Source organism: Aquabacterium fontiphilum (assembly GCF_009909205.1).
GTDB lineage: Bacteria > Pseudomonadota > Gammaproteobacteria > Burkholderiales > Burkholderiaceae_C > Aquabacterium > Aquabacterium fontiphilum.
This window is the reverse complement of sequence record NZ_JAAAPN010000012.1, coordinates 1-57,671: the sequence shown is the minus strand read 5'-3', so window position 1 is coordinate 57,671 and position 57,671 is coordinate 1. Positions and strand designations below refer to the sequence as shown.

Here is a 57,671-nt window from a genome sequence, read left to right as displayed (position 1 = left end):
TGGTAGATCGGGCTGGGGCGCCCGACGAAGTTGGCCAGCTCGCGGCGGAACTCGGCCTGGAACTCGGCGTCGTGGCGGTAGTGCTCGTAGGCATCCTTGAGCTGGTTCAGCGCGTGAATCAGCGTCTCGGACACAAAGGTGCCGCCGTACGGGCCAAAGTGGCCGCGGGCGTCGGGCTGTTGGTAGTTCAGCATGTGTTTCTCAGCATTCGTTCCGCAAAGGCGTGGTCGGCCGCGCTCATGCCGCTTCGGCGCAGCGCCGGTCGGCCGCCCTCACGGCCGCGCAGAACTGGCGCATGCGCTCGGCATCCTTGATGCCCTTGGCCGCTTCCACGCCCGAACTGACGTCCACGGCCCAGGGCCGCACCCGCCGCACCCCCTCCTCGACATTGCCGACGTGCAGACCGCCGGACAGCACCAGGGGGCGAGACAGACCTTGCGGCAGCATGGACCAGTCAAAAACCTGGCCTCCTCCACCGTAGCCGTCAACGTGGGCGTCCACGAGAATGGCCTGTGCGGTGGGATGAGACAGGGCGAAGTCTAACAAATCGAAACCGGGCGCCATCCGGGCGGCGCGGATGTAGGGCCGCCCGGCAGCCAGGCAATCTTGAGGCGTTTCGTCGCCATGGAACTGCAGCAGCGCATGGGGCACGGCGTCCAGCGCCTGGGCCGTCAGCGCAGCCGACGCGTTCACCAGCAACACCACCGGCGTCACAAACGGTGGCAAGCGCCGGGCCAGCTCACCCGCCCGGCGCGCGTCCACGTGGCGGGGGCTTTTTTCATAGAGCACAAAGCCGATCGCGTCGGCACCCGCATCGACTGCCGCATCCACATCGGCTTCACGGGTCAGCCCGCAGATCTTGATCCGCGTGCGGTGAGAGGGAGACGGTTGCATCCGGTCTGCGGGCCGGGCAGCCCGCGGGGTGTCAATCACACCATTGTCTCAAATTACCGGCCAGTCGCCCAGCCCGCGGTGCCTGGCCCTTCAGGCCGGCAGCCAGTCCATCGCCGGCACATGCTCGGGCAGGCCCCAGCTCGGGTCGTAACGCGGGCCCAGAAAGTACAGCCCGTCGGGCGCAAACGTGGGCGCCGCCACCTTGCGATCGCGCGCATCGCGCACCGCAGCCACCCAGTCCGGCGGTTGGTTGCCCATGCCCACCGTGAGCAGGCAGCCCATGATGTTGCGGATCATGTGGTGCAAAAAAGCGTTGCCCTCGAAGTCCACCCGCCAGTACGCGCCTGCGTGCCCCGCCCGCTCACAGCGCCGGACGACGATCTCGCGCAGGTGCTTGACCGGCGTGGGCGACTGGCACATGGCCGAGCGAAACGACGAAAAATCGTGCTCGCCGATCAGGTGAGCTGCGGCGGCCTGCATGGCTGCCCCGTCCAGCGGGCGGAACACCCAGCCCACCCGCCCTGACTCCAGCGCCGGGCGTACCGCCGATTCGAGCACGATGTAGGCGTAACGCCGCCCCACCGCACTGTTGCGGGCATGAAAGGCCGGCGACACCTCGCACGCCCACTGCACGGCGACGTCAGGGGGCAAAAAGGCGTTGGTGCCCCGCACCCACGAAAACGGTTCGCGGTTCAAGGGCGTATCCAGGTGGACGACCTGGTTGATGCCGTGCACGCCCGCGTCGGTGCGGCCCGCGCACATCACCTTGTGCGGCACCACGGCAAACGCGGTCAGCGCGGCCTCAAGCGCATCCTGTACGGTGCCGCCACCAGGCTGACTCTGCCAGCCCTTGTAGGCCGTGCCCACGTAAGAAACGCCAAGGGCGACCCGCCGGGTCGCCCCTGTCACCGGTTCAGGGTGCATCTCAGCCCAGGTTGTCGAGCATGGACTGCGCCTTGGCCCTCAGGCCCGCGTCACCGGCGTTGTCGATGACTTCTTGCAGCAGTTCACGCGCGCCGTCCACATCGCCGATCTGGCGGAACTCTTCGGCCAGCTCGAACTTGCGCACCATCGGGTCGTCGGCCACCAGGTCGGTCGCGAGACCCGACGCCGTGTCTTCGCCCTCCGAGACCTCGGCCAGTGCAGCCGGTTCGGGCTGGGCCGCATCCAGATCCAGGCTGATCGACTCAAAGTCGAAGGCGGGAGCGGCCTCGGGTTGCGCGGCAACCGGGGCAGCCACCTGAGCGGGCTCGTCGAGCGTGAGGTCGAAGTCCAGCGCGTTGGCGTCATCCGCGCGGGCGGTTCCCACGTCCTGCAAGTCGTCCGGCAGGTCGGCCGGGGCCGTGTCCACCACCACAGCAGGTGCATCCGCCAGGTCTGGCAGATCGCGCAACTCCGGCAGGCTGCCCGCCTCGGTGATCGGCGGAGAAACCGAGTCGGTCACCGCATCCAGCGGCGTTGGCGCCGAGATGTCGAGGTCGATGTTGACCAGTTCGGCCTGAGAGGGAGCGGCTGCGGCGGCGTCGGAGACGTCTGTGGGTGCAAAGGTGTCCAGCGCGCTGGGCGCCGGCATCACCGAATGCGGCACCGTGCTGGCGCCCAGCGGATCGGTACCGGCGTCAGCAGGCAACTGTCCTTGCTGGGGCTGCCCGCCCGGCTGATACAGCGGGTTCTCCGGGTCGATGCCCATGCCCAGTTCCTGCGCACGGGCCCAGTCCTCACCTTGACCACCCGTCAGCGCGAACAGCTGGACAGCCAACTGCTCAAAGCCCTTGGTGTCACGGCGCTTGGCATAGACCTCCAGCAGCTTGGTGCGGATGGCGAGACGTTCGGGGTTCGAGCGCAGCGCTTCCTTGAGAATCTCTTCTGCCTGCAGGTCGCGACCGTATGCCAGATACACGTCAGCCTCGGCTACCGGATCGACGTCACCGATGGCATCGAGTTGGCTGAGCGAATAGCTCATGGACGAGGGCCCGCCGGTGGCATCCCGCGTGTCCACGCGCTGACCTCCGCTGGCGCCAAAGAAGGAGTCTGGCTGCAGACGGCTTTCCAGGAACGAGGTCTCACCTGTTTCGGTGCGACGCCGCTGGCGCAGGAACATGGCCACGCCGGCCAGGAGCACCACACCTGCCCCGGCACCCGCCAGCACCATCGGATCCAGCGACTGCAACAGCCCTGGGCTGTCTTCTGCCGCCGGCGTCGGGACCGGCGCGGGCACAGGCAGCGAGGGGGCTTGCGCCACCGCGCTGGCCGCCTCCGAAGCCTCATCGGCCACCTGGGTCGCAGCCTCCGAGGCCGCCGACCCGGCGTCGACCACCACGGCCGGCGCGGACGCGGCCGACGCAGCCATCGCAGCGGCAGCGGCATCAGCTGCAGCCTTCTCCGCCGCCAGCTTGTCTGCGGCCGCCTTGTCAGCCGCGGCCTTCTCGGCAGCCAGCTTGTCCGCTGCAGCCTTCTCTGCCGCAGCCTTCTCCGCCGCGGCCTTGTCCGCTGCGGCCTTCTCTGCCGCGGCCTTGTCCGCTGCAGCCTTGTCCGCTTCGGCCTTTTCCTTCAAGCGGCGCAGCTCTTCCAAGTTCTTGTTGAGCTCTGCGACGCGCGCGGCCTCTTCTTGCTGCGCACGCGACTTGGCCAGACGGTCTTCAGCCGCTGCGCCCTTCTGGGTGGAGACGCCACCCTTGCTCAGCGTCAGCTTGTCGGGACCCGGCGCCGCAGCCTGCTGGCGATCCTTGACCTCGGCTTCGACCTGGCCGCGCGCCTGGCGCTCAGGCTGCGACTGTTCCGACACACCCGCTGCGCCAGCCAAGCGCTGGCGGTAGGCGTTGAAATCGGCGCTCTGGGCGAGGATGATGCGGCGGGCTTCGCCTTGGGGTACAGCGGCGGCCTCCTCGGCGCTCGGCACCTTCAACACCACGCCTGCCTTGAGGCGGTTCATGTTGTTGCCACTGAAGGCCTGCGGGTTGCTGCGGTACAGCCCCACCAGCATCTGATCGAGCGAGACGCCAGCAGGCAGTTCGCGCGCGGCGATCTTGGACAGTGTGTCACCACTGCGCACGCGCACCGAGTCCCTGGCCTCTGCAGCGGGCGCCGGAGCGGGCGCGGCCGCGCGGTCGGGCTCGACCTGCGGTGCGCGCGGCGCCGGAGCCGGGGCCGGAGCGGCTGCCTCCGCCCGAGGCTTGCTGGCCGCGGCCTTGGGTGGCTGCGGAACGGGCGCGGGCGCCGACGGGGCGGGTGGCACCGGTGCCTGGGCCGCGGGCGGCGCAGTCGGTGCCGGCGGCGCAGGCGGCGTCATCAGGGGCTGTGTGATCTGCGCAGGCGTGCGGCTGGCAGGCGGATCGAACAGCAATGTGTACTCGCGCACCAGACGGCCCGAAGACCACACCAGATCCAGAATCACGTCGACAAACGGCTCCTGGACGGCACGGTCACTCGCGATACGCAGATAAGGGCGACCGTCGGCACGACGCTGCAAGGTGATGTTGGTCGCCGCCAGCACGGCGTTGTAGTCGACGCCGGCCGCGCGATAGGTTTCGGGCGACGCGACACGCACCTGCAGCGACGCGGCTTCTTCGGCCGTGAGGCTGGTGACGTCGATTTCAGCTTTGAGGCTTTCGCCCAATGCGGACTGCACATTCAGCCGGCCAAGGCCGAGCGACCAGGCGGTAGCCGGCAGCAGGGACAAACCAGACAGGGCGGCCGCAACGGCCATGCGATGCAGGGCAAAACGCCCTGCGGACAACGGATGATCTTTCAAGGCGTCTCCCAAGTCGTCATCGGGCTGGACAACCAGCCGGTCGCCGCGAAAGACCCAGTGCATCACTTGGGCGCGACAACACCTGCAGACGGTACGCAGCAGAAATCACAATAGCATCAGGCAGATAGGGTGACAAGCTCATGCAAATACTGATCAACACCCCATCCATGAATCATTTCCTTCGATGTGATTCATGGGGCTGCATTGTCGTGGCACGGCAACGCGGCCCGACGCAGATTTTGTATCCAGACGTTGCAGAACCCCTCAACCCAAAGCAAAAAAGGCGCTGAAATCATTCCAGCGCCTGGGGGTTGAGGGCCGCTGCCCAGCTCAACGATCCAGCAGGATGCGCAGCATGCGGCGCAGCGGCTCGGCCGCGCCCCACAGCAGTTGGTCGCCGATCGTGAAAGCGCCGACGTACTCCGGCCCCATGGCCAGCTTGCGGATGCGCCCCACAGGGATGGTCAGCGTGCCAGTGGTGGCCACCGGCGTCAGATCCTTGATCGTGGCCTCGCGGGTGTTGGGCACCACCTTCACCCACTCGTTGTCGGCCGCGATCATGGCCTCGATGTCAGCCACGGGCACGTCCTTCTTCAGCTTGAAGGTCAAGGCCTGCGAGTGGCAGCGCATGGCGCCGATGCGCACACAGAAACCATCGACCGGGATCGGGGCCAAGCCGAAGCCCTCGCCCAGGCCGAGGATCTTGTTGGTCTCGGCCATGCCCTTCCACTCTTCCTTGGACTGGCCATTGCCCAGATCCTTGTCGATCCAGGGAATGAGCGAGCCGCCCAGCGGCACACCGAAGTTGGCCGTTTCGGCCTCGGTCAGCGAACGCTGCTTGGCGATGATCTTGCGGTCGATCTCGAGGATGGCGCTCTTGGGGTCGTCCAGCAGGGCCTTCACTTCGGCGTTGAGCGTGCCGAACTGGGTCAGCAGCTCGCGCATGTGCTGCGCACCACCACCCGATGCCGCCTGGTAGGTCTGGGTCGACATCCACTCGACCAGACCGGCCTTGTACAGCGCGCCCACGCCCATCAGCATGCACGACACGGTGCAGTTGCCGCCAATCCAGTCCTTGCCGCCGTTGGCCAGTGCATTCTTGATCACGGGCATGTTGACCGGATCCAGCACGATGACGGCGTTGTCCTTCATGCGCAGCGACGAGGCCGCATCAATCCAGTGGCCGTTCCAACCCGCAGCGCGCAGCTTGGGGTACACCTCGTTGGTGTAGTCGCCGCCCTGGGCGGTGATGACGATGTCGCAGCGCTTGAGTTCGTCGATGTTGAAAGCGTCCTTCAACGTCGTCTCGTTCTTGGCCATGGCGGGGGCCGCGCCGCCCGCATTGGAGGTCGAGAAGAACAGGGGCTCAAAGTGGTCGAAGTCGCCTTCGGCCTGCATGCGGTCCATCAGAACCGAGCCGACCATGCCGCGCCAGCCCACCAGACCAACCAGAGTCGTTGCCATGATGTGTGTCCTCAGTAAGGTGTGAATCTCTCAGATCTCGCCGGGGGGCTCAGCCCTGCGCCTTGAGCGCTGCCACCACGGCCTCGCCCATCTCGGCTGTGCCGACCTTCTTCGTGCCGTCGCTGTAGATATCGGCGGTGCGCAGACCCTGCTCGAGCACGGCCTGCACGGCCTGCTCGATGCGGCTGGCGGCAGCCTCCTGGTTCAGGCTGAAGCGCAGCATCATGGCGGCGCTCAGGATGGTGGCCAGCGGGTTGGCGACGCCCTTGCCGGCGATGTCCGGCGCGGAGCCATGGCTGGGCTCATACAGACCCTGGCCCTTGGCGTTCAGCGAGGCTGACGGCAGCATACCGATCGAGCCCGTCAGCATGGCGGCCTCGTCCGACAGGATGTCGCCAAACATGTTGCCGGTGAAGACCACGTCGAACTTCTTCGGCGCCTTGACCAGCTGCATGGCCGCGTTGTCCACGTACATGTGCTCCAGCTCGACATCCGGGTACTCGGCGTGCACCTCGGTGACCACGTCCTTCCAGAACTGGAAGGTTTCCAGCACGTTGGCCTTGTCCACGCTGGTGACCTTCTTGCCACGCTTGCGTGCGGCCTGGAAGGCCACGTGGGCAATGCGCTCGATCTCGGGCTTCGAGTAACGCATGGTGTCGAAGGCCTCGGGCGAGCCCTTGAACTCGCCATCCGGCGCCTCGCGGCGACCACGGGGCTGACCAAAGTAGATGTCGCCGGTCAGCTCGCGGATGATGAGGATGTCCAAACCCGACACCAGTTCGGGCTTGAGGCTGGAGGCGTGCGTGAGCTGCGGATAGCAGATGGCCGGGCGGAAGTTGGCGAACAGGCCCATGTTCTTGCGCAGGCCCAGGATGGCCTGCTCTGGGCGCAGGGCGCGCTCCAGCTTGTCGTACTTCCAGTCGCCCACCGAGCCGAACAGCACGGCATCGGCCGCCATGGCCAGCTTCAGCGTGTGCTCAGGCAGCGGGTGGCCGTGCGCGTCAAAGGCGGCGCCGCCCACCTTGGCCTCTTCCATCTCGAACGAGAGGTCGAGTGCCTTGAGCACCTTCACTGCCTCGGTGACGATCTCGGGGCCGATGCCGTCACCCGGCAGAACTGCAATCTTCATGACCATGGTTGTCTCGAACGTGTCGGAAGGGCATCAAACGATGCGGTGGTTGAGCCAGGGCTTCTGAGCCAGGCGTTCGGCCTCGAAGGCCTTGATCTTGTCGGCGTGGCGCAGCGTCAGACCGATGTCATCGAAACCGTTGAGCAGGCAGTACTTGCGGAACGGCTGCACATCGAACGCCAGCTCGGTGCCATCGGGCTTGATGACGACCTGTCGCTCCAGATCGATCGTCAGCTCGTAGCCCGGGAAAGCAAACACCTCGTTGAACAGGGTGTCGACCTGCTGCTCGCTCAGCTGGATGGGCAGCAGCCCGTTCTTGAAGCAGTTGTTGAAGAAGATGTCGGCGAAGCTCGGCGCAATGATGGCGCGAAAGCCGTACTGATCCAGCGCCCAAGGCGCGTGCTCGCGGCTGGAGCCACAACCGAAGTTCTTGCGGGCGATCAGCACCGACGCGCCTTGATACCGTGCCTGGTTGAGCACGAAGTCTGGATTCGGCTTGCGGGTGGTCGGATCCTGACCGGGCTCGCCCGCGTCCAGGTAGCGCCACTCGTCAAACAGATTGGGGCCAAAGCCGGTGCGCTTGATGGACTTCAGGTACTGCTTGGGGATGATGGCGTCGGTGTCGACGTTCTCCCGGTCCATCGGGGCCACCAGGCCCTTGTGAATGCGGAATGCTTGCATGGCTGTGCTTTATTTCTTGGCGGCGCCAGAGATGGCTTCGCCCGCCTTTTCGATGTCCTTGCCGACGCCGTACATGGTGTTGCAGCCGGCCAGAGCCAGCGCATAAACCAAAGCGATGAACGAGACTGCACGTTTCATGTTCGAGACTCTCTTGAATCAGGCGATGGGTTGAACGGACGGATCAGGCCAGGCGGCGCACATCCACGAAATGACCTTGCATGGCCGCCGCAGCAGCCATGGCGGGGCTGACCAGGTGGGTGCGCCCACCGGCACCTTGACGGCCCTCGAAGTTGCGGTTGCTGGTCGAGGCGCAGCGCTCGCCCGGCTCCAGTCGGTCTGCATTCATGGCCAGACACATGGAGCAACCCGGCTCGCGCCACTCGAAGCCCGCCGCGGTGAAGATCTTGTCCAGCCCTTCACGTTCGGCCTGCTCCTTGACCAGGCCCGAACCCGGCACCACCAGCGCCAGCTTGACGTTGGACGCAATGCGCCCACCCACGCGCTTGACCACCTCGGCGGCGGCGCGCATGTCTTCGATGCGGCTGTTGGTACACGAGCCGATGAAGACCTTGTCGATGTGGATGTCGCTGATGGCCTTGTTGGGCTCCAGCGCCATGTACTGCAGCGCGCGCTCCATGGCCGAGCGCTTGACCGGATCCTTTTCCTTGTCAGGATCGGGCACGCGGTCGTTGACACCCACCACCATCTCGGGCGACGTGCCCCAGCTGACCTGAGGCTCGATCTCTTCGGCCTTCAGCTCGACCACGGCATCCCAGTGGGCATCGGGGTCGGAGTGCAGCGTGCGCCAATAGGCAATCGCCTGCTCCAGCTCCACGCCGGTCGGGCTGAACGGACGGTTCTGCACGTACTGAATGGTGACGTCATCCACCGCCACCAGACCCGCGCGCGCGCCGCCTTCGATGGCCATGTTGCAGATGGTCATGCGGCCTTCCATGCTCAGGGCCCGGATGGCGCTACCGGCGAACTCGATGGTGTAGCCCGTGCCCCCGGCCGTGCCGATCTTGCCGATGATGGCCAGCACGATGTCCTTGGCGGTGCAGCCGGAGGGCAACTGCCCCTCGACCTTGACCAGCATGTTCTTGGCCTTCTTGGCCAGCAGCGTCTGGGTGGCCATGACGTGCTCGACCTCGGACGTGCCGATGCCGTGGGCCAGCGCACCAAACGCGCCATGCGTGGAGGTGTGGCTGTCGCCACAGACGATGGTCATGCCAGGCAACGTGGCGCCCTGCTCCGGGCCGATCACGTGCACGATGCCCTGGCGTTTGTCGCCCATCTTGAACTGGGTGATGCCAAAGCGGTCGCAGTTGGCGTCCAGCGTGTCCACCTGCAGCTTGGACACCGGGTCCTTGATGCCGTCGCGACGGTCGGTCGTGGGCACGTTGTGGTCGCTGGTAGCCAGGTTGGCCGACAGGCGCCACAGCTTGCGGCCCGCGATGTCCAGACCCTCGAAAGCCTGCGGGCTGGTCACTTCATGCAGCAGCTGGCGGTCGATGTACAGCACCGCCGTGCCATCGTCTTCGGTGTGGACGACGTGCTCGTCCCAGATCTTGTCGTAGAGGGTACGTCCCATGGTCCTGTCGCGCGGGGAAGGGGCAGACTGCCCCCAGGTTGGGGAAAGTTGTCAATTTTACGACACAGCGGCCTGCGTTCCCGCACGTCCGTCGCATGGCCGCGGCGCCAACTGTGGACTTTGGGTGCATGCGGCGCACGCAAAAAGAAAGCCCCGGCATGGCCGGGGCTTGCAGGACGGGGCAACGCGCACGCTGCCCAGCACTCAGATCGGCATCAACGGCTGCCGATTGGCTTGACGTCGCGCTTCTCGGCGCCCACGAACAGCTGACGCGGACGGCCGATCTTGTACTCGGGGTCACCGATCATTTCGTCCAGTTGGGCGATCCAGCCCACGGTGCGGGCCAGCGCGAAGATCGCCGTGAACAGCGGCACGGGGATGCCGATGGCACGTTGCACGATACCCGAGTAGAAGTCGACGTTCGGGTAGAGCTTGCGCTGCACGAAGTAGTCGTCTTCCAGAGCGATCTGCTCCAGCTTCTTGGCCAGGGCGAACAGCGGGTCGTTTTCCAGACCCAGTTCAGCCAGCACTTCGTTGCAGGTTTCCTGCATCAGCTTGGCGCGCGGGTCGTAGTTCTTGTAGACGCGGTGACCGAAGCCCATCAGGCGCACGCCCGAGTTCTTGTCCTTCACCTGGTTCATGAACTCGCCCACCTTCGAGACGCCGCCCATGGCCTGGATTTCTTCCAGCATGTTCAGGCAAGCCTCGTTGGCGCCGCCGTGAGCCGGACCCCACAGGCAGGCCACGCCTGCGGCGATGGCGGCGAACGGGTTGGTACCCGACGAACCGCACAGACGCACGGTCGAGGTCGATGCATTCTGCTCGTGGTCAGCGTGCAGGATGAAGATGCGGTCCATCGCACGCTCGAGCACGGGATTGGGCTTGTACTCTTCGCACGGCGTGGCGAACATCATGCGCAGGAAATTGCCGGCGTACGACAGGTCATTGCGCGGGTAGATGTAGGGCTGGCCGATGCTGTACTTGTAGGCCATGGCCACGAGCGTGGGCATCTTGGCGATCAGCCGGATCGCGGCGATCTTGCGGTGCTCGGCGTTGTTGATGTCGGTGCTGTCATGGTAGAAGGCCGACATGCCGCCCACCAGACCCGTCAGCACAGCCATCGGGTGCGCATCACGGCGGAAGCCACGCAGGAAGAACTGCATCTGCTCGTTGACCATCGTGTGCTTGGTCACGCGGTTGACGAACTCGTCCTTCTCGGCCTGATTGGGCAGCTCGCCGTTGAGCAACAGGTAGCAAGTTTCCAGGAAGTCGCACTGGGTGGCCAGTTGCTCGATGGGATAGCCGCGGTACAGCAGCTCGCCCTTGTCACCGTCAATGTAGGTGATCTTCGAGTTGCACGAAGCGGTCGACAGGAAGCCAGGGTCGTAGGTGAACTTGCCAGTCTGGGCGTACAGCTTGCGGATGTCGATCACATCCGGGCCGATGGAGCCCTTGTAGATGGGCAAATCCATGCTGGGGCTGCCGTCGGAGAACGACAGGGTGGCTTTCACGTCGGACGGGGTCATGAGCACTCCTAGTGGTCGGTCTTGTAAGAGAAATGTGGTAACCAGGGTAATTCCCGATCAGACATTATGGGGACAAACTCGCCTTTTCGGCCCTGCGCACCACACGCCAAGGCCGAAAAAGCGAGCCTATCTCATGTCCGGGCCACCCGCATCATGGCGAGAACCTGACGAACGTCGGCATTGTCAAGCTCTCCTTGGGGCTCCTTACGGGCCAGAAAGAGGTCGAGCAGGTCGTTGTCCGACAGGTCCATGAGCTGAAGCAACCCCTGTACCAGCGGTTGCGTCAGTTGAGATTCGTGGCGCTCGAAAAACCGGTCGATGAACAGGTCATTCTCAAGCAGGCCACGGCGGCACCGCCAGCGCAGACGCCGCATCAGGTCGGCGTCGGGCCAGGTCGACGAGGTGTCAGCGGAGGCGGTCATGGGCAGGCGCGTTCGGCTGGATCAGACGGCGCGCTTGACCATCAGTTCCTTGATCTTGCCAATGGCCTTTGTGGGGTTGAGGCCCTTGGGGCACACGTCCACGCAGTTCATGATGGTGTGGCAACGGAACAGACGGTAGGGGTCTTCGAGGTTGTCCAGACGCTCGGCCGTGGCTTGATCGCGGCTGTCGGCGATGAAGCGGTAGGCCTGCAGCAGGCCGGCGGGGCCGACGAACTTGTCGGGGTTCCACCAGAAGCTGGGACAGCTGGTCGAGCAGCTGGCGCACAGGATGCACTCGTACAGGCCGTCAAGCTCTTCGCGCTCTTCAGGCGACTGCAGACGCTCCTTGTCGGGCGGCGGCGTGTCGTTGACGAGGTAAGGCTTGATCGAGTTGTACTGCTTGAAGAACTGCGTCATGTCCACGATCAGGTCGCGGACCACGGGCAGACCCGGCAGAGGCTTGAGCACAACGGTACCCGGCAGCGTGCGCATGTTGGTCAGGCACGCCAGGCCATTCTTGCCGTTGATGTTCATGGCGTCCGAGCCGCACACGCCTTCACGGCAGGAACGGCGGAACGACAGCGTGGGGTCCACGGCCTTGAGCTTGACCAGGGCGTCCAGCAGCATGCGCTCGTTGCCATCGAGTTCGATCTCGATGGTCTGCATGTAGGGCTTGGCGTCCTTGTCGGGATCGTAGCGGTAGATCTGGAAAGTGCGCTTTTGGCTCATGATGGTTTCCTAATGCTTCGTTCGCTTCGATCAGAAGGTACGAACCTTCGGGGGCACCGACTCGACGGTCAGCGGCTTGAGGTTCACGGGCTTGTAATCCAGGCGGTTGCCCTCGGAATACCACAGCGTGTGCTTCATCCAGTTGGCGTCGTCGCGGTTCGGATAGTCGTTGTGTGCGTGGGCGCCACGCGATTCCGGGCGGGCCGCAGCCGAAGTCATCGTGGCCTGGGCAGCTTCGATCAGGTTCTCGACCTCCAGCGCTTCGATGCGGGCGGTGTTGAACACCTTGGAGTTGTCCTTCAGACCGATGCTCTTGACGCGCTCGCGGATGGCGTTGATCTTCTGCACGCCCTCGTCCATCGACGCCTGGGTTCGGAACACGCCGGCGTGCTTCTGCATGGCGGCGCGGATGTCGTTGGCCACATCCTGGCTGTACTCACCATTCTTGGCCGAATCCAGACGGGCCAGGCGCGACAGGGTGTAGTCGGCGGCATCCTTGGGCAGCGGCTTGTGCGACTTGTTCTTGAGATTGAAGTCGACAATGTGGTTGCCTGCGGCGCGACCGAACACCACCAGGTCAAGCAGCGAGTTGGTGCCCAGACGGTTGGCGCCGTGCACCGACACGCAGGAACACTCGCCCACAGCGTACAGACCGTTGATGATCTCGTTGGGGTTGCCGTTCTTCGGAATGACCACCTGACCGTGGATATTGGTGGGGATGCCACCCATCTGGTAGTGGATGGTCGGCACCACGGGGATCGGCTCCTTGGTGATGTCGACGTTGGCGAAGTTGTGGCCGATCTCGAACACCGAAGGCAGGCGCTTCATGATGGTCTCGGCGCCCAGGTGGGTCATGTCCAGCAGGACGTAGTCCTTGTTTGGTCCGCAGCCACGGCCTTCCTTGATCTCCTGGTCCATCGAGCGGGACACGAAGTCACGCGGGGCCAGATCCTTCAGGGTGGGTGCGTAACGCTCCATGAAGCGCTCGCCGTTGGCGTTGCGCAGGATGGCGCCTTCGCCACGGCAGCCTTCGGTCAGCAGCACGCCCGCGCCGGCCACGCCGGTGGGGTGGAACTGCCAGAACTCCATGTCTTCCAGCGGGATGCCGGCGCGGGCCGCCATGCCCAGGCCGTCGCCCGTGTTGATGAAGGCGTTGGTCGAAGCCTGGTAGATGCGGCCGGCGCCACCGGTGGCGAACAGCACGGTCTTGGCGTGCAGGATGTGCACGTCACCGGTCTCCATCTCGAGGGCGGTCACGCCCACCACGTCGCCTTCGGCGTCGCGGATGATGTCCAGGGCCATCCATTCCACGAAGAACTGGGTGCGGGCCTTGACGTTTTGCTGGTACAGGGTGTGCAGCAGGGCGTGGCCGGTACGGTCAGCCGCAGCGCAAGCGCGTTGCACCGGCTTTTCACCGTAGTTGGCGGTGTGACCACCGAACGGGCGCTGGTAGATGGTGCCGTCGGGGTTACGGTCGAAAGGCATGCCGAAGTGCTCGAGCTCGTACACGACCTTCGGGGCTTCGCGGCACATGAATTCGATGGCGTCCTGGTCACCGAGCCAGTCGGAGCCCTTGACGGTATCGAAGAAGTGGTAGTGCCAGTTGTCTTCCGACATGTTGCCCAGCGAGGCGCCGATGCCGCCTTGCGCCGCCACGGTGTGCGAGCGGGTCGGGAAGACCTTGGAGAGGACCGCGACGTTCAGGCCAGCCAGGGAGAGCTGCAGCGAGGCGCGCATGCCGGAGCCGCCAGCGCCGACGATGACGACGTCGAACTTGCGGGTGGGGAGGGAGGTAGCGATGGCAGTCATTTTTTTACAGTCTCCACAGCACTTGGATGGACCAGCCGGCGCAACCCACCAGCCAAACGAGGGTGAACACCTGCAGCGCCAGGCGGATGCCGACGGGCTTGATGTAGTCCATCCAGATGTCGCGCACGCCCACCCACGCGTGGTAGAGCAGCGCCACGATGACCACGAAGGTCAAGAACTTCATCCATTGCGAGGCGAAGATGGCCGACCAGCCGTAGTAGTCCAGCGAGGGGGCCACCAGCACCTGGATCAACAGGACGACGGTGTACAGGGCCATCAGCACGGCCGTGATGCGCTGCGCCAGCCAGTCGCGCAGACCATAGTGCGCGCCGGTCACGACACGCTTGGTTCCGTAGTTTTGGGACATGGTTGTGGTTCCGGGGGAGAGAAGCGGGGGAATCAGAACAGGCCGAACAGCTTGGCGCCCAGGGCGATGGTCAGCACCACGCTGAGTACGAGGGTGACGATGGCCGACGAATGGCCCTGCTGCTTGCTGACGGAATGGGTGGCGTCCATGATCAGGTGGCGCACGCCAGCAATGAAGTGGTGCAGGTAAGCCCAGATCAGGCCCAGCGCGATCAGCTTGAAGAACCAGCCCGGAATGGCACCGTCCATGCAGCCGGCGGTGAACACCGACGTGAAGGTGTCGAACGAGATCTCGGACGAGACCGAGGTGTCGAACATCCAGATGATGAAGGGCATCAGCAGGAACAGGACCGCACCGCTGATACGGTGCAGGATCGACACGATGCCGGCGGGTGGCAGGCGATAGGTGACGATGTCCGTGACGTGAATGTTCCGGAAGACGGGGCGTGGGGTTTTCGCGTTGTCAGCCATGTTGTGGGGGCTCCTGCCGAGCGTCGTTAAGTTCTGTCAAGAGAATCCGGGATTTTAGGGCAATCCCCTGCCCGAGGTGTCCACCCTTCTTCTGGTCATCCACTGGACAAACACAAGCAGGGCGGTCGATCCGAGGAATCCGACCGGATCAGTTCAGTTCATTGCGATAGTGGTGACGGTCGGTTCGATAAAGTCCTTTGCGCAACTCCACGGGCTGGTCACCATAGGTGTAGGCCAGCCGCTCGACGCTGAGCAGCGGCGCCCCTGGGGCAACCTCCAGCAGGCGAGCGACGTCGTCATCGGCCAGCACGGCACGCAGTTTTTCTTCGGCCCGGATCATGCGCACGCCGAACTCGGACTCGAACAGCGCATACATCGGACCGCGGTATTGGCTCAGCCGCTCCGCCGTCAGGCCTTTGAAAAGGTGGCCCGGCAACCAGATGTCGTCAAGCACAACAGGTTGGCCGGAGAAATGCAAGACGCGGCGCACCTCGACGACCATCTCGCCTTGCTTCATTTGCAGGGCGCGGGCCACATCGGCAGGCGCACGCAGGCGGCGGCAATCGAGGAAGGTCCGGTTCGCGCCGCCACCCAACGCGTCGGCGTGGTCCGGCTCAAGGCGGAGAAAGCGGTATTGAATCTGCTCCTCGTGGTGCGTGGCCACGAAGGTTCCCTTGCCCTGGCGGCGAACGAGGAGGTTGTCGGCAGCCAGTTCGTCGACGGCTTTGCGCACGGTGCCCTGACTGACCTTGAACCGTGCAGCCAGCTCAAGCTCGCTGGGAATCGCCTCGCCGGGGCGCCATTCGCCTGCCTGCAGGCTGCGCAGGATCAGCGCCTTGATCTGCTGGTAAAGCGGACTGAACGACGGGGCAACCTGCTCGACGCCCTGCGACCCGGCGGCCGGAGGCGGCACCTCAGCGGGAGCGGAAGAAGGCATGGCGGATTGCACGTGAGGACAGGAATGGGGCGACCGGGTAGGTCGGAAAAGCGGTGTCGTGGCGCGGGTAGCGCGGTGACTCGGGCGTGATTGCACCACATTCGGCACACGAAGTCCAACGGTTCACTGAAAGATGTCTTATATAAGACATATGTCCGTTGACGGGGGGCAGTCGCTGGCCGTAGACTCCCGCGCGCCGCTACACTTATGGGTTTTCCATTAACCCGCCCACCACCCCCTTTTCGGAGTTGCACATGAGCAAAGCACCCGTTCGCGTCGCCGTCACTGGCGCCGCTGGTCAAATCGGCTACGCCCTTCTGTTCCGCATCGCCTCTGGCGAAATGCTGGGCAAAGACCAGCCCGTGATCCTGCAACTGCTGGAGATCCCCGACGAGAAGGCTCAGAACGCACTCAAGGGCGTGATCATGGAGCTGGAAGACTGCGCCTTCCCGCTGCTGGCCGGCATCGAAGCCCACAGCGACCCGATGACCGCCTTCAAGGACACCGACTACGCCCTGCTGGTGGGCGCCCGCCCCCGTGGCCCCGGCATGGAGCGCGCCGACCTGCTGGCCGCCAACGCCCAGATCTTCACGGCCCAGGGCAAGGCCCTGAACGCCGTGGCCTCGCGCAACGTGAAGGTGCTGGTGGTCGGCAACCCCGCCAACACCAACGCTTACATCGCCATGAAGTCGGCTCCGGATCTGCCGGCCAAGAACTTCACGGCCATGCTGCGCCTGGATCACAACCGCGCTGCATCGCAGATCGCCGCCAAGATCGGCTGCGCCGTGGGCGACATCGAGAAGCTGGCCGTGTGGGGCAACCACTCGCCCACCATGTACGCTGACTACCGCTTCGCCACCGTGAACGGCAAGTCGGTCAAGGACACCATCAACGACCACGACTGGAACGCCAACGTGTTCCTGCCCACCGTGGGCAAGCGTGGCGCCGCCATCATTGCCGCTCGCGGCCTGTCGTCGGCCGCTTCGGCTGCCAACGCCGCCATCGACCACATGCGCGACTGGGCCCTGGGCACCAACGGCAAGTGGGTCACCATGGGTATTCCTTCCAACGGCGAATACGGCATCCCCAAGGAAGTCATGTTCGGCTACCCCGTCACCTGCGAAGGTGGCGAGTACAAGATCGTCGAAGGCCTGGAGATCGATGCGTTCTCGCAAGAGTGCATCAACAAGACCCTGGCTGAGCTCGAAGGCGAGAAGGACGGCGTCAAGCACCTGCTGTGATGCAGGCGGGCGGCCCAGGCCGCCTTTGGTTCGCCCACGAAAAAGCCGACCGTCACCGGTCGGCTTTTTTCATGCGCAGCGCGCTGGGGTCAAGCCGGCAGGCGGAACACCGCCACCACATGGGCCAGACGCGCGGCCTGGTCTTTCAGGCTCTCGGCTGCGGCGGCAGACTCTTCGACCAGGGCGGCATTCTGCTGCGTCATCTGATCGAGCTGGGTCACGGCGGTGTTGACCTGCATGACGCCGTCGGCCTGCTCGGAGGCCGCCGCGCTGATCTCGCCGATCACGTCGGACACGCGCTGAACCGCATCCACGATGTGCGACATCGACGCGCCAGCCTCCTGCACCAGCGTGGAGCCTGCCCCCACCTGTTCGACTGAAGCACCGATCAACGATTTGACCTCCTTGGCCGCTTCGGTGACCCGGTGAGCCAACGCCCGAACCTCGCCTGCCACGACGGCAAAGCCGCGGCCCTGTTCGCCCGCGCGGGCGGCTTCCACCGCGGCATTGAGCGCCAAGATGTTGGTCTGGAAGGCGATGCCGTCGATCACGCTGATGATGTCGGCGATGCGGCGCGAGCTCTCGGCAATCGACTCCATGGTGTGGACCACACGAGAGACGACCTCGCCGCCCTCCGACGCGGCCGACGCGGCACCGGAAGCAAGCTGGTTGGCGGTGCGCGCCGAGTCTGAGGAATGCCGGACGGAGGTAGAGATATGCTCCATGGACGAGGCGGTCTGCTGCAGATTGGCCGCGGCCTGTTCGGTGCGCCCAGACAAGTCGTGGCTGCCGGCGGCCACTTCGCCGCTGGCCACACTGATGGACTCGGTCGCCGCTCGGACATCGCCCACCACGCGTTGCAGAGAGGACTGCATGTCCGCCAGGGCGCGCAGGGTGTGCGACAGTTCGTCGCGACCCGCCACAGGGATGGATGCGGTCAGGTCGCCTTCGGCAATGCGCCGGGCCACCACGACCACCTGCTCCAGCGGCCGGAGAACGGAACGCGCGATGACCCACGCTGTGCCGGCACCCAGAACCACGCAGACTACGGCGAGGACCGAAAGCACCCATTGCGCCTGTGTTGAAGCCTCATCAGCCTGGGCAACCAGCGTGGCAGCCTGTTCGCGCTCGTACTTTCCCAAGGTGTCAATGGCAGCAAGATACTGCTCGGCGGCCGGCAGCAACTGGCTGTTGAGCGCCTCCTCCGCACCGGGATCCTCAATCTCCAGAAGACCGAAGATGGCGTCACGTGAGCTCACATACGCTTTGCGTTTGGCAGCGATGTCATCGAACAAGGCGCGATCTGTTTCGTCGAGGATGGCCGCCTCGAACACCTTCTGCAAGGCAGAAATCTCGGCGCTTGTCAACTTGATCAATGGATCGAAATGCTCCTTGACACGGTCGCTTCCACCGGATTTGGCGATGGCCAGCGTGCGAGCGGCGTTCAGGCGGGTGAGGCCCTGCCAACGCTCGGCATCCAGCGCACGTGCGGACGCCTCGGCTGCGGCATCCGCCGCGACACGCGTGGTCGCGAGTCGATTCCAGGCCACACCAGCAATGAGGACGGTGAGCAAAAGAACCAGGCTGAAGCCAACAGCGAGCCGGGCCTTGAGAGAGAATTGATTCAGTTGCATGGGCAAGTCCTCTAAGTCACTGCTTGTGCATCGGCAGATCGCCCAACAAATTGAGGCAGCATACCCAAGCGGGTAAGCACAATTGCCGCACTGGCATACTGATCGCAGCCAGCAACCCCGCGCCGCCATGTCCGATCTGCCGCCCACTCACCCCCGCCAAGCCTTGTATGCCGCGCACGAGGCGGAGCATCGGTTGCTGCCGGTATGCGACCATTACGCCGGCACCGAAGCACGGATGCGCAAGAGCCTGGCCCTGCAAGCCGACATGGCTCAGGCAGCCGGCCGGGTGCTGTTCGACGTGACGCTGGACCTCGAAGACGGGGCCGAACTGGGCAACGAAGCAGAGCAGCTCGCACTGGTGTGTGAATTGCTTCACGGCCCCAACAACCTGCACCAGCGGGTCGGGGTGCGCGTACACGCTCCCTGTCAGGAAGCCTTCGAGTGCGACGTGGACTCGCTGATTGCCAAAGCGGGCGCGCAGCTGGCATTCATCATGGTGCCCAAGCTGCAAGATCTGGCCGAGGCCCGGCTGGCGCTTGAGGTGATCGAGGCTGCCCGTCAGCGCCACGGGGTGACGCGCGAGATCCCCGTTCACGGGCTGATCGAGACCCACCGCGCGCTGCAGCAGGTTCACGACATCGCCCGCCTGCCAGGCGTCGAGTCGCTGTCCTTCGGGCTGATGGACTTCGTGTCCGACCACCGTGGCGCCATTCCAGCCTCGGCCATGACGGTCCATGGGCAATTCAGCCATCCACTGGTGGTACGCGCCAAGCTCGAGATTGCCGCGGCCTGCCATGCCGCCGGCGTCGTCCCCTCTCACTGCGTCGTGACAGAGTTCAAGGATTTGCGCGCCCTCGGCAAGGCCGCCGAGCGTGCAGCGGGCGAATTGGGCTACATGCGGATGTGGAGCATCCACCCCGAGCAGATCCCGGTGATCATTGAGGCGTTCGCCCCGGTGACGGCCGAGGTGGATGATGCCATCGAGATCCTGGAGGCGGCCCAGGCCGCCAACTGGGGGCCGATCGCCCACCATGGCGTCCTGCACGACCGGGCCAGCTACCGGCTGCATTGGCACGTACTCGAGCGGGCCTGGCTGACCGGCCAACCGCTGCCTGGCGACATCGTGGGCACCTGGTTCGGTTGATGCCCATGGCGATCAGAGCAGGCGCTCGACGGCAAACAGTGACAGCAGCCTGAGTTTCAGGCGTTGCCACCAGGACACGTCTGGCTCACTGGTGGCCGCGATCCGACCGTCTGCCGCATGCCAGGACAACTGACCATCGGTCAAGCTCAGGCGATAGAGCCGATCGGCCTGAGCCCGCTCCAGATCCTGCACCAGTCGACCGGCAAGCCCAGGGTCATCGAGCAACACGCCGTTTTCAGTGTTGATGTGCAGCGAGCGCGGGTCCAGATTCATGGACCCCACGTAAAGCCTGCGGCCATCAACAATCATGGCCTTGGCGTGCAGGCTCACGCGTGAGGAGCCCCCTACCGACTGCGCGACACGGCGCCGTGGTGAGTCTGCCCGCGTTTCGTAGAGTTCAGCGCCTGATGCCAACAGGGCTTCGCGATAGCGCGCATAGCCGGCATGGACGATCGGCACATCGGTGGCCGCCAGCGAGTTGGTCACAATGCGCACGCGCACACCAGCCGCTGTCAGCGCCTGGATCTGCGCCACCCCCTCCTCTCCCGGCACGAAGTACGGGGAGATGAGCACGAGGTCGTGCGCCACCCCGCCGAGGGCCTCAGACAGCCGCGCCCCAATGCTGTGAGGATGGGTCCCGGGGGCCAGGTCGATCTTGTCGGGGGGATCGGCCAGCGATTGCACGGGCACGCGGCGTAGCCTGGCTGGCAGATGCCCCTGCTCCGGCGCCGTACGCAGCACCGCGCAGTTGGCCGCAGGGGACACGGTGTCATCGGCCCGCAAGGCCACGGCATGCGGGCTGTTCCAGTAGGCATCGAAGCTGTCGGCCAAGGCGGGGGTCACCGCACCGGCCACGAGCATGTCCAGGTCACTGAATGCCAGATCGGCAAGGCGATCGAAATACTCGTCGCCCACATTGCGCCCACCGACCAGCGCCACGTGACCGTCGGCCAGCACGAGCTTGTTGTGCATGCGGCGGTGACCGAGATCCGGCTGCAGCAGCATGCCCAGACCGCGCCAGACACGCACGGGCAACGGGTTGAACAACCGCACATGAAAGTGAGGCAGCGCTTGCAAACGCGCCAGCTCCGCATCAGGGGGGCGCGTACCCCAATCGTCCAGCAACAGCCGCACGCGCACACCCCTGCATGCCGCCTGCGCAAGGGCATCGAGCAACAGGCGGCCGCTGGCGTCAGGTCGCCAGATGTAGTACTGGAGATCCAGGCTGCGCTCGGCCCGATGGATCATGGCGAGTCGCAAGGCCAGCGCCTCCTGCCCCGTGGCAACGGGATAGGCGCCGGACAGGCCGTCGCGCCCGGGCTGGACGTGCTCGGCCACCCAGCGCCCCAACGCGACGTCGGGCTGCGGCGACAGCGCCCGCTCGACAGGTCGGGCATGGGGCACTTCGAGTGCCGACGTGGCGCAACCCGCCAAGAGCGCCGGCGTGACCACCAGCAGCGCGTTGACCAGGGCGCGGGCGCGCTTCACAACAGGGCCCGCTCGATGACGTGCCGCGGCACCGTCGGGCGGGGCACCTTCATGCTGAACCAGCTGCGCACGTCCTGATCCAGTCCGATGCCGTGCATGTAGTTGTAGATGGCCTTCTTGAGCGCCTTGCCAAGCCGGTCGTGGTCCACACCTGTGGGATCGATGAAGCCAATGTCGTTCTTGGCAAACGTCACCGGTGGCAGGTCGATGAGCGTGACGCCATAGGCCTGGGGATCCTGGCCGACGGGAGAGTGGACGGTGCAGGCGAAGCGGTGGAAGAAACCGGAATGGATGCAGCCGTTGGCGAACAGCTGGCGCACGTATTCCAGGGCATCCACGGTGTCCTGCACCGTCTGGGTGGGGAAGCCGTACATGAGGTAAGCATGCACCAGGATGCCGGCATCGGCAAACGCCTTGGTCACACGCGCCACCTGTTCGACCGAGACGCCCTTCTTCATCAGCTGCAGCAGGCGGTCGGAGGCCACCTCCAGCCCACCCGAGATGGCCACGCAGCCGCTGTCGGCCAATAGCTCGCACAGCTCGGGGGTGAAGGACTTCTCGAAACGCACATTGCCCCACCAGGAGATGCCGACCTTGCGTCGGATGAGCTCTTGGGCGAGCGCGCGCAGCATCTTGGGCGGCGCGGCCTCGTCGACAAAGTGAAAGCCGGTCTGCCCCGTCTCGCGCACGATGGCCTCGATGCGGTCGACCAGCCCCTCGGCCGTGGTCGTCCCGTAGCGTGAGATGTAGTCCAGGCTGACGTCGCAGAAGCTGCACTTCTTCCAATAGCAGCCGTGCGCCACGGTCAGCTTGTTCCACCGCCCGTCCGACCACAGCCGGTTCATCGGGTTGAGCATGTCCAGCAGGGACAGATACTGCCCCAGCGGCAGGCCGTCCCACGTCGGTGTGCCCCACTCACCGAAAGGCACATCGGGCTCGGGCCAGTTGATGAAACGCACGCGGCCGGCCTCGTCGCGCACAAAGGTGCGCACCAGCCGATCACGGGCCCGCTCACCGCGCAGGTGGGCCAGCAGGCTCAGCAGCGGGCGCTCACCCGCGTCGAGGCAGACGAAATCAAAGTAATCGAACACCCGCGGCTCGGCCAGCTCGCGCAGCTCGGTGTTGACGAAGCCACCACCCAGCGCGATCGGCAGGCCGGGATGCGCGCGGCGGATGGCCTGGGCAATGCGAAAGGCGGCATACACCGCGCCCGGAAAGGGCACGGAAACCACCACCAGGCCGGGCGCGTGGCGCGCCACGGCATCCAGCGTGAGCGCCTGCAGCGTGTCATCCACCAGGTTGGTCGGGGCAGCCAGCGCTTCGGCCAGCGGATCGAAGGTGGGCTGGCTTTGCGCCAGCGATTCCGCGTAACGCACGAACTCGAAGCGCGGGTCGATGGCATCGCGCAGCACATCAGCCAGATCGTTGAGGTAGAGCGTGGCCAGATGCCGGGCACGGTCCTGCAGGCCGAGCGCGCCAAAGGCCCACGCCAGCGGGTCGCCGCCCTCGTCGTCGACATAGACGTCGAGCGAGCGGAAGCGCGGCCCCTCGGGCAGGAAGCGGCGGGTGTTGATGCGATGCGCCAGCGTGGGGTCGCGACCTTGCAGAAAGCCGATGACGGCATCGATGGTGGCCGCGTACGCGTCGAACTGGGAGACAAAGCTGGCCACGGGCTCGGACACGGCCTGCGCGCCCTGCCGGTCGATGGCGGCGCGCACGTCGGCCAGGCCGGCCTGACTGAGCAGGCGCAGCACCAGCTGCAGCGCCAGGTCTTCCTGGACGGCCGCCACGCCCTGGCTGCGCAGGAAGCCGGTGAGGTAGGCAGTCGAGGGGTAAGGGGTGTTGAGCTGGGTCATCGGCGGGATGACCGACAACACCTTGACGTCAGACGAGGGCATGCTGCAAGCGAACGGGGGGGCTGGCGCGCAGTGTAGGCGAAGGGCCGGGCACGCGCCATGCCCCAGCATGGGGCGCTAGCCGCGGTGAAACGCCACGCAAACACCGGAGATTGCGGTTTTCATGGCGGCGCCACCTTGGCAAGATGGATCCCTGAACACGGAGGGCTGCGCATGACCCACCTGCTGCACGCACACACGCCCGGACCACCCCCGCTGCGGCTGCGGCAACTGCTGTACCGCTACTGGTTTTTTGGCTGGCTGTTTCACGATGTGAACCGCCCCGGCCTGTTCGAGCGTGCCGCCGCCTGGCGCCACAACCAGCAGCAGGCGCGATGGCTGCCGACTTACCTGCGGCGCTGGGCCGTGCTCACGGTCTGCAGCTTTCTGGTGGGGGTGCTCGTGGAGCACGGACTGGGCGCACAGGCTTTGTCTGCCGTGCTGTATGTCCAGGCCATTCTGGGCGTGACCTTCAATGCCGTGACCTCGGTCATCCTGCTGGGACTGAAGTTCCTGCCCGGCCCCTTCTGACACCGATTCGCCAGCCTGCGCGGGGCCTCAGATGCTGCCCTGCTTCAAACGGCGCCACAGCGTGGTCCGGCTGATGCCCAGGCGGCGCGCGGCCTCCTGGCGGTCACCGCCGCACGCCGCCAGCGCCTCGCGGATGGCGCGCAGGCTGGCGGCCTCCTGCTGGGTGTGCAGGTCGGGCGCCACCGTGACATCCGGGCGGCGTAACGCGCCCCCTTCCCGGGCGGCGAACAGCTCGGGCGCGAGGGCCCGCAACCGCTCCTGCAGCGGGGCCACGCGGGGCGCATCACCCGGCTCGTCATCCGCATAAGCCAGCACCCGCTCCAGCAGGTTTTCCAGCTCGCGCACATTGCCCGGCCACGCGTAGCCCTCCGCCGCCGCCACCAGCGCATGCACCCACGGCCGTGTGCGCGCTGGCTCGACGCCGATGCGCCGACACAGGTGTGCGTGCAGCGCCTCGGCCAACAGCGGCACATCCTGCTCGCGGGCGCGCAGCGGCGGCACATCCACGCGCAGGATGTTGAGGCGATAGAACAGATCGAGGCGAAATCGCCCTTCCGCCACCAAGGCCTGCAGATCGCGGTGGGTGGCCGCGATCACGCGCACGTTGACAGGCGTCGGCTCGGTCGCCCCCACACGCAATACCTCGCGCTCCTGCAACACGCGCAGCAGCCGCGCCTGCAAGGACGGCGGCATGTCGCCCACCTCGTCCAGAAAGAGCGTGCCGTTGTGAGCCGCCTCGAACAGGCCGGCCTTGCCACCGCGCCGCGCACCGGTAAAGGCGCCCTCCTCGTAGCCGAACAGCTCGCTTTCCAGCAGGCTTTCAGCCACGGCCGCGCAGTTGACTGCCACGAACGGCATGTCGCTGCGCTCGCTGGCCGCATGAATGCCCTGGGCGATCAACTCCTTGCCCGTGCCGCTCTCGCCGATCAGCAGCACCGTGGACTGGCTGCGCGCCGCGCTGGCGGCCATGCGGCGCACCAACTCCATCGCCGGGCTGCGGCCCAGCAGTTGCGCCAGGGCCTGACGACGCGCGGCCGCCGGTGACTTGCTGCGCGAGCGAATGTGGCGGTCGACCCGCTGGATCGAGACCGGGTCCTGACAAGTCAGCACGGCACCGGTCAGAGCCCCCTGCTCGACAATGGGCAGACGGTTGACGATCAGGGTCTTGCCGCCCACACGCTCGATGCGTTCGACATCGGGCAGCCCCAGGCGCAGCGTGTCGCGCAGGCTCAGCTCGGGGCAGACCTCGGTCAAGGCGCGGCCCAACCAGGCCTCGGGGCGCACACCCAGCCAATGAGCCATCGTTGGGTTGAGCGTCTGGATGCGCTCGGTGCGGTCCACGGCAATGACCCCGTCGCTGAGCTGGTCCAGGATGGTGTTGAGCCGCTCGCGCTTGGCTTGTTCGATGCGGGCCGCGCGCGCCACCTCGACCGCGTCGTGCAAGGCCTCGCGCACCGCGTCGGTCGAGTAGAGAAAGATGCCGGTCAGCCCCATCTGATCGGCCAGATCGGCCACGAGGCCAGGGCCCACCACGGCCTGCACACCCGCCTGCCGCAACTCGGCCACGCAAGCCCGCGCTTCGTCTTCAGTGGCGTAGCTGCGCTCGGCCACGGTCAGGTCGGACAGGGCGGCGAGCGCCGACAGATCCATGGGCGCCCCCTGCCAGGTCACCAGCCCGATGTGGCTGGACACGCGCCGCGCCCGCGCGAGCGCCTGCAGCAGATCAAATCCGCCGACCTTGACCAGCACCACGGGCAACTCCAGATGCTGGCGCAAGTAGCCACCGTTCGAGCCGGCCGCCACAACGACGTCGACGGCCTGGGCGGCCTGACGTGCCCTCACCTGCGCAACAGCCTGCTCGAAGCCCACATCCAGCACCTCGATCGACGCCCGATCCGCAAACGCAGGCGCCAGCGCCTGCAGCATCTGATTGATGCGCTTGAAGCCGACCGCAACGATGCGAGGGCGGGCATCAGGATCTGACACGGCAGGCGGCATGCGGGGAGCGTTTCAATGTTGCACGACTTGTTTCGCTCAAGTGTAGCGCCGTTTCATAATCGAAACGCATCACAGACCGTCGACCCGACGCAAGGCCAGGGCGCTTCGCTTTTTTGCAAGCAGTGACAGGCACTTATGGCGCGAGCACGTCGCCCATGGCACCATGTCGCCCGCACTGGCATACCCGTTGCGTTCACAGTGGCATCGCTCACGCCCTCCACAGGAGACACGACATGGCCCTCAACTCCCCCGGCGCCCGTTTCCGCCAGGCGCTTCAGGAAGAATCCCCGCTGCAGGTCATCGGCGCCATCAACGCCAATCACGCCCTGCTCGCCAAACGCGCCGGCTTCAAGGCCATCTACCTGTCGGGTGGCGGCGTGGCCGCGGGCTCGCTGGGCCTGCCTGATCTGGGCATCAACACGATGGAAGACGTGCTGATCGACACGCGCCGCATCACCGACGTGTGCGACCTGCCGCTGCTGGTCGACATCGACACCGGCTTCGGGCCCAGCGCGTTCAACATCGAGCGCACCATCAAGAGCCTGATCAAGGCTGGCGCCGCCGCGTGCCACATCGAAGACCAGGTGGGCGCCAAGCGCTGCGGTCATCGCCCCGGCAAAGAAATCGTGTCGACCGAAGAAATGGTCGACCGCGTCAAGGCAGCCGCAGACGCCAAAACGGACAAGGACTTCTTCCTGATCGCCCGCACCGACGCCATCCAGGTCCACGGCGTGGATGCCGCGATTGAACGCGCCATCCAATGCGTGGAAGCCGGTGCCGACGGCATCTTTGCTGAGGCCGCTTACGACCTCGACACCTACAAGAAGTTTGTCGACGCCGTGAAGGTGCCCGTGCTGGCCAACATCACCGAGTTCGGCAAGACACCGCTGTTCAGCGTGGAAGATCTGGCGCCCACCGGCGTGGGCATGGTGCTCTACCCGCTGAGCGCCTTCCGCGCCATGAACAAGGCCGCCGAGACCGTGTACACCGCCGTGCGCCGTGATGGCCACCAGCGCAATGTGGTCGACATCATGCAGACCCGCGAAGAGTTGTACGACCGCATCGGCTACCACGCCTTCGAGGGCAAGCTCGACGCCCTGTTCGCCGCCAAAAAGTAATTTCCGCTGCCTCACCTCATCTGGAGACACACCCCATGAGCGCTACCCCTGAGACAACCACCCCCGGTTTCAAGCCCAAGAAGTCCGTCGCCCTGTCGGGCACGGCGGCCGGCAACACCGCCCTGTGTACCGTGGGCCGCAGCGGCAACGACCTGCACTACCGTGGCTATGACATCCTCGATGTCGCCACCACCTGCGAATTCGAAGAGATCGCCCACCTGCTGGTGCACGGCAAGCTGCCCAACGTGGCCGAACTGGCTGGCTACAAGGCCAAGCTGAAGTCGCTGCGCGGCCTGCCGGCCGCCGTCAAGGTCGCCCTGGAGCAACTGCCTCCATCAGCCCACCCCATGGACGTGATGCGCACCGGCGTGTCGGTGCTCGGTTGCGTCAAGCCCGAGAAGGAAGACCACAACCACCCCGGCGCCCGCGACATCGCCGACAAGCTGATGGCCTGCCTGGGCTCGATGCTGCTGTACTGGTACCACTACGCCTACAACGGCAAGCGCATCGAGGTGGAAACCGACGACGACTCGATCGGCGGCCACTTCCTGCACCTGCTGCACGGCGAGAAGCCGCGCGACAGCTGGGTGCGCGCCATGCACACCAGCCTGATCCTGTACGCAGAGCACGAGTTCAACGCCTCGACCTTCACCTCGCGCGTGGTGGCCGGCACGGGCTCGGACATGTACTCGGCCATCTGCGGCGGCATCGGCGCCCTGCGCGGCCCCAAGCACGGCGGCGCCAACGAAGTCGCCTTCGAGATCCAGAAGCGCTACGACAACCCCGATGAAGCCGAGGCCGACATCCGCGCCCGCGTGGAGCGCAAGGAAGTCGTGATCGGTTTCGGTCACCCCGTCTACACCGTGAGCGACCCGCGCAACGTGGTCATCAAGAAGGTGGCCGAAGACCTGTCCAAGGAACAGGGCAACATGAAGATGTACGACATCGCCGAGCGTCTCGAATCGGTGATGTGGGAAATCAAGAAGATGTTCCCCAACCTCGACTGGTTCAGCGCCGTGAGCTACCACATGATGGGCGTGCCCACCGACATGTTCACGCCGCTGTTCGTGATCGCCCGCACCAGCGGCTGGTCGGCCCACGTGATCGAGCAACGCATCGACGGCAAGATCATCCGCCCAAGCGCCAACTACACCGGCCCCGAAGACCAGGTCTTCGTACCGCTGAAGGACCGCAAGTAATTCAGCACGGAGGGCGCCACTGGCGCCCTTTCACCTTTGAGCTCCCCCACGGCCATGAGCAACAGCAACACCTCCATCAACACGGCTTACCGCAAGCCCCTGCCCGGCACATCGCTGGACTACTTCGACACGCAAGCCGCGGTTGAAGCCATCCAGCCCGGCGCCTGGGCCACCCTGCCCTACACCGCCCGCGTGCACGCCGAAAACATCGTGCGCAAGGCCGACCCGGCCATCGTCACCGATTGCTTGAAGCAGATCATCGAGCGCAAGCGCGACCTCGACTTCCCCTGGTTCCCGGCCCGCGTGGCCTGCCACGACATCCTGGGCCAGACCGCCTTGGTGGACCTGGCCGGCCTGCGTGACGCCATCGCCAAGGAAGGCGGCGACCCCGCCAAGGTGAACCCCGTGGTGCCCGTGCAGCTGATCGTGGACCACTCGCTGGCCGTGGAGTGCGGTGGCTTTGACCCGCAAGCCTTCCAGAAGAACCGCGAGATTGAAGAGCGCCGCAACGAAGACCGCTTCCACTTCATCGAGTGGACGAAGAAGGCCTTCGCCAACGTGGACGTGATCCCCGCGGGCAACGGCATCATGCACCAGATCAACCTGGAGAAGATGTCGCCGGTGATCCACGCCGACAACGGCGTGGCCTACCCCGACACCTGCGTGGGCACCGACTCGCACACCCCGCACGTCGATGCCCTGGGCGTGATCGCCATCGGCGTGGGTGGCCTGGAAGCCGAGAACGTGATGCTGGGCCGCGCCTCGTGGATGCGCCTGCCTGAGATCGTGGGCGTGAAGCTGACTGGCCAACGTCAACCTGGCATCACCGCCACCGACGTGGTGCTGGCCCTGACCGAGTTCCTGCGCAAGAACAAGGTGGTGGGCGCTTACCTCGAGTTCTACGGCGAAGGTGCGTCGAAGCTGACCATTGGCGACCGCGCCACCATCTCGAACATGGCCCCCGAATACGGTGCCACCGCCGCGATGTTCAGCATCGACGAACAGACGCTGGACTACCTGACCCTGACCGGTCGCAGCGCTGAACAAGTGAAGCTGGTCGAGACCTATGCCAAGACCGCCGGTCTGTGGTCCGACAGCCTGAAGAACGCCGTGTACGAGCGCAACCTGGAGTTCGATCTGTCGAGCGTGGTGCGCAACATGGCCGGCCCGTCGAACCCGCACGCCCGCGTGGCCACGACCGACCTGGCCGTCAAGGGCATCGCCGGCCAATGGGCCATGCCCAAGGCTGAAGAAGGCACGATGCCCGATGGCGCCGTGATCATCGCCGCCATCACCTCGTGCACCAACACGTCGAACCCGCGTAACGTGATCGCGGCCGCCCTGCTGGCCCGCAACGCCAACAAGCTGGGCCTGACCCGCAAGCCCTGGGTGAAGTCGTCGCTGGCACCTGGCTCGAAGGCGGTGGAGCTGTACCTGAAGGAAGCCAACCTGCTGGGCGATCTGGAAAAGCTGGGCTTTGGCATCGTGGCCTTCGCCTGCACGACCTGCAACGGCATGTCGGGCGCGCTCGATCCGAAGATCCAGCAGGAGATCATCGACCGCGACCTCTACGCCACCGCTGTCCTTTCGGGCAACCGCAACTTCGACGGTCGCATCCACCCGTATGCCAAGCAGGCCTTCCTGGCCTCGCCCCCGCTGGTGGTGGCTTACGCGATCGCCGGCACCGTGCGCTTCGACATCGAAAACGACGTGCTGACGGTGGTCAACGGCAAGGAAATCCGCCTGAAGGACATCTGGCCGTCGGATGAAGAGATCGACGCGGTGGTCAAGGCCGCCGTCAAGCCCGAGCAGTACCGTGCCGTGTACGAGCCCATGTTCGCCATCCAGGCCGACAAGGGCGAGAAGGTCAGCCCGCAGTACGACTGGCGCCCGATGTCGACCTACATCCGCCGCCCGCCCTACTGGGACACCGAAGGCGTCGGCGCCCTGGCGGCCAACCCGCGCACGCTCAAGGGCATGCGCCCGCTGGCCATCCTGCCGGACAACATCACGACCGACCACCTGTCGCCGTCGAACGCCATCCTGCCGAACTCGGCGGCGGGCGAGTACCTGCACAAGATGGGCCTGCCGGAAGAGGACTACAACTCCTACGCCACCCACCGCGGCGACCACCTGACCGCCATGCGCGCCACCTTCGCGAACCCCACGCTGAAGAACGAAATGGTGCGCAAGGAAGACGGCTCGATCAAGGTCGGCTCGTGGGCCCGTGTGGAGCCCGAAGGCCAGGTCATGCGCATGTGGGAAGCCATGGAAACCTACCTGAACCGCCGCCAGCCGCTGATCATCATCGCGGGCGCCGACTACGGTCAGGGTTCGTCGCGTGACTGGGCCGCCAAGGGCGTGCGACTGGCCGGCGTGGAAACGGTTGTGGCCGAAGGCTTCGAGCGCATCCACCGCACCAACCTGATCGGCATGGGCGTGCTGCCGCTGGAGTTCAAGCCGGGCACCACCCGCCTGACCCTGGGCCTGGACGGCACCGAGACCTTCGACGTGGAAGGCGACCTGAAGCCCCGCGCCGATTTGACCCTGGTGATCCACCGCAAGAGCGGCCAGGTTGAGCGCGTGACGGTGACCAGCCGCCTGGACACGGCCGAAGAGGTGTCGGTGTACGAAGCCGGTGGGGTGCTGCAGCGTTTTGCGCAGGACTTCCTGGCCGCAAACAAGTGACCCCCCGAGCGCCTTTGGCGCTCCCCTTCAAGGGGGCGACGCCTACGGACTGGCAAAGCCAGCTCCGTGGCGTCCGCTGGATCAAGCTGGAGCTGTGCAGGGATTTGCGCGCTCCGGCATCATGTGAACTGAAGGAGTGCTGAATGCCTCACCCCGCCCAAGTCAAGATCCCCGCCACCTACATGCGTGGCGGCACCAGCAAGGGCGTGTTCTTCCGCCTGCAAGACCTGCCGGCCAGTTGCCAGCAGCCCGGTGAAGCACGCGACAAGCTGTTCCTGCGCGTCATCGGCAGCCCTGACCCCTACGCCGCCCACATCGACGGCATGGGCGGCGCCACGTCCAGCACCAGCAAGTGTGTGATCCTGTCCAAGTCCAGCGTGCCGGACCACGACGTGGACTACCTCTACGGTCAGGTCTCGATCGACAAGCCCTTTGTCGACTGGTCGGGCAACTGCGGCAACCTCTCCACCGCCGCCGGCGCCTTCGCCATCCACGCGGGCCTGGTGGACCCTGCCCGCATCCCGCAAGGCCCCGAAGGCGGCGTCGCCGTGGTCCGCATCTGGCAGGCCAACATCGGCAAGACCATCATCGCGCACGTACCCGTCTCCCACGGCCAGGTCCAGGAAACCGGCGACTTCGAGCTCGACGGTGTCACCTTCCCCGCAGCCGAGATCGTGCTCGAGTTCATGGACCCGTCTGACGACGGCGATGAAGGTGGCTCGATGTTCCCGACGGGCAACCTGGTCGATGACCTGGAGGTGCCCGAGTCCGTGGTCAAGGGGGGCACCTTGAAGGCCACCATGATCACGGCCGGCATTCCCACCGTGTTCGTCAATGCCGCGGACATCGGCTACACCGGCACCGAGCTGCGCGAGCAGATCAACAGCGATCCGGAAGCCCTCAAGCGCTTCGAAGCCATCCGCGTGGCCGGCGCACTGCGCATGGGCCTGATCAAGACGCCCGAAGAAGCCGCCACCCGGCAACACACGCCGAAGATCGCCTTCGTGGCCCCCCCCACCACCTACACCGCCTCCAGCGGCAAGACCATCGAAGCAGGCGACGTGGACTTGCTGGTGCGCGCGCTCTCGATGGGCAAGCTCCACCACGCCATGATGGGCACGTGCGCAGTGGCCATCGGCACGGCCGCAGCCATCCCCGGCACCCTCGTCAACCAGGCTGCAGGCGGTGGCGAACGCGAGGCCGTGCGCTTTGGTCACCCCTCGGGTACGCTGCGCGTGGGCGCCCAGGCCCGACAGGTCAATGGCCAGTGGACGGTCACCAAGGCCATCATGAGCCGCAGTGCGCGGATCATCATGGAAGGGCAGGTGCGCGTACCGAACGTGGGTGTCTGAACTTTTTTGTATCGACCTGTGTCGGCCGTGACGACCGCCACACCAAGGTGAGGGGCGCCCCGGGTGTGCCATGACCGAAATGGTGGCAACATTCGCCTCGACTGTCGCGCCGCGCGCAGCCCCGTCCGCCACGATTGAAGGATCCCTCCATGTCGCCCACCTTCCCATTTCGCCGCGCGTCTCACGCCTTCGCCCTGGCTGCCGCGGCGGTCGCCCTGACGGGCGCCGGACTGGCCCACGCGTCCGACATTCGGGTCAGCAAGGCCAAGCCGCGGGCGGCGGCACCGGAAGCGCCTGCACCGGTTCACATCGCCGACGCATCGCCTGAGCAAATGGCGGCGGCCGACCGCGTGTTGACCGGTCGGTATGAGTGCGAGTTCGGGCAGCGGGTCTCCGTGGACCGCCATGAAGTCCACCCCGGCTATTTCCAGTTGCGCCTGGGCCAGCAGGCCTGGACGATGAAACCCGTGCTGACCCACACCGGTGCCGTGCGCCTGGAAGACGTCCGCGGGGGCGCGCTGATGATCCAGATCCTGACGAAATCCATGCTCATGGATCCGCGCAAAGGTCAACGGCTCGTCGATGGCTGCGTCCACGACGTTCAGCGCGTGGCCGAGCGTGAGCTGGCTTCCCGCCCCCGGGAATCGGTGCTGGGCATCGCGCCACGCTGACCGATTGAGGGGCGTTGCCGCATGGGCGCCACGCCTGAGCGTGCATGCGCCCCACCAAAATACAGAGATTTCACGCGCTCGGGGTGACATTCGCCTCGGTGTGGGGGAAAATACCGGGCTGCACGGAAATTGCATTTCCTTGTGACCAAGCCACGCGGTCGCCCCACTTCGGCGTGTCCACCCGACACAACGTACGCGCCGCCGGCGTGCGCTGAGCGTTTTTGCCCCATTCTCACCAGGTAAACACCATGTTGCAAGCCTATCGCCAACACGTTGCCGAGCGCGCCGCGCTGGGTATTCCCCCGCTGCCCCTGAACGCCCAGCAGGTCGCCGACCTGATCGAGCTGATCAAGAACCCGCCGGCTGGCGAAGATGCGTTCCTGCTCGACCTGCTGACGCACCGCGTGCCCCCTGGCGTGGATGACGCCGCCAAGGTGAAGGCCTCCTTCCTGTCGGCCGTGGCCCATGGCGACCTCACCGTTGGCCTGATCTCCAAGGCCAAGGCCACCGAGCTGCTGGGCACCATGGTCGGCGGCTACAACGTCAAGCCCCTGATTGACCTGCTCTCCAGCGCCGAAGTCGGCACCGTGGCCGCCGAGGCCCTGAAGAAGACCTTGCTGATGTTCGACGCCTTCCATGACGTCGCTGAGCTGTGCAAGGCCGGCAATGCCAACGCCAAGGCGGTGATGCAGTCGTGGGCCGACGCCGAGTGGTTCACCAGCCGCCCCGAAGTCGCCAAGAAGATCACCGTGACCGTGTTCAAGGTCCCTGGCGAGACCAACACCGACGACCTGTCGCCCGCTCCGGACGCCTGGAGCCGCCCTGACATCCCGATGCACTATCTGGCGATGCTCAAGAACACCCGTCCTGACGCGGCCTTCAAGCCCGAAGAAGACGGCAAGCGCGGCCCGATCCAGTTCATCGAAGACCTGAAGAAGAAGGGCAACCTCGTGGCCTACGTTGGCGACGTGGTCGGCACCGGCTCTTCGCGCAAGTCGGCCACCAACAGCGTGATCTGGGCCACCGGCGAAGACATCCCCTTCGTGCCCAACAAGCGCTTCGGCGGCGTCACCCTGGGCGGCAAGATCGCCCCGATCTTCTTCAACACCCAAGAAGACTCCGGCTCTCTGCCCATCGAAGTGGACGTGTCTGCCTTCGAAATGGGTGACGTGATCGACATCTTCCCGTACGACGGCAAGATCGAGAAGAACGGCGCCGTGGCGGCCGAGTTCCAGCTGAAGTCGCAGGTGCTGCTGGACGAAGTGCGCGCCGGCGGCCGCATCAACCTGATCATCGGTCGCTCGCTGACCGGCAAGGCCCGCGAGTTCCTGGGTCTGCCCGCTTCCACCGTGTTCCGCCTGCCCGTGGCCCCCAAGGACACCGGCAAGGGCTACACCCTGGCCCAGAAGATGGTCGGCCGCGCCTGCGGCCTGCCCGAAGGTCAGGGCATCCGTCCCGGCACCTACTGCGAACCCAAGATGACGACCGTCGGTTCGCAAGACACCACCGGCCCGATGACCCGTGACGAGTTGAAGGACCTGGCCTGCCTGGGCTTCTCGGCTGACCTGGTCATGCAATCGTTCTGCCACACGGCTGCCTATCCCAAGCCCGTGGACGTGAAGATGCACCGCGAGCTGCCCGCCTTCATCTCGAACCGCGGCGGCGTGGCCCTGCGTCCGGGCGACGGCGTGATCCACTCGTGGCTGAACCGCCTGCTGTTGCCCGACACCGTCGGCACCGGTGGCGACTCGCACACCCGCTTCCCCATCGGCATCTCCTTCCCTGCCGGTTCGGGCCTGGTCGCCTTCGGCGCCGCCACCGGCGTGATGCCCCTGGACATGCCTGAGTCGGTGCTGGTGCGCTTCAAGGGCACCATGCAACCCGGCGTCACCCTGCGTGACCTGGTGCATGCCATCCCCCTGTACGCCATCAAGGCCGGTCTGCTGACCGTCGCCAAGGCCGGCAAGAAGAACATCTTCTCGGGCCGCATCCTCGAAATCGAAGGCCTGCCTGACCTGAAGGTCGAGCAAGCGTTCGAGCTGTCGGATGCCTCGGCCGAGCGTTCGGCCGCCGGCTGCACGATCAAGCTGAACAAGGAACCGATCATCGAGTACCTGAAGTCGAACATCGTTCTGATGAAGAACATGATCGCCGACGGCTACCAGGATGCCCGCACCCTGCAGCGCCGCATCGAAGCCCAGGAAGCCTGGTTGGCCAACCCCAACCTGCTGGAAGCCGACGCGGACGCCGAGTACGCCGCAGTGATCGAGATCGACCTGAACGACATCAAGGAGCCGATCGTCTGCTGCCCGAACGACCCGGACGACGCCAAGTTCCTGTCCGAAGTGGCCGGCACCAAGATCGACGAAGCCTTCATCGGTTCGTGCATGACCAACATCGGTCACTTCCGTGCCGCCGGCAAGCTGCTGGAAGGCAAGAAGGACATCCCGGTGCGTCTGTGGGTGGCCCCGCCCACCAAGATGGACGCTTCCGAGCTGACCAAGGAAGGCTTCTACAACACCTTCGGCACCGCTGGCGCCCGCACCGAAATGCCCGGCTGCTCGCTGTGCATGGGTAACCAGGCTCAGATCAAGGAAGGCTCGACCTGTATCTCCACGTCGACCCGCAACTTCCCCAACCGTCTGGGCAAGAACACCAATGTGTTCCTGGGCTCAGCCGAGCTGACCGCTGTGGCCTCGAAGCTGGGCAAGCTGCCCACGCCTGCCGAGTACCTGGCCGAAATCGGTGTGGTGACGAAGGACGCCGACAAGATCTACAAGTACATGAACTTCAACCAGATTGAAGAGTACGTGGAGACCGCAAAGGGCGTGACGGCCGCCTGATCGGCCCGATGATGGGCGCCCGCCACCGGCGGCGCCCACCCGCCTGATCCAAGCCCGCCCGGGAAACCTGGCGGGCTTTCTTGTTTGCTCATGTCTGTCGCCCTGCACTACGCGGCGCTGTGCGCGCCCCTTTTTCTGATCGTCGCCCTGGGCTGGGGCCTGGCGCAATGGCGCCACTGGCCCAAGGCCGTGAACAAGCACCTGGCCAACGCGGTTTTCACCGTGGCCTTGCCGGCGCTGCTGTTTCGCATGATGAGCGAGTTGTCGCAGCTGCCCCCGGTGGACTGGCGTGTGCTGATCGCCTTCTTCGGCAGCTGCCTGATCGTCTTTGTCGTGGGCCGACTGGTCGCCTGGCGCGGCTTCGGCATGGATGGCGTGAGCCAGTCGGTCTTTGCGCTGGCCGGCATCTTCTCGAACAACGCGCTGCTGGGTATCCCGCTGGCCCGAATCACCTTGGGCGAAGCCGCGCTCCCCACGGTGGCGTTGGTGCTGGTGTTCAACTCGCTGACACTGTGGACACTGGTCACCGTCTCCGTCGAATGGGCGCGCCACGGCAGCCCGACGCTGCGTGGCTTCGGACAGACGCTGCTGAGCGTGTTGAAGAACCCGCTGATCATCGCCATCTTGAGTGGTACGGCCATCGGCGTCAGTGGCTGGACGCTCCCCGAAGGGGTCCGCCTGCCGCTGGCCTGGGTCGGTGAGCTGGCCGCCCCATTGGCGCTGCTGTCGCTGGGGCTGAGCCTGGCCGGTTACCGCATGCGTGAACAGTGGCAGGCCACGCTGAGCATGACGGCCTTGAAGCTGTTGCTGCAGCCCCTGGTGGTGTGGCTGATTGCCCGCGCGCTGGACCTACCCGAGATGGAAACCCGCACCGTGGTGCTGCTGGGGTCGATTGCCATCGGCGCCAATGTGTACCTGATGTCGCGCCACTTCAAGGTGCTGGAAGGGCCGGTGGCGAGCAGCCTGGTGCTGTCGACCGCACTGTCGTCGCTCACTACCCCCCTGATTCTGGCATTCACGCGGTGAAGCCACTCCCGCTGCCCCCACAATGCGGGCAGCTTGACGCTCTCACCTGCTCGCTTCATGGACACCTTCACCATCGTCACCGGCCTGGCCTCGCTGTTCGGCTTTGCCCTTCAGGCGTTCAATGTCTTTCCGGAGCACGCACGAGGCCGTCAGGCGCTGTGGATGCTGGTGATGGGCGGCTTCGTCGGCGGCGTCCTGACGGCGCTGGATTTCCGATCGGTTCAACTCGACGTGAAGCTGACGGGCTACACCATCAGCATGACCGTGCTGGCCGCGCTCATCCTGTTCTTTGCGATCATGGCCGCCTTCACCCAGAACCACACGCGGCGCCGGGGCTTCTACATCGTCGGCGGGCTGGCCGCACTGGCGTTCACGATCACCACATCGGTCGTCTCGCTCGTGGGCACCGTCACCGACAGCGATCTGGTGCGACAGGACGTGGTCAACGAGCAGGAGCTCGAATGGCTATTGGACCGCGCCAGGGAGCGCGGCGACATCGCCCGACAGGTGCACCACCTTGACCTGCTGATCAAGCGGCTGGACGCAGCGGACGAGCGCCGCCCTGTGCTGGAGATGGAACGGGCAAGTCTGAAGGGGCAACTGGACAGGTCGCGCTGACGCGCGCCGATGTGCCCCTGCTTTAGCGCGAGGAGGCGGCAGCCTGGTCCAGACGTCGGGCCTCTGCCAGCGCTCGGGCCTGGCGACGTGCGGCATCCGGCTCCGCGTCCATCAGCAAGGTGGCCTGAAGTTCCCGCGCTTCGTTGACGGCCACGTCGTCATGTCGCACGCGCTGGGGCAAGTCGGCCAGAAGTGCCTCCGCCAACGCTGCTCTGCGTGCGGTCGCGTCCGTGTTGCGACTGAGCGCTTCCCACGCTTCCATCTGCTTGTTAAACCGGAGGAAGTTGACCATACGGGTCAACTCCTGCTGAGAATCGGGTTTGCCGGCAACCGCGCCCTTGAGCACCATCCACTCCATGGGGGACACGTAAGCGGGGCGCTCTGTCACGGGTCCTTCAATCGGCTTCACGGGTTCGCCATGGATCAAGGCCTGAGCGGATGCCTCCTGCTGCGCCGCCAGCTCTTCCATGGCGGGCTGCGGAACGGGAACCGAAGCCACCTGCTGGCCTCCCGCGGGCACGGCCGGGCGGTCCGGGTCAGGCTCGGGCGAAGTCGAATGGGTGAACCACACCACCGCCATCGCCGCCACGGCGCTTCCGGCCAGGCCAATCAACCACGCGCGTGCGCGGCGTGGGGCGTGTCTGACTACAGTTGCCATCGCAGCTTCCTCATTCGGCGGGGGTGCGTACCCCCACTCCTCTGTCATTCAGTATCGTGCAGGACCGGGCCCCGCAGAACCCGGTCCAAACCCGGACCCACGCGGATCCGGGTTTGCATCGATCAGCGCTGCACCGGCGCTTGCGGCAGAACCGTGAAGGTGTAGGTCTGACCGCTGCCCGACATCATGGTCGTCAGGATGGCGGAGATGAAGCAACCTTTGATCGACGGGAAGCTCGTGGTCCCCGTGAAGGTCAGGTTGCCGCTACCCAGGGCGGAGACAGGACCATCAAAGTTGATGGGGAACTCGACCGGCTTGCTGGTCTTGCACTCGCCGAACGGGATACCCAACACCGACGTGATGGTGATGTCGGCATAGGCGGTCCCGCGGATCTTGAGTTGCCCCGCGTTGTCCAGTTCCACCGTGCCCGTCGTCTGACCGACCGGCTTCACCGACAGCCCGACCGTGACTGGCAGACCAATGATGTTCAGCTTCTGCTTGAAATCCGGAATGTTCAGGCCGCCGCTCAGGCGCTTGGCCGTGATGTCGGCATCCGCGGTGAAGGTCGAGCTTTCCGGCATGGTGACCGTCTGACCCAGGGTCTTGAGGTTCACCGAAGCACGCAGCACCCACTCCTTGAGGGAGACGATGAAGTTGCCGTTCACGGGGTTGGCCGTGCTTTGCGGCTCCGGACCATTGTAGGAACAGCTGCCCGATGTGCTCTTGCCCGAGAAGCGGTCACCCAGCCAGCCCAGCACGGAAGGTGCGGCCTGGAACTGCGTCACGATGTGTTCGCTCGGGTACAGATCGAAGGTCACGTTGCTGAACTTCGCGCAGTACTTCTTCTTCAACGCCACCGCCTGGGCCAAGGGAATGAATTCGTCGGCCTGACCGTGATACTGGTACATCGGAACCGACACCTTGTCGCCGCCGAGGTCTTGCGCCACCACGGCCTGGCGGGCCGCCGGCAGGGCTGTCAGCAACTGGTCCAGCGTCTGGTTGCCAACGGTGAACTCGGAGAGATTGCGGTTCATCAGATCGAACAGCGACTCAAACACGCACTGCTGCTTGCCCCGCACGATCGCGGCCTTGCCTGCATCGTTGGCCAGGTCGTTGAGCGGAATGGCCGCCGGATACTGGGTCGACAGGCCGATGATGCCGCCGAACAAGAAGCTGGCGCCATTGTTGCCATCGAGGTAGCTCGCCGTGGCCAGGAAATCGCCGGGCACGCCACCGGCTGCCACGCCCACCAGGTTCACGTTGGGTGCATAGCCGGCGTGACGTTGTGCCGCCCAGGCGGCGCTCTGGCCGCCCTGCGAGTAGCCCCAGATGGCCGTCTTGGCTGAGGCGCTGACGCCGCCAGACGGGATCTGGCTTGCCGCGCGGACAATATCCAGCACGGCGTTGCCCTGGGATGCGCCAGCCAGGTAGGTCGGTGTGGCGCCTGTGGTGTACCCCTGATAGTCGGACACGAGCACGGCATAACCGGCCTTGAGCGCTGCCTTGATGTTGGCCGACTCGTAATCTGTGCCGCGCTCCAGCTGGATCGACGGCGCGCAGCCTTGGGCCAGACCGTGGGTGCCGACAGCGTACGACACGATCGGACGCGCCTGCAGCGGGTTGCTCCACGCTTGGGTCGGTACCAGCACCATGCCGGTCACCAGGTTGGGCGCGCCGACGGAATCGGTCGAGCGGTACATGACGCGCCAGGCCTTGACACCGGGCGCATCGTCGCCCAGATTCGCGCTGGCGGGGCTGTAGGAAATGAGATCGCCATTGGCGCCAGCCGGGATGGTGGCGGGCGCGTTGTAGAACGCGAGCCCTGAAGGGCCTTGCGCGGGTGCGGCCGTGGCCAGACCGGCGGCCAGGGCCAGGCAGGCCAGGGGCACGGCTTGCGCCGATCGGTGGACGAAGCGAGGAATCATGTGTCTCTCCAGTTTCGTTGACAGCATCGATCACTTACCGCTTAACGAAGACCGATTACCGGCGATCGAAAAATCGCCACGCCATTGTGGAGACATGCCCCGGGCTGCCTGCTGGCAGCGTTGTCCAACCGAGGTTCAAGACGCGCCTGAAACACGCAAACGAGGGGGGTACTGCAGGCCCCATCCACCCGCATAAACCCGGTGGTTAACCGCGGTGGGTTAGTGTTTAGGGCGCGATCTGCTCGGCATACTCGTAGAGCGCACCCAGGATGTCCTGACCACGCTCGTCGTCGTCCGCCAGTTGCTCGCCCAGCTGATCGATGCGCTCAAAGAAGGCCTGCAGCGACAGGCCGCCGCCCTGCCCGCTGTGCAGACGGGCCTCGCGCCATGCATGCCAGCGCGCCTGCTCGGCATCGGTCAGCGTGTCGGGGAAGTTGCGCGCGCGGTAGCGGAAGAACAGCTCGCCCAGGCGCTCGTCGGCAAAGGCCGGCGCGCGGTCGCCATACTGCTGCGCGAGCTGCTCGCCGCTCATCCCGCGCAGGCGCGTGAGCAGGCGGCGGTCGTCGTTGCCGATGAAGCCCCCGTACAGGTCTTCATCCACATCCACTTCTGCACGGCCTTCGGGCCGCGCGAACACCTCGGCCCAGATGCCGTCCATGCGGGCGCCCTGCGCAGCCGCGGTATTGGCGTAGGCCAGGGCCTGCTCCAGCTGGAGGCCCCACTTCTGCTGCAACGCAGGCGTCAGGATCTTGAGGTTGCCCACCACCACGGGCGACTTGTTGATGTGCACGCTCTTGATCGGCAGGCGGCTCATGCCCTCGGGCAGCTCGCTGGCCTTGGTGAACAGGCGCAGCCGGATGTCGTCGGCGCTGAGCGCGAACAGTTCACTCGGATCATGGGTCAGATCCCACACCAGCAGCTCATTCTTGTTGCTGGGGTGCTGGGCCAGCGGCCAGACCAGGGCCATGCAACCCCGCTCATGCCCGAACATGCCTGAGATGTGCAGGAAGGGCTTCCACTCGCTGCGCGGCTTGTCCAGCCCGGCCTCGGCCAGCACCGCATCCTTCTTGCGCAGCTTGAGACAATGCTCCCACAGCCGCGGCTGTGCCTGGCGGATCAATCTGGCCAGCGCGATGGTGGCGCGCACGTCCGAGAGCGCATCGTGCGCGGCCTCGTGCGCCAGACCATTGGCCTTGGTCAGGTGCTCCAGCTTGAATGAGGGCCGGCCATCCTCGTGCAGCGGCCAGGTGATGCCTTCCGGCCGCAGCGCCCACGTGCAGCGCACCACGTCCAACAGGTCCCAACGGCCGCAGCCGTTCTGCCATTCGCGGCCATAGGGATCGATCAGGTTGCGCCAGAACAGATGGCGCGTGACCTCGTCATCGAAGCGGATGGTGTTGTAGCCCAAGCCCACCGTGCTCGGCTCGGCGAGCTCCCGCTCGATGGCCTCGGCAAAAGCATGCTCAGGCAGACCTTGCGCCAGGCAGTGCTGGGGCAGGATGCCGGTCAACAGGCAGGATTCGGGGTCGGGCAGGTAATCCGGCGCGGGCTGGCAGTAGACCATGAGCGGCGCGCCGACCTCGTTGAGATCGGCGTCCGTGCGGATGCCGGCGAACTGCGCCGGCCGATCACGCCGCGGCACACGACCGAAGGTTTCGTAATCGTGCCAGTAGAAGGTGAAATCCGCGGCCATCGGCCACTCAGCGCTTGCGCACCACCACGCTGCCCACCGAATAACCTGCGCCAAACGAGCAGATCACGCCCAGGCTGCCTGCCGGCAGGTCGGTGCGCGCGGTGTGGAAGGCGATGATGGAGCCAGCCGACGAGGTGTTGGCGTACTCATCGAGGATGAGCGGTGCGACTTCGGGTGTGACCTCGGCGCCGATCAGCTTCTTGACAATGAGCTGATTCATCGACAGGTTGGCCTGGTGCAGCCAGTAGCGGCGGACGTCTGTGGGCGCAATGCCCAGCGCGCCCAACTGCGACTCGATGTGCGCCGCTGCGATGGGCACCACTTCCTTGAAGACCTTGCGGCCTTCCTGACGGAAGGTCTTGTCGCGGGCTGTGGGGTCGCTGTCTTCGCTGCGGTTGAGGTAACCGAAGTTGTTGCGGATGTTGTTCGAGAACAGGGTGGCCAGCTTCGAGCCCAGCACTTCCCACTGCTCGGATGATGTGGCCGTGTCGGCGCGCTCGACCACGGTGGCGGTGGCCACATCGCCGAAGATGAAGTGGCAGTCGCGGTCTTTCCACTCCTGGTGGCCCGAGGTGATCTCGGGGTTGATCACCAGCACGCACTTGGCCGAGCCGTTGCGGATGGCGTTGACCGCTTGCTCCAGGCCAAAGGTGGCAGCCGAGCAGGCCACGTTCATGTCGAAGGCGTAACCGCCCGCGCCGATGGCATTCTGGATTTCGATGGCGATGGCCGGGTAAGCGCGCTGCAGGTTGGAGCAGGCGCAGATCACACCGTCCACGTCGGCGCCCGTTTTACCGGCGGCAGCCAGGGCCTTCTTCGCGGCCTCGACGCCAATCTCGGCCAGCATGGAGAGTTGGTCGTCGCTGCGTTCCTGGAAGCGCGGGTACATGCGCTTGGGATCGAGGATGCCGGTCTTTTCCATGACGTAGCGGCTCTTGATGCCGGACGCCTTTTCAATGAATTCAACGCTGGAATGGGCCAGCGGCTGAACCGTGCCCGCTTCGATCTCGGCCGCATGTTCCGCGTTGAAGAGATCGACGTAGGCGTTGAACGACGCCACGAGTTCGGCGTTCGTGATGGTGTGCGGGGGGGTGTAAAGGCCCGTTCCGCTGATGACAACTGCGCTCATGGCAACCAGGGTCAGATGGAAAGGTGCGATTTTGCCACCGATCCCTCGACACAAGTCCTCAGAACGGCGCGGGGCTGCTTACCGTCACCGGCTCGCCCGTCTCGGGGTGCGGCAGGCTGAGCGCGCAGGCATGCAACATGAGCCGTGGCCAGGCTTGCTGCAGGGCCGCCTCGCCATACAGGGGGTCGCCGACGATGGGGTGCCCCCATGCCAGCAGATGCACACGCAACTGGTGAGAGCGGCCGGTGACCGGCTCGAGGCGCACCCGCGTGCGGCGCCCAGTCTCGTCCCGCCGCAACACCTGAAAGCGCGTCAGCGAGGGCTTGCCGCGCACGTGACACACCATTTGCCGTGGACGGCGCGGCCAGTCGGTGATCAGCGGCAGATCGATCTCGCCCGCGTCGTCGGCCATCACGCCATGCACCCACGCCTCGTACGCCTTGTCGACATGACGATCATGAAAGCATGCGCTCAGGATGCGTTGAGCGGCATCACCCCGGCCCAGGACCACCAGCCCGGACGTGGCCATGTCAAGGCGGTGAACGATCCTGGCATCAGGAAACACGCGCGCGACGCGGCTGACCAGACAGTCTTGACGATCTGCGCCACGACCCGGCACGGTGAGCAACCCCGCGGGCTTGTCAACCACCACCAGATGGTCATCGGCATGCCAGACAGAGACGGCCCTGTCGGCCGGCGGACAGTAGGCGACCTCCGGCTCAAGAGAGGGGGAAAACGGTGGCACGTGTGCGGCTGCGGGCAACAGAGGCGGAATTCCCGCTCTGATTCGGGTCAAGAAAATCGGCCAGACGCCGATGATGCGAGGAAGTCTAGCCTGACCGGAGCCACGCCATGCGCGTCAACCTGCCCGTCACGGGGCAAGAGAACGACTATCCCGACAATGAGATGCTGGTGTCGATGACCGACCGGCAGGGTCGCATCACGCATTGCAATGCCGCGTTCGTCCGGGTCAGTGGCTACACCTACGACGAGTTGATCGGCCAACCGCACAACCTGATCCGGCATCCCGACATGCCGGCCGATGCGTTCAAGGACATGTGGTCCACCATCGGCCACGGCCGCGCCTGGACGGCCGTGGTCAAGAACCGCAGCAAGAACGGCGACCATTACTGGGTCCAGGCCCACGTGACGCCGCTGCTGGAACGCGGCAAGCCCATCGGCTACCTGTCGGTACGCACCAAACCCACGCGCGAACAGGTTCAGGGCGCAGAGGCCCTGTACGCCAAGATGCGCCACGAGGCGGAAACCGGGGTGCACACCTTCAAGCTGCACGCCGGTCGCGTGCGCTACTTCGGCTGGCGCGACTGGACCGGCAAGCTGGGGCGCGTGCACCTCACGGGCCGGCTGGCCTTCGGGGTGGCGGTGTCGTTCCCGCTGGTGCTGCTACCGGGCTGGCTGGGCGTCACCGCGTCCTGGCTGCCCTGGATGGAGGCGGTGATGGCGACCGTGGTGGGCGGCGGCCTGGTCTACGCCATGCACCGCACCGTGACCCAGCCGCTCAACCAGGCCATCGACTTCATCGACAAGATGTCGGCTGGCGACCTGACGCACTCGATCTGGTCCACGCGAACCGATCAGGTCGGCCGCCTCATGCGCGGCCTGCGCCAGGCCAACCTGAACACGCGCGCGTTCGTCAACGACGTGTGCACCGAGACCACCGGCATCCAGCAGGCCATCAGCGAAATCGCTGCAGGCAACAACGACCTGTCTCACCGCACGGAAACCCAGGCAGGCAGCCTGGAGCAGACCACCACCGCCATGGCCACGCTGACCGACAACGTACGCCAGACGGCCGACACCGCGCGCGAGGTGGCCCAGGTCAGCGCGCAGACGACCTCGGTCGCCGAGCAAGGCGGCCAGGCCGTCGAAGAGGTGGTGCATGCCATGCAGGGCATCCAGGATTCGTCTCGCAAGATGAGCGAGATCACGCAGTTGATCGAAAGCATCGCCTTCCAGACCAACATCCTGGCACTGAATGCGGCCGTCGAGGCCGCTCGGGCGGGCGAGCAGGGCAAGGGCTTTGCCGTGGTCGCTGCCGAGGTGCGCTCGCTGGCGCGCCGCAGTTCACAGGCCGCCAAAGAAATCAACAACCTGATCAACGCATCGGTCAGCAAGGTGGGCGACGGCACCCGCCAGGTCGAAGCAGCGGGCGAAACCATCCGGCGTGTGGTCGGGGCGGTCAGCCAGGTGACCGAGCTGATCCAGGGCATCACGGCCGCCACAGCCGAGCAGTCGGATGACATCGTGAGCGTCAACCAGTCCATCAGCCAGATCGACCACACCACCCAGCAAAACGCCGCGCTGGTGGAGCAGGCCGCCGCGGCGGCCGAATCGCTCAAGCGCCAGGCCGAGGCCCTGGTGCGCGCCGCCCAGGTGTTCCGCGTGCGCTAAGCTTGTTTCCCATTCCAGTCGGCAGTTCAAGCCACGCGGCGGCTGACGCGCGCGGCGTAACGCCGGGCCATGGCCGCGCAGACGAACAGCTGGATCTGGTGATACATCAGGATGGGTAAGACGAGCACGCCCATGGCCGGATGCCCGCCAAACAGCAGCTTGGCCATGGGCATGCCAGAAGCCAGCGTCTTCTTCGAGCCGCAAAACACGGCCACGATCTCGTCTTCCTTGCTGAATCCCAGCGCACGCGATACCTTGCGCGTGAACCACAGCATCGGGTAGAGGAACAGCACCGCACCCAGGGCCGCCTCGGCCAGCAGCACCGGGCCGTGGTCGCGCCACAGGCCATCGGCCACCGAGTCGCTGAACGCCACCCACACGAGCATCACGATCACGGCCCGATCGAAGATGGATGTCCAGGGCTTGATGCGCGCAAAGAAGGCGGCCAGCCAGCGCCGCAGCACATGGCCGAGCACGAAAGGCAGCAACAGCATCTGCGCCACCTTCAACATGGTGTCGGCCACCTCAATGGCCACGCCCTGCGAGCCCATGACCGCACTGACCAGCAGCGGCGTGAGGAAGACGCCCAGCAGCGTCGACAATGTGGCGTTGAGCACGGCTGCGGCCACATCGCCCTTGGCCAACGCGGTCATGGCGACCGACGACGAGACCGTTGAAGGCAACACGGCCAGATAGAAGAACCCCAGCAGCAGGTCACGCGGGATGGCATCGCCCACCAACCACGCGCCCAGCGCCCACCAGATCGGGAACACCACATAGGTGCACAGTTGCACGAGCAGGTGCAGCCGCCACTTGACCGCGCCTGATTTGAGGCTGTCGGTCGACAGCCCCATGCCGTGCAGGAAGAACAGCGCGAACACCCCGACATCCGTCCACAAGCCCAGGCGCAACATGCCTTCGCTGCGGCCCCAGTCTGGCGCGAACGAGGCGACCAGCACGGCCGCCACCATCCCGAGCAGAAACCAGTCGACCACACCTGATTGCCGGCGGGCACAGGCAGGCGCGGGCGCAGAGCGGGGCAGACGGTGGGAGCGCATGGACGAGCAAAAGCCAAGAGCCTAGCGCACTCAGGGGCACTTCGTCGCGTTGGCCGTGAAATCGCAGTGCTGCCAGAATGTGCAGCGCAGTGGTTCTCTTGTGTGTCGTCTTCCACCTCAAGGAGTCTCCATGGCCTCTTCCGCCCCAGCGAAACGCCCCGCCTCGCGCGCCCCCGCCCACCCGTTCGCCCACACCCTGCGGTCGTTCAAGACCACCCGAGGGCAGACGCTCAAGCTGTTTTCGCTGCCGGAACTGGCCGCCACCCACCCGTCCATTCGCCGCTTGCCTGTGTCGCTGCGCATCGTGCTGGAGTCGGTGTTGCGCAACTGCGATGGCCAGAAAGTCACGCCAGAACATGTCGCCCAACTGGCCAACTGGCAACCCAATGCCCCCCGGGTCGACGAGATCCCGTTCGTCGTGGCGCGCGTGGTGCTGCAGGATTTCACCGGTGTGCCGCTGCTGGCGGACCTCGCCGCCATGCGCAACGTGGCGCAAAACCTGGGGCAAGACCCCAAGCGGGTTGAGCCACTGGTGCCGGTGGACCTGGTGGTCGACCATTCAGTGATGATCGACCACTACGGCAGCAAGCAGGCGCTCGACCTGAACATGAAGCTCGAGTTCCAGCGCAACGCCGAGCGATACCAGTTCATGAAGTGGGGCATGCAGGCCTTCGACACGTTCGGGGTGGTGCCGCCAGGCTTCGGCATCGTCCACCAGGTCAATCTCGAGTACCTGGCCCGCGGCGTACACGTGAAGGACGGCGTGGCCTACCCCGACACCCTGGTGGGCACCGACAGCCACACCACCATGATCAATGGCATCGGCGTGGTCGGCTGGGGCGTGGGCGGCATCGAGGCCGAAGCCGGCATGCTGGGCCAGCCCGTCTACTTCCTGACGCCCGATGTGGTCGGCTTCGAGCTCACCGGACGGCTGCGCGAAGGTGTGACGGCCACCGATCTGGTGCTGACCATCACCGAGATGCTGCGCAAGGAAAAGGTGGTGGGCAAGTTCGTCGAGTTCTTCGGCGAAGGTACGGCCTCACTCGCCCTGCCCGACCGCGCGACGATCGCCAACATGGCGCCGGAGTATGGTGCGACGATGGGATTCTTCCCCGTGGACGACCGCACCATCGACTACTTCAAGGGCACGGGCCGCACGCCCGACGAAATCGCGGCCTTCGAAGCCTACTTCCGCGCCCAGCACCTGTTCGGCGTGCCCCGCAGGGGCGAAATCGATTACTCGAAGGTCGTCTCGCTGGATCTGGGCTCGGTGGCCCCATCGCTGGCCGGCCCCAAGCGCCCGCAGGACCGCATCGAGATCACCCACCTGTCGCAGCGCTTCGCCGAGCTGTTCAGCAAACCGGTTTCTGAGAACGGCTTCAACCAGCCGGCCGACAAGCTCGACCAGGTCTTCCCGACCGCCAGCGGCATTGACATCCGAAACGGCGACGTGCTGATCGCCGCCATCACATCGTGCACCAACACGTCCAACCCCGGTGTGCTGCTGGCGGCCGGTCTGCTGGCCAAGAAGGCCGTCGAGGCGGGCTTGACGGTCAAGCCGCATGTGAAGACCTCGCTGGCGCCGGGCTCGCGCATCGTGACCGACTACCTGGGCAAGGCTGGTTTGCTGCCCTATCTGGAAAAGCTCGGTTTTGCGGTGGCGGCCTATGGCTGCACCACCTGCATTGGCAACGCGGGCGACCTCACGCCAGAAATCAACGAGGCCATCTGGAAGAACGACCTGGTGTGCGCCGCCGTGCTGTCGGGCAACCGCAACTTCGAGGCCCGCATCCACCCCAACATCAAGGCCAACTTTCTGGCGAGTCCGCCGCTGGTGGTGGCCTATGCCATCGCCGGTAACGTGACGCGCGACCTGATGACCGAGCCCGTGGGCACCGGCAAGGGCGGCAAGCCGGTCTACCTGGGCGACATCTGGCCCACCTCGGACGAGATCCACGCCCTGATGAAACACGCGATGGATGGCGAGGCCTTCCGCGCCAACTACGCCCAGGTCAAAGAGCAGCCGGGCAAGCTCTGGGGCGCCATCAAGGGCGTCAAGGGCCAGGTCTACGACTGGCCTACCAGCACCTACATCGCCCGCCCACCCTTCTTTGACCGCTTTGCCCCAGAACCGCAGGCCGCGAGCATGGGGGTGCGCAACGCACGGGTGATGGCCCTGTTTGGCGACTCGATCACCACCGATCACATCTCGCCGGCCGGCTCGATCAAGGAGACCTCACCCGCTGGCCAGTACCTGCTGGCCCACGGCGTACAGAAGGCCGACTTCAACAGCTACGGCTCGCGCCGCGGCAATCACGAGGTCATGATGCGCGGCACCTTTGCCAACGTGCGCATCAAGAATCTGATGCTGCCCCCAAGCGAAGACGGCAGCCGCGAGGAAGGCGGGCTGACGCTGCACCAGCCCTCGGGCGACAAGATGGCGATCTACGACGCGGCCATGCGCTACATCGCGGAAGGCACGCCCACAGTGATCTTCGCCGGCGAAGAGTACGGCACCGGCTCCAGCCGCGACTGGGCCGCCAAGGGCACGCAACTGCTGGGCATCCATGCCGTGGTGGCGCGCAGCTTCGAGCGCATCCACCGCAGCAACCTCGTGGGCATGGGCGTGCTGCCGCTGCAGTTCAAGGGGGAAGACAGCTGGCAGAGCCTGGGTCTGCGCGGCAACGAGCGCATCGACATCGAACTGGGCGACACGCTGCGGCCGCAGGCCGATGCCCGCCTGGTGATCACACGGGCCGACGGCAGCCAGCAGGCCGTGACCGTGCTGCTGCGCATCGACACGCCGATCGAGGTGAGTTACTACCAGCACGGCGGCATCCTGCCCTTCGTGTTGCGCCAGTTGCTGGCAGCCTGAGCCTCACCAGGGGTCGTTGCCCACGCACTCGGCCGCCGCCGGCGCCTGCTCGCAACGCAGGCGCCGTGCCAGCCGCAGGCCCCGGGCGTCGTACTGGCCCTGCTCCATCATCGTGCGCCGCACGTCGGCCAGCAACGACACAGCCGGCAGCACCGACCCAGCCGGCACATCCACCCACTGCGCGGCCGGCACCCCTCGGTCGGCCAGGCGCAGTGACGCGATCGCCAGATCGAAGTTCTGCGCCATGTAGCTGCGCGAACGCTGGCCAAAGCCAGCCGGCACCGCGCTGCGCCTCAGCACGAGCTGGTAGGTGTAGATCGTCAAGGGGAAGCGGCTGACGCCACCCTGCGTGCCCAGGCCCCGATGCAGCTCCAGCGGCTTGTAGGCAATGGTCGGCGCGATCACCACGTCCACATGGCCGTTGTTGAACATGGCGCCAAAATTCAGCGTGTCGGCCGCCACCGGCGTGCCGCCCAGGCGCCGCACCAACTCGGCCTGAGCCGGGTCGTGGTCCAGCGTGGCCACCTTGCGGCCTTGCAGACCGGACAGCACGTTGAGCCGACGGTCACGCGAGAACGCGTAGGCCGCCCCCATGGGCAACACCCCACCCACCTCGTGCTCGCCCGAGACCATCATCTCGGCCGCCTTGGGCTCGCTGAGCACTTCCACAAAGCGGCGCACGACCTCAAAGCTCGCATCCAGATCCACCCGCTCGCCGCGCACCACTGTGGCCGCACCCATGGCGTCCAGCGCCGCGGCCATGCCGTGGAAGGCGCGGGTGCGCAAAGCGGTGGCCATCAGCGCATCGCAGCGGCCGGTGCGGTAATCCTCGACCGCCACGCGCTCGTTGGTATAGGGCTGCACGACCAGATCGACGCCGTGCTGCTGCATCTCCAGGCGATGATCGGTGGCAGCGCGCCAGGCATCGCCGGCCATGCCAGAGGGGTCGTACACGCACATGCGCACCGCGGTCAACCGCGCGGCATCGGCCTGCTGAGCCTGCGCCGGCGTCAGGCCAGCCACGCACCACAGAGCCGACACGCTCAGCAATGCTGCCGCGCTGCGCCGCGCTGTCAACCCGCATCGCGCCCTGTTCATTTCCACTCCTCCGTCCGCTCGCTGCATTCGGCCGCCGCGGGCTCGATGCTGCAGCGGATGCGCTTGAGGATGCGCAGGCCCGTCTTGTCGAACAAGCCCTTGTTGGCCATCAGCACCCGGCCCTGGCGCATGAGCACCATGTACTGGTCGTTCTCATCGTGGGTGGGGTCGAGCCACAAGGCCTCCGGGATGTCCTGATCGGCCCGACGCGCCAGCGCGATGGCCTCGTCCACGCCCCGCGCGAAGTGCTCGCGTGAGGTCTGGCCGAAGCCGGCTGGAAAGCGCTCGGGGCGGATCACCATCTGATAGGTCAGGATGGTGATTGGGAAGCGCGCCACGCCGCCTTTGCGCGCCACGCCCTTGTGCAGCTCGAATGGGCGGTAGACCAGCGACGGCGCCACGATCACGTCCACATGGCCGTTGTTGAACATGGTGGCGAAATTGGTGATGTTGGCGGCCACAGGGCGCGCGCCCACGCGGGCAATCAACTCGGCCTGGGAACGATCGTGGTCGAAGGCGGCTACACGCTTGCCGGTGGCCGCCTGCAGGGTCTTGATCTGGCGGTCATTGACGAAGGCGTAGGCCGCCCCCAGTGGCAAGATGCCGGCCACCTCGTACCTGCCGGACACCATCATGGTGGCGGCCTTGGGCGAGGCGGTGGTCACGATGAAGCGGCGCACCACATCAAAGCTCGCCGCCATGTCGATGCGGCCATTGCGCAGGATGCTGGACGCCCCTGGCGAATCGAGCGCGGCGGCCAGTGCATTGAACTGGCGTGTGCGGATGCCGGTGGCCATCAGGCCGTCGCACTGCCCTGTGCGGAAATCCTCCACGGCGACAGCTTCGTCCACAAAGGTCTGGATGCGCAGGCTGACGCCGGCCTTGCTCATCTGCAACCGGTAATCCTCCAGGGCGCGGTGCACGTCGCCGCTGGTGCCGATCGGGTCGAACACGCAGACCTTGGGCGAGGAAGACGCCGATGCGGCAGGCGGTGCGGCGTGGGCCGGCGCCGCCGCCAGGCTGGCAAGCCAGATGGCCGCCGTCCAGCCGGACGAGGCAGTGAAGACGCGATGGATCACGCGACGGATCATGGGGGGACGGGCAGCAAGTGGACGAACACCCCATGCTAGGCAGACCACGCCATGCCGACGCATGGGGCTTCTACCAGCGCGTTCGCGCTTTCACCCCAGCCACTGTATCCATTGCGTTTCGTCGAAGCCCGCGCCCAGCGCCACGCCGTCACGCTCGATCAGCGGGCGCTTGATCACACTGGGCTGCGCCAGCATCAACGCCTGGGCCGACGCGGCATCGACCACGCCGGCCTGCGTCTCGGGCGACAGCTTGCGCCAGGTCGTGCCCTGGCGGTTGATCAGCCGCTCCCAGCCGAGTGCGGCCATCCAGCCGGGCAGCCGGTCGGCCGGCACGCCCTGCTTCTTGTAGTCGTGGAAGGTGTAGGCCACGCCCTGCTCGGCCAGCCAGTCGCGGGCCTTCTTCACCGTGTTGCAGTTGGGGATCCCGTAAAGAATGAGTGCCATGTCGGCTTGCTCCATGTGGACAGCGCAGATCAAACCGGCACTGTACACACGGCAGCAAGCGCGTTGGCTACCCTTTTGGGATCAGAAGAACCCGAGCTTGTTGGGGTCGTAGCTCACCAGCACGTTCTTGGTCTGCTGGTAGTGGTCCAGCATCATCTTGTGCGTCTCGCGGCCGATGCCCGACTCCTTGTAGCCACCGAATGTGGCATGCGCCGGGTAGTGGTGGTAGCAGTTCGTCCACACCCGGCCAGCCTGGATGCCGCGGCCCAGACGGTAAGCACGGCTGATGTCGCGCGTCCACACGCCGGCGCCGAGGCCATACGGCGTGTCATTGGCAATGCGCAGCGCCTCGGCTTCGTCCTTGAAAGTGGTGACCGCCAGCACCGGGCCGAAGATCTCCTCGCGGAAAATGCGCATGTCGTTGTGGCCCTTGAACAGCGTGGGCTGGATGTAGTAGCCATCGGCCAGCTCGCCGCCTAGCTGCGCCCGGTCGCCGCCGATCAGCACCTGCGCGCCCTCGTCCTTGCCCACCTGCAGGTAGGACATGATCTTCTCCATCTGCATGCTCGAGGCCTGCGCGCCCATCATGGTGTCGGTGTCCAGCGGGCTGCCCTGCTGGATGGCGGCGACCCGCTTGAGCACACGCTCGATGAAACGGTCGTAGATCGATTCCTGAATGAGGGCGCGGCTCGGACAGGTGCAGACCTCGCCCTGGTTGAACGCGAACAGCACCATGCCCTCGATGGCCTTGTCCAGGAAGGCATCGTCGGCCGACATCACGTCTTCGAAGAACAGGTTCGGGCTCTTGCCGCCCAGCTCCAGCGTGGCGGGAATCAGGTTGGCCGCTGCGGCCTGGCCGATGACCTTGCCCGTGGCGGTCGAACCGGTGAAAGCGATCTTGGCAATGCGCTTGCTGTTGGCCAGCGGCATGCCCGCCTCACGGCCAAAGCCGTTGACGATGTTGAGCACCCCCGGGGGCAGCAAGTCGGCAATCAGCTCGGCCAGCACCAGGATGCTCACGGGCGTGGATTCAGCCGGCTTGAGCACCACGCAGTTGCCCGCACCCAGGGCCGGCGCCAGCTTCCACGCCGCCATCAGGATGGGAAAGTTCCAGGGAATGATCTGGCCGACCACGCCCAGCGGCTCGTGGAAGTGATAGGCAATCGTGTGGCCGTCGATCTCGCTGATCGAGCCCTCCTGCGCGCGCAGGCAGCCCGCGAAATAGCGGAAGTGGTCGGCCGACAGCGGAATGTCTGCGTTCAGCGTCTCGCGGATGGGCTTGCCGTTGTCCACGGTTTCGGCATAGGCGAGCTTCTCGAGGTTCTGCTCGATGCGGTCGGCGATCTTCAGCAGGATGTTGGCCCGCTCGGCCGGCGAGGTAGCCGCCCACTTGTCCTTGGCGGCATGCGCGGCGTCCAGCGCCAGCTCGATGTCGGCCTCGCCCGAACGGGCCGCCTGCGTGAACACCCGGCCCGTGATGGGCGTGATGACGTCGAAGTAGGCGCCCCCCGTCGGCGGCACGAACCGGCCGTTGATGAAGTTGTCGTAGCGGCTCTTGAATGCGACAGGGGCGTCGTTGGCACCAGGAAGCGGATAGCGCATGAAGGTCTCCTCAGGGTTGCTTGCCCACGTCGGGCCCTGTCTCAGCGCACGCCTTGTGCCATCCGGGTAAGCCAGCAGGCGGGCCCCACCTTCACCTGGGAGGCGGCCGCCGGCCCCTGTCACCCCCGTTGTGTCAAACAATGTGCGAAAAGGTGACGCTGCGCCAGATTGACACAGGGGGAACCCGAGTGTGACACCCTCGGGCCCGGCGCATACTGCGGCTGTTTCGCCAGATGACACCATGCAGCTGCCCCAACCCCTCCCAGCCGACCGCGTGATCGAGGCGCGCAAACGCCTGCTCGAATCGGGCGAGGTGCCCAGCGAGCTCGTCAACGAGGTGGTGGCCCGCTCGTGGATGCGCAGCCAGGAAGCCGGGCTGTCGCCCGTCGAGGTCATGGGCGGCCCCCCGCTCGTCAGCGCTGCTGCGCTGAAGTCGGCAATGGAGCAGGAAGCCGACTTCCTCAGCCAGGCCCGGCCCGTCATGGAGTTCGTCTACGACCAGATCCGCGACTCCAGCAGCATGGTCGTGCTGGCCAATGCGCAGGGTCTGTTGCTGCACAGTGTGGGCGACGCCGAGTTCCTCACACGGGCTGAGCGGGTGTCGTTGCGTCCCGGCGCGCTCTGGCTGGAAGACATCCGCGGCACCAATGCCATCGGCACGGCGCTGATCGAGGGGCAGCCCGTTGTCGTCCACGGCGCCGAGCACTACCTCGAGCGCAACGGCTTTCTGACCTGCTCGGCCGCGCCCATGCGCGCCCCCGACGGCCGCCCCTGTGGGGTGCTCGACATCTCGGGCGACCAACGCGGCTTCCACCCTCACACCAGCGCGCTGGTGCGCTCGGCCAGCCGCATGATCGAAGACCGGCTGTTCCACGCCCGCCATCCTCGGGATCTGGTGCTGCGCCTGCACCCGCGGGCCGAGGGGCTGGGCATGGTCGGTGAAGGCCTGATCGCGCTGTCCGAAGACGGTTGGATCATGGGCGCCAACGCCGTCGCGCAGGACTGGCTGGGCCTGGGCGCTGCCCAGATCGGCTCCATCACGCTCGATCGCGTGCTCGGCCCCCAGGCCGTGCGGTTGCAGAACCTGCCCGCGAACGGCCAGGCCACACGCATCACGACCATGCGGGGCCAGACCCTGTTCGTGCGGGACGAACCCGAACGCCGCCGCCGTGTCTGGGCCGCGCAACCGCGTCCCGCACCGCGCGCCAACCCAAACGCGAGCATCCCCCTGCGCACCCTGGTGCGCCGTAGTCATGGGCTGGACGCGCGCGTCAATCTGGCGATGCAGCGTGCCCACAAGGTGCTGGCACAGGGCATTCCGCTGCTGATTCAGGGTGAATCTGGCACCGGCAAGGAAGTCTTCGCCCGCACGCTTCACAAACAGGGCGAGCGCAAGGACAAGCCCTTTGTCGCGGTCAACTGCGCGGCCTTGCCGGAAGGGCTGATCGAATCCGAGCTGTTCGGCTACGTGGGCGGCGCGTTCACGGGAGCACGCCGCGAGGGCGCGCCCGGCCAGATCCGCATGGCCGAGGGCGGCACCCTGTTCCTGGATGAGATCGGCGACATGCCGCTGTCGCTGCAGGCCCGCCTGCTGCGTGTGCTGCAGGACAAGGCCGTGATCCCGGTGGGCGGCACCCATCCCATCCCGGTGGATTTCGTGCTCGTCTGCGCCACCCACCACCAGCTCAAGGATGCCGTGGCCCAGGGTCGCTTCCGCGAAGACCTGTACTGGCGCATTGCCGGGCTGACGGTTCAGATGCCGCCGCTGCGCGAGCGCGACGACCTGATCCCACTGATCTCCGATATCCTGCACACGCTGGGCCACGACATGAAGCACGGCCGTGTGCCCGACATGGCCGACGAAGTGGTCGAGGCGCTGATGCAGCACCCCTGGCCCGGCAACCTGCGGCAACTGCACGCCGTGCTGCGCACCGCCTGCGCGCTGCTGTCGCCCCATGAAAACCTGCTGCACTGGGAACACTTCGGCGAAGACCTCTGGGACGCCGTGTTCTCGCGCCCCTACCGGGAAGACGAGGTGCCGATGGTGGCCGAGGTGGGCGCCACGCCCCGCACGCCCGCCGTGGCGGCCCCGACGCCCGACACGCCAGGCGAGACCAACCTCAAGCGCCTGTCCCAGACCGCGATCGAGCGTGCCATCCGCGCCAGCCAGGGCAACATGTCACAGGCCGCGCGGCGCCTGGGCATCAGCCGCAACACGCTCTACCGCCGGCTCAAGCAGTTGCGCGAGGACGGTGAGGACTGAGCCGGCACGAGGGCTCGGCCTCGCTTGGCCTTCGACCCCGGTCTGAACGGCCTCCGCCCCGTCAGATCAAGGTCTTCTCACGGGTCGCCCGGCCGATTGGCGGTAGCATTGCGGCATGACGCACACCGCCAACGCCGACCCCCAGGAACTCGCCAAGTTCAGCGAGCTGGCCCACAAGTGGTGGGACCCGGACAGCGAGTTCCGCCCCCTGCATCAGATCAACCCCTTGCGGCTGGACTGGATCGACCAGCTGGCTGCCATCAAGGGCAAACAGGTGCTGGACGTGGGCTGCGGCGGAGGCATCCTCGCCGAATCCATGGCCCGCCGGGGCGCTCAGGTGCTGGGCATCGACCTGGCCGACAAGGCGCTGAAAGTGGCCCAACTGCATGCGATGGAAAGCGGCGTGGCCAACCTCGCCTACCGCAGCGTGGCCGTCGAGGCACTGGCCGAGGAACAGCCGGCGCAGTACGACCTGGTGACCTGCATGGAGATGCTCGAACACGTGCCCGACCCGTCCTCGGTCGTGCGGGCATGCACAGCGCTGGCCAAGCCGGGCGGCTGGGTGTTTTTCTCCACCATCAACCGCAACCCGAAATCCTTCCTGTTTGCCATCGTGGGCGCCGAGTACGTGCTCAAGTTGCTGCCCAAGGGCACGCACGAGTTCGCGCGCTTCATCCGCCCGGCCGAACTGGCCCGCTGGATCCGTGAAGCCGGCCTCGATCTGGGGCAGTTCAAGGGCATGGAGTACAACCCGCTGACAGGCCGCTACTGGCTGTCGGGCGACACCAGCGTCAACTACCTGGTGGCCTGCCGCAAGCCACTCAAGCCATGAGCGTGACCGGCCGCATCGCCTGGGCGCAGCCCCCGCAGGCCGTGCTGTTCGACCTGGACGGCACGCTCGCCGACACCGCGGGCGACCTGGGCGGCGCGCTCAACCGCCTGCGCGCTGACCGCGGGCTGGCGCCCCTGCCGCTGTCGACCTTGCGGCCTTATGCCTCAGCCGGCGCCCGCGGCCTGATCGGCATCGGCCTGGACATCCACCCCGGCCATCCAGAATTCGACGATCTGCGCGCCGCCTTCCTGGTCCATTACGATGTCTGCCTGGCCGAAACCACAGCGCTGTTCGAAGGCGTGGCCGAGTTGCTCGATGCGCTCGAAGCCCAGGGCCTGAAATGGGGCGTGGTGACCAACAAGCCGCACCGCTTCACCGTCCCGGTGCTGCGTGGGCTCGGCCTGCTCGAACGATCGGGCACCAATATCAGTGGCGACACCACGGCCCATGCCAAACCCCACCCGCTGCCGCTGCTCACCGGCGCGGCGGAGCTGGGCGTGCCGCCGGCCAGCGTGCTGTATGTGGGCGACGACTTGCGCGACATCCAGGCCGCTCAGGCCGCCGGCATGCCCAGCGCAGCAGCGGGTTGGGGCTACATCGGCCACAACGGCGAGATCGCCAGCTGGGGCGCCGATGTGATCACTGCGCAGCCACTCGACGTGTTGAGCGTGCTGCGCTGATCAGCGCAGGCTGGGCGCTCAGGCCGAACGCCCGTAGTTGTCCTGGAAGCGCACGATGTCGTCTTCGCCCAGGTAGCTGCCCGACTGCACCTCGATGATCTCCAGCGGGATGGCCCCGGGGTTGATCAGTCGGTGCACCGTGCCCAGCGGGATGTAGGTCGACTGGTTCTCGGACAGCAGCACCACCTTGTCGCCCACGGTGACCTCGGCCGTGCCGCTGACCACGATCCAGTGCTCGGCACGGTGGTGGTGCATCTGCAGGCTCAGACTGGCCTTGGGCTTGACCATGATGCGCTTGACCTGGAAGCGCGGGCCCATGTCGATCGAGTCGTACCAGCCCCAGGGGCGGTGCACACGGCGGTGCAGCGTGCCCTCGGTGCGCGAGGCACCTTCCAGCTTGGCCACGATCTTTTTCACATCCTGGCTCTTGCTGCGGTCGGCCACCAGCACGGCGTCGGGCGTCTCCACCACCACGACGTTGTCCAGGCCCACGGCGGCCACCAGTCGGCTGGTGGCATGCACCAGCGTGTCCTTGCTGTCTTGCATCAGCACGTCGCCCTGGGCGGCATTGCCCTGCTCGTCATGGGCGCTGACCTGCCACACGGCATCCCATGCGCCCAGATCCGACCAGCCCGCATCCAGCGGCACCATGCGCACCACAAAGCCGCTTTCCGGCTTGGCCGGGCACTGCTCCA

At 65.9% G+C, this 57,671-nt stretch carries 47 protein-coding genes (1 of these 47 running past the window's edge); 16 read left to right on the top strand and 31 right to left on the bottom strand.

What is annotated here, in order from left to right; all coding sequences use genetic code 11:
• The 16 genes from trpB to GTZ97_RS13995 form a co-directional block, all read right to left on the bottom strand.
• Positions 1-194, bottom strand: partial view of a tryptophan synthase subunit beta gene (gene trpB, locus GTZ97_RS14070; protein WP_161651284.1) — the start only. Its footprint begins 1,054 nt before the window's first position; 194 of the gene's 1,248 nt are visible here — the first part of the coding sequence; the start codon lies at positions 192-194; the stop codon falls past the left edge of the window.
• Positions 195-237: 43 nt separating this feature from the next.
• Positions 238-894 carry a phosphoribosylanthranilate isomerase gene (locus GTZ97_RS14065; protein WP_161651283.1) on the bottom strand — a complete coding sequence of 219 codons (657 nt, stop codon included), beginning with the start codon at positions 892-894 and terminating at the stop codon, positions 238-240.
• Between the two features lie 90 nt (positions 895-984).
• Positions 985-1,818: a tRNA pseudouridine(38-40) synthase TruA gene (truA, locus tag GTZ97_RS14060; RefSeq protein ID WP_161651282.1), complete on the bottom strand. Its 834-nt coding sequence runs from the start codon at positions 1,816-1,818 to the stop codon at positions 985-987.
• 1 nt (position 1,819) lies between these two features.
• Positions 1,820-4,600: a FimV/HubP family polar landmark protein gene (locus GTZ97_RS14055; RefSeq protein ID WP_161651281.1), complete on the bottom strand. Its 2,781-nt coding sequence runs from the start codon at positions 4,598-4,600 to the stop codon at positions 1,820-1,822.
• A gap of 375 nt (positions 4,601-4,975) precedes the next feature.
• Positions 4,976-6,109: an aspartate-semialdehyde dehydrogenase gene (asd, locus tag GTZ97_RS14050; RefSeq protein ID WP_161651280.1), complete on the bottom strand. Its 1,134-nt coding sequence runs from the start codon at positions 6,107-6,109 to the stop codon at positions 4,976-4,978.
• 49 nt (positions 6,110-6,158) lie between these two features.
• Positions 6,159-7,238 (bottom strand): 3-isopropylmalate dehydrogenase, encoded by a 1,080-nt coding sequence (gene leuB / locus GTZ97_RS14045; protein ID WP_161651279.1) that lies wholly within the window; start codon positions 7,236-7,238, stop codon positions 6,159-6,161.
• Between the two features lie 33 nt (positions 7,239-7,271).
• On the bottom strand, positions 7,272-7,919 hold the full coding sequence (gene leuD, locus GTZ97_RS14040; RefSeq protein ID WP_161651278.1) for a 3-isopropylmalate dehydratase small subunit: 648 nt from the start codon (positions 7,917-7,919) through the stop codon (positions 7,272-7,274).
• A gap of 9 nt (positions 7,920-7,928) precedes the next feature.
• Positions 7,929-8,057 carry an entericidin A/B family lipoprotein gene (locus GTZ97_RS14035; protein WP_161651277.1) on the bottom strand — a complete coding sequence of 43 codons (129 nt, stop codon included), beginning with the start codon at positions 8,055-8,057 and terminating at the stop codon, positions 7,929-7,931.
• A 43-nt stretch (positions 8,058-8,100) separates the two neighbouring features.
• Positions 8,101-9,510 carry a 3-isopropylmalate dehydratase large subunit gene (leuC, locus tag GTZ97_RS14030; protein WP_161651276.1) on the bottom strand — a complete coding sequence of 470 codons (1,410 nt, stop codon included), beginning with the start codon at positions 9,508-9,510 and terminating at the stop codon, positions 8,101-8,103.
• Positions 9,511-9,725: 215 nt separating this feature from the next.
• On the bottom strand, positions 9,726-11,036 hold the full coding sequence (gene gltA, locus GTZ97_RS14025; RefSeq protein ID WP_161651275.1) for a citrate synthase: 1,311 nt from the start codon (positions 11,034-11,036) through the stop codon (positions 9,726-9,728).
• A gap of 131 nt (positions 11,037-11,167) precedes the next feature.
• Positions 11,168-11,458, bottom strand: coding sequence for a succinate dehydrogenase assembly factor 2 (locus GTZ97_RS14020; protein WP_201748299.1), 291 nt, complete (start codon positions 11,456-11,458; stop codon positions 11,168-11,170).
• A gap of 21 nt (positions 11,459-11,479) precedes the next feature.
• Entirely contained in the window at positions 11,480-12,187 is a 708-nt protein-coding gene (locus GTZ97_RS14015; protein WP_161651274.1) for a succinate dehydrogenase iron-sulfur subunit, read from the bottom strand.
• A gap of 30 nt (positions 12,188-12,217) precedes the next feature.
• Positions 12,218-13,996: a succinate dehydrogenase flavoprotein subunit gene (gene sdhA, locus GTZ97_RS14010; protein ID WP_161651273.1), complete on the bottom strand. Its 1,779-nt coding sequence runs from the start codon at positions 13,994-13,996 to the stop codon at positions 12,218-12,220.
• A gap of 4 nt (positions 13,997-14,000) precedes the next feature.
• On the bottom strand, positions 14,001-14,363 hold the full coding sequence (gene sdhD / locus GTZ97_RS14005; protein ID WP_161651272.1) for a succinate dehydrogenase, hydrophobic membrane anchor protein: 363 nt from the start codon (positions 14,361-14,363) through the stop codon (positions 14,001-14,003).
• 32 nt (positions 14,364-14,395) lie between these two features.
• Positions 14,396-14,833, bottom strand: a complete 438-nt coding sequence (sdhC, locus tag GTZ97_RS14000) for a succinate dehydrogenase, cytochrome b556 subunit (RefSeq protein WP_161651271.1) — start codon at positions 14,831-14,833, stop codon at positions 14,396-14,398.
• 148 nt (positions 14,834-14,981) lie between these two features.
• Positions 14,982-15,770 (bottom strand): GntR family transcriptional regulator, encoded by a 789-nt coding sequence (locus tag GTZ97_RS13995; RefSeq protein WP_161651270.1) that lies wholly within the window; start codon positions 15,768-15,770, stop codon positions 14,982-14,984.
• A gap of 254 nt (positions 15,771-16,024) precedes the next feature.
• Between GTZ97_RS13995 and GTZ97_RS13990 the strand changes: the two genes are divergently transcribed.
• A complete protein-coding gene (locus tag GTZ97_RS13990) occupies positions 16,025-17,011 on the top strand; it encodes a malate dehydrogenase (RefSeq protein WP_161651269.1) in 987 nt (328 codons plus the stop codon).
• Positions 17,012-17,100: 89 nt separating this feature from the next.
• On the opposite strand, the gene GTZ97_RS17025 is transcribed toward GTZ97_RS13990, so the two are convergent.
• The gene (locus tag GTZ97_RS17025; RefSeq protein ID WP_161651268.1) at positions 17,101-18,645 is read right to left on the bottom strand and encodes a methyl-accepting chemotaxis protein; all 1,545 of its coding nucleotides are present in this window, start codon (positions 18,643-18,645) and stop codon (positions 17,101-17,103) included.
• Positions 18,646-18,772: 127 nt separating this feature from the next.
• Between GTZ97_RS17025 and GTZ97_RS13980 the strand changes: the two genes are divergently transcribed.
• A complete protein-coding gene (locus GTZ97_RS13980) occupies positions 18,773-19,789 on the top strand; it encodes an HpcH/HpaI aldolase/citrate lyase family protein (protein ID WP_161651267.1) in 1,017 nt (338 codons plus the stop codon).
• A gap of 12 nt (positions 19,790-19,801) precedes the next feature.
• Here the strand turns inward: GTZ97_RS13980 and GTZ97_RS13975 are convergent, their stop codons facing one another.
• A complete protein-coding gene (locus GTZ97_RS13975) occupies positions 19,802-21,277 on the bottom strand; it encodes a phospholipase D family protein (RefSeq protein ID WP_161651266.1) in 1,476 nt (491 codons plus the stop codon).
• On the bottom strand, positions 21,274-23,175 hold the full coding sequence (locus GTZ97_RS13970) for a B12-binding domain-containing radical SAM protein (protein ID WP_161651265.1): 1,902 nt from the start codon (positions 23,173-23,175) through the stop codon (positions 21,274-21,276). Before GTZ97_RS13970 ends, GTZ97_RS13975 begins: the two co-directional genes overlap by 4 nt.
• Positions 23,176-23,346: 171 nt before the next feature.
• Here GTZ97_RS13970 and GTZ97_RS13965 point away from each other — a divergent pair, with 171 nt between their 5' ends.
• On the top strand, positions 23,347-23,703 hold the full coding sequence (locus GTZ97_RS13965; RefSeq protein WP_161651264.1) for a hypothetical protein: 357 nt from the start codon (positions 23,347-23,349) through the stop codon (positions 23,701-23,703).
• 27 nt (positions 23,704-23,730) lie between these two features.
• Here the strand turns inward: GTZ97_RS13965 and prpR are convergent, their stop codons facing one another.
• Complete coding sequence (gene prpR / locus GTZ97_RS13960; RefSeq protein ID WP_161651263.1) at positions 23,731-25,701, bottom strand: propionate catabolism operon regulatory protein PrpR; 1,971 nt, start codon at positions 25,699-25,701, stop codon at positions 23,731-23,733.
• 233 nt (positions 25,702-25,934) lie between these two features.
• Between prpR and prpB the strand changes: the two genes are divergently transcribed.
• From prpB to GTZ97_RS13920, 8 genes are all read left to right on the top strand, one after another.
• Positions 25,935-26,819 (top strand): methylisocitrate lyase, encoded by an 885-nt coding sequence (gene prpB / locus GTZ97_RS13955; RefSeq protein ID WP_161651262.1) that lies wholly within the window; start codon positions 25,935-25,937, stop codon positions 26,817-26,819.
• A 35-nt stretch (positions 26,820-26,854) separates the two neighbouring features.
• The gene (gene prpC, locus GTZ97_RS13950; RefSeq protein ID WP_161651261.1) at positions 26,855-28,018 is read left to right on the top strand and encodes a bifunctional 2-methylcitrate synthase/citrate synthase; all 1,164 of its coding nucleotides are present in this window, start codon (positions 26,855-26,857) and stop codon (positions 28,016-28,018) included.
• A 54-nt stretch (positions 28,019-28,072) separates the two neighbouring features.
• On the top strand, positions 28,073-30,706 hold the full coding sequence (gene acnD, locus GTZ97_RS13945; RefSeq protein ID WP_161651260.1) for a Fe/S-dependent 2-methylisocitrate dehydratase AcnD: 2,634 nt from the start codon (positions 28,073-28,075) through the stop codon (positions 30,704-30,706).
• A 143-nt stretch (positions 30,707-30,849) separates the two neighbouring features.
• Positions 30,850-32,058, top strand: a complete 1,209-nt coding sequence (gene prpF / locus GTZ97_RS13940) for a 2-methylaconitate cis-trans isomerase PrpF (protein ID WP_161651259.1) — start codon at positions 30,850-30,852, stop codon at positions 32,056-32,058.
• A gap of 149 nt (positions 32,059-32,207) precedes the next feature.
• Positions 32,208-32,729 (top strand): hypothetical protein, encoded by a 522-nt coding sequence (locus tag GTZ97_RS13935; RefSeq protein WP_161651258.1) that lies wholly within the window; start codon positions 32,208-32,210, stop codon positions 32,727-32,729.
• 248 nt (positions 32,730-32,977) lie between these two features.
• Entirely contained in the window at positions 32,978-35,572 is a 2,595-nt protein-coding gene (gene acnB / locus GTZ97_RS13930; protein ID WP_161651257.1) for a bifunctional aconitate hydratase 2/2-methylisocitrate dehydratase, read from the top strand.
• A 90-nt stretch (positions 35,573-35,662) separates the two neighbouring features.
• Positions 35,663-36,598, top strand: coding sequence for an AEC family transporter (locus GTZ97_RS13925; protein WP_161651256.1), 936 nt, complete (start codon positions 35,663-35,665; stop codon positions 36,596-36,598).
• A 57-nt stretch (positions 36,599-36,655) separates the two neighbouring features.
• The gene (locus GTZ97_RS13920) at positions 36,656-37,216 is read left to right on the top strand and encodes a hypothetical protein (RefSeq protein WP_161651255.1); all 561 of its coding nucleotides are present in this window, start codon (positions 36,656-36,658) and stop codon (positions 37,214-37,216) included.
• A gap of 22 nt (positions 37,217-37,238) precedes the next feature.
• On the opposite strand, the gene GTZ97_RS13915 is transcribed toward GTZ97_RS13920, so the two are convergent.
• The 5 genes from GTZ97_RS13915 to GTZ97_RS13895 all read right to left on the bottom strand — a co-directional run bounded on the left by GTZ97_RS13915 (position 37,239) and on the right by GTZ97_RS13895 (position 43,270).
• Entirely contained in the window at positions 37,239-37,874 is a 636-nt protein-coding gene (locus GTZ97_RS13915) for a hypothetical protein (RefSeq protein WP_161651254.1), read from the bottom strand.
• A 122-nt stretch (positions 37,875-37,996) separates the two neighbouring features.
• Positions 37,997-39,799: a lipase family protein gene (locus tag GTZ97_RS13910; protein WP_161651253.1), complete on the bottom strand. Its 1,803-nt coding sequence runs from the start codon at positions 39,797-39,799 to the stop codon at positions 37,997-37,999.
• Between the two features lie 226 nt (positions 39,800-40,025).
• Positions 40,026-41,492, bottom strand: a complete 1,467-nt coding sequence (gene sbcB, locus GTZ97_RS13905) for an exodeoxyribonuclease I (RefSeq protein ID WP_161651252.1) — start codon at positions 41,490-41,492, stop codon at positions 40,026-40,028.
• A 7-nt stretch (positions 41,493-41,499) separates the two neighbouring features.
• Positions 41,500-42,621: a beta-ketoacyl-ACP synthase III gene (locus GTZ97_RS13900; RefSeq protein WP_161651251.1), complete on the bottom strand. Its 1,122-nt coding sequence runs from the start codon at positions 42,619-42,621 to the stop codon at positions 41,500-41,502.
• A gap of 58 nt (positions 42,622-42,679) precedes the next feature.
• Entirely contained in the window at positions 42,680-43,270 is a 591-nt protein-coding gene (locus GTZ97_RS13895) for an RluA family pseudouridine synthase (RefSeq protein WP_330863620.1), read from the bottom strand.
• A gap of 203 nt (positions 43,271-43,473) precedes the next feature.
• Between GTZ97_RS13895 and GTZ97_RS13890 the strand changes: the two genes are divergently transcribed.
• A complete protein-coding gene (locus tag GTZ97_RS13890; RefSeq protein ID WP_161651249.1) occupies positions 43,474-45,033 on the top strand; it encodes a methyl-accepting chemotaxis protein in 1,560 nt (519 codons plus the stop codon).
• A 26-nt stretch (positions 45,034-45,059) separates the two neighbouring features.
• On the opposite strand, the gene GTZ97_RS13885 is transcribed toward GTZ97_RS13890, so the two are convergent.
• A complete protein-coding gene (locus GTZ97_RS13885; protein ID WP_161651248.1) occupies positions 45,060-46,091 on the bottom strand; it encodes a bile acid:sodium symporter family protein in 1,032 nt (343 codons plus the stop codon).
• Positions 46,092-46,221: 130 nt separating this feature from the next.
• On the opposite strand from GTZ97_RS13885, the gene acnA reads away from it, so the two are divergent.
• Positions 46,222-48,966, top strand: a complete 2,745-nt coding sequence (gene acnA, locus GTZ97_RS13880) for an aconitate hydratase AcnA (RefSeq protein ID WP_161651247.1) — start codon at positions 46,222-46,224, stop codon at positions 48,964-48,966.
• Positions 48,967-48,969: 3 nt separating this feature from the next.
• Here the strand turns inward: acnA and GTZ97_RS13875 are convergent, their stop codons facing one another.
• The 4 genes from GTZ97_RS13875 to exaC form a co-directional block, all read right to left on the bottom strand.
• Positions 48,970-50,064 carry a putative solute-binding protein gene (locus GTZ97_RS13875; RefSeq protein WP_161651246.1) on the bottom strand — a complete coding sequence of 365 codons (1,095 nt, stop codon included), beginning with the start codon at positions 50,062-50,064 and terminating at the stop codon, positions 48,970-48,972.
• Entirely contained in the window at positions 50,061-51,155 is a 1,095-nt protein-coding gene (locus tag GTZ97_RS13870; RefSeq protein WP_161651245.1) for a putative solute-binding protein, read from the bottom strand. Before GTZ97_RS13870 ends, GTZ97_RS13875 begins: the two co-directional genes overlap by 4 nt.
• Before the next feature lie 90 nt (positions 51,156-51,245).
• Complete coding sequence (locus GTZ97_RS13865; RefSeq protein ID WP_161651244.1) at positions 51,246-51,599, bottom strand: ArsC family reductase; 354 nt, start codon at positions 51,597-51,599, stop codon at positions 51,246-51,248.
• A gap of 81 nt (positions 51,600-51,680) precedes the next feature.
• Complete coding sequence (exaC, locus tag GTZ97_RS13860) at positions 51,681-53,201, bottom strand: acetaldehyde dehydrogenase ExaC (RefSeq protein ID WP_161651243.1); 1,521 nt, start codon at positions 53,199-53,201, stop codon at positions 51,681-51,683.
• 241 nt (positions 53,202-53,442) lie between these two features.
• Here exaC and GTZ97_RS13855 point away from each other — a divergent pair, with 241 nt between their 5' ends.
• The 3 genes from GTZ97_RS13855 (at position 53,443) to gph (ending at position 56,976) form a co-directional block, all read left to right on the top strand.
• The gene (locus GTZ97_RS13855; protein WP_161651242.1) at positions 53,443-55,464 is read left to right on the top strand and encodes a sigma-54-dependent Fis family transcriptional regulator; all 2,022 of its coding nucleotides are present in this window, start codon (positions 53,443-53,445) and stop codon (positions 55,462-55,464) included.
• 115 nt (positions 55,465-55,579) lie between these two features.
• A complete protein-coding gene (ubiG, locus tag GTZ97_RS13850; protein WP_161651241.1) occupies positions 55,580-56,296 on the top strand; it encodes a bifunctional 2-polyprenyl-6-hydroxyphenol methylase/3-demethylubiquinol 3-O-methyltransferase UbiG in 717 nt (238 codons plus the stop codon).
• Positions 56,293-56,976, top strand: coding sequence for a phosphoglycolate phosphatase (gene gph / locus GTZ97_RS13845; RefSeq protein WP_161651240.1), 684 nt, complete (start codon positions 56,293-56,295; stop codon positions 56,974-56,976). The genes ubiG and gph overlap by 4 nt, the downstream gene beginning before the upstream one ends.
• Before the next feature lie 18 nt (positions 56,977-56,994).
• Here gph and GTZ97_RS13840 read toward each other — a convergent pair.
• Positions 56,995-57,671: cupin domain-containing protein (locus GTZ97_RS13840; protein ID WP_161651239.1), on the bottom strand; the 677-nt coding region annotated here is incomplete at its 5' end.

Coding starts and splice junctions, on each gene's coding strand:
- gph (WP_161651240.1), top strand. CDS start 56,293: ATGAGCGTGACCGGCCGCATCGCCTGGGCGCAGCCCCCGCAGGCCGTG.
- GTZ97_RS13855 (WP_161651242.1), top strand. CDS start 53,443: ATGCAGCTGCCCCAACCCCTCCCAGCCGACCGCGTGATCGAGGCGCGC.
- prpF (WP_161651259.1), top strand. CDS start 30,850: ATGCCTCACCCCGCCCAAGTCAAGATCCCCGCCACCTACATGCGTGGC.
- asd (WP_161651280.1), bottom strand. CDS start 6,109: ATGGCAACGACTCTGGTTGGTCTGGTGGGCTGGCGCGGCATGGTCGGC.
- truA (WP_161651282.1), bottom strand. CDS start 1,818: ATGCACCCTGAACCGGTGACAGGGGCGACCCGGCGGGTCGCCCTTGGC.
- ubiG (WP_161651241.1), top strand. CDS start 55,580: ATGACGCACACCGCCAACGCCGACCCCCAGGAACTCGCCAAGTTCAGC.
- GTZ97_RS13925 (WP_161651256.1), top strand. CDS start 35,663: ATGTCTGTCGCCCTGCACTACGCGGCGCTGTGCGCGCCCCTTTTTCTG.
- GTZ97_RS13980 (WP_161651267.1), top strand. CDS start 18,773: ATGTCCGATCTGCCGCCCACTCACCCCCGCCAAGCCTTGTATGCCGCG.
- GTZ97_RS13915 (WP_161651254.1), bottom strand. CDS start 37,874: ATGGCAACTGTAGTCAGACACGCCCCACGCCGCGCACGCGCGTGGTTG.
- GTZ97_RS13865 (WP_161651244.1), bottom strand. CDS start 51,599: ATGGCACTCATTCTTTACGGGATCCCCAACTGCAACACGGTGAAGAAG.
- GTZ97_RS17025 (WP_161651268.1), bottom strand. CDS start 18,645: ATGCAACTGAATCAATTCTCTCTCAAGGCCCGGCTCGCTGTTGGCTTC.
- GTZ97_RS13970 (WP_161651265.1), bottom strand. CDS start 23,175: ATGCCCTCGTCTGACGTCAAGGTGTTGTCGGTCATCCCGCCGATGACC.
- GTZ97_RS13890 (WP_161651249.1), top strand. CDS start 43,474: ATGCGCGTCAACCTGCCCGTCACGGGGCAAGAGAACGACTATCCCGAC.
- leuC (WP_161651276.1), bottom strand. CDS start 9,510: ATGGGACGTACCCTCTACGACAAGATCTGGGACGAGCACGTCGTCCAC.
- prpC (WP_161651261.1), top strand. CDS start 26,855: ATGAGCGCTACCCCTGAGACAACCACCCCCGGTTTCAAGCCCAAGAAG.
- GTZ97_RS14015 (WP_161651274.1), bottom strand. CDS start 12,187: ATGAGCCAAAAGCGCACTTTCCAGATCTACCGCTACGATCCCGACAAG.
- GTZ97_RS14055 (WP_161651281.1), bottom strand. CDS start 4,600: ATGGCCGTTGCGGCCGCCCTGTCTGGTTTGTCCCTGCTGCCGGCTACC.
- GTZ97_RS14065 (WP_161651283.1), bottom strand. CDS start 894: ATGCAACCGTCTCCCTCTCACCGCACGCGGATCAAGATCTGCGGGCTG.
- gltA (WP_161651275.1), bottom strand. CDS start 11,036: ATGACCCCGTCCGACGTGAAAGCCACCCTGTCGTTCTCCGACGGCAGC.
- acnA (WP_161651247.1), top strand. CDS start 46,222: ATGGCCTCTTCCGCCCCAGCGAAACGCCCCGCCTCGCGCGCCCCCGCC.
- leuD (WP_161651278.1), bottom strand. CDS start 7,919: ATGCAAGCATTCCGCATTCACAAGGGCCTGGTGGCCCCGATGGACCGG.
- GTZ97_RS13965 (WP_161651264.1), top strand. CDS start 23,347: ATGACCCACCTGCTGCACGCACACACGCCCGGACCACCCCCGCTGCGG.
- prpB (WP_161651262.1), top strand. CDS start 25,935: ATGGCCCTCAACTCCCCCGGCGCCCGTTTCCGCCAGGCGCTTCAGGAA.
- GTZ97_RS13990 (WP_161651269.1), top strand. CDS start 16,025: ATGAGCAAAGCACCCGTTCGCGTCGCCGTCACTGGCGCCGCTGGTCAA.
- GTZ97_RS13920 (WP_161651255.1), top strand. CDS start 36,656: ATGGACACCTTCACCATCGTCACCGGCCTGGCCTCGCTGTTCGGCTTT.
- acnB (WP_161651257.1), top strand. CDS start 32,978: ATGTTGCAAGCCTATCGCCAACACGTTGCCGAGCGCGCCGCGCTGGGT.
- GTZ97_RS13910 (WP_161651253.1), bottom strand. CDS start 39,799: ATGATTCCTCGCTTCGTCCACCGATCGGCGCAAGCCGTGCCCCTGGCC.
- sdhC (WP_161651271.1), bottom strand. CDS start 14,833: ATGGCTGACAACGCGAAAACCCCACGCCCCGTCTTCCGGAACATTCAC.
- sbcB (WP_161651252.1), bottom strand. CDS start 41,492: ATGGCCGCGGATTTCACCTTCTACTGGCACGATTACGAAACCTTCGGT.
- GTZ97_RS13875 (WP_161651246.1), bottom strand. CDS start 50,064: ATGAACAGGGCGCGATGCGGGTTGACAGCGCGGCGCAGCGCGGCAGCA.
- GTZ97_RS13885 (WP_161651248.1), bottom strand. CDS start 46,091: ATGCGCTCCCACCGTCTGCCCCGCTCTGCGCCCGCGCCTGCCTGTGCC.
- GTZ97_RS13935 (WP_161651258.1), top strand. CDS start 32,208: ATGTCGCCCACCTTCCCATTTCGCCGCGCGTCTCACGCCTTCGCCCTG.
- acnD (WP_161651260.1), top strand. CDS start 28,073: ATGAGCAACAGCAACACCTCCATCAACACGGCTTACCGCAAGCCCCTG.
- leuB (WP_161651279.1), bottom strand. CDS start 7,238: ATGAAGATTGCAGTTCTGCCGGGTGACGGCATCGGCCCCGAGATCGTC.
- GTZ97_RS14035 (WP_161651277.1), bottom strand. CDS start 8,057: ATGAAACGTGCAGTCTCGTTCATCGCTTTGGTTTATGCGCTGGCTCTG.
- GTZ97_RS13870 (WP_161651245.1), bottom strand. CDS start 51,155: ATGATCCGTCGCGTGATCCATCGCGTCTTCACTGCCTCGTCCGGCTGG.
- GTZ97_RS13900 (WP_161651251.1), bottom strand. CDS start 42,621: ATGAGCGCAGTTGTCATCAGCGGAACGGGCCTTTACACCCCCCCGCAC.
- GTZ97_RS14020 (WP_201748299.1), bottom strand. CDS start 11,458: ATGACCGCCTCCGCTGACACCTCGTCGACCTGGCCCGACGCCGACCTG.
- sdhD (WP_161651272.1), bottom strand. CDS start 14,363: ATGTCCCAAAACTACGGAACCAAGCGTGTCGTGACCGGCGCGCACTAT.
- sdhA (WP_161651273.1), bottom strand. CDS start 13,996: ATGACTGCCATCGCTACCTCCCTCCCCACCCGCAAGTTCGACGTCGTC.
- GTZ97_RS13995 (WP_161651270.1), bottom strand. CDS start 15,770: ATGCCTTCTTCCGCTCCCGCTGAGGTGCCGCCTCCGGCCGCCGGGTCG.
- exaC (WP_161651243.1), bottom strand. CDS start 53,201: ATGCGCTATCCGCTTCCTGGTGCCAACGACGCCCCTGTCGCATTCAAG.
- prpR (WP_161651263.1), bottom strand. CDS start 25,701: ATGCCGCCTGCCGTGTCAGATCCTGATGCCCGCCCTCGCATCGTTGCG.